Genomic DNA, 57671 nt, shown 5'->3' with positions numbered 1-57671 from the left:
GACAACAACCCTGCTGCTGAGGCGGAGTTCAGGCAACAGTATTTCAATATGCTCGTCAATTCTCCTGAACCGGAACATAAAGCGCTGCTGATAAAAAAACTGCTGGCCTATACTACCAGCAACGAGCAGGAGCTCACCATGAACCAGCAGTACCTGGAGTACCTGCAACAAAAAACGGCCGCAGATTCACTAGGGCAGCTGCTGGAACAACGCTTCCCCAACGGTATGTACGTACAACGCCGCCAGATGAACGCCATCAGAAAAGCCGGCAGCTGGCAGGAGCAACAGCAGCTGTTCCATGATTTCATTGCGCGCTTTCCGGAGCCTGCCGGCCAGCAAAACTACGAGTATGGCGCACTCTATAAATCCATGATACAAGGCGCCGCTACTGCCGGGGACAGTAGTGCCCTCCAACAGTATATTACCAGGATACACAACAACGCCGACAAAGTCAGTGCCTATGTATCCGCAGCAACAAGTCGGCCGCAGCAAGCCATGTACTGGCTGCTGCAAGGCATTGCCGCCACGGACACCACCAAAGGATATATTAACTGGGAAGCCTACACGAATGCTGCAAAATTATATTTACAGCAAAAAAAATTACCTGATGCAATAGCATTGTCAACTATCGTATATGCACATACGAAGAATAAGGAAAGCATCCTGCTGATGGCGCAAACACAGGCCGCCGCCGGCGATAGCGCCGCTGCACTTCAACCCCTGGAAACGGCCGTCACATCCGGACAATCATCTACCTATATCAGACAGCTATTGCAGGATATCTACATCCGTCAGCACCCTGCAGCTGATTTCAACGCCTACTATAAAACATTGCAGCCCATCACCGCCAGCAGTGAGCATAGCAGGGAAATCCAGGCGGCTGCATTGAATGAAAAAATTGCAGACATCTGCATAAAAGATATCAACGGAAAAAAACTGGACATCGCCTCACTCAAAGGAAAGGTAGTAGTGCTGGACTTCTGGGCCACCTGGTGCAAACCATGTATACAGTCGTTTCCCGCCATGCAACAGGTCATGCAACAACATCCTGAAGTAGTATTTCTTTTCGTAGCCACCTTCGAAACCGGTGATGCGCTGCAAAAGGTGAAAAGTTTTACCAAGGAGAAATCCTTCCCTTTTCGCTACTACATAGATGAAAAAGCGGATAACGGACCCGGATTCAAAGCATTTAATCATTATAAAGTCTCCAGTGTACCATATAAAGTTATCCTCGACAAAGCGGGCAATATCAGGTTCCGTACCAATGGCTTCGATGGTAATGACGACGCACTCATTAATGAATTAAATAGTATGATACAGTTTTTGAAATAAGCAAACCGGCGAGCAACCGCCGGTTTGCTTATTTCAAGTTCCCCTTTGTCCATTTAACAAGATAAGATCCGGCTACACCCCTCATCAGCCAACATCCCGTACTGCAGCCATTTTACAGGATAGTTATTTTTAGTAAGACAATTTACCGGTATATTTATTAACATATCTTTTAAACCCATGCCGATAAATAATCAATCATCACGCCATACCATAAAAATTATCTTCTGCATCGTATTGCTCTTCATTTGCAGCAGCGCAGCAGCACAGCACGACTACCAGCAGCTTTTCAAAGACTGTCATGTTACCGGGAGCACCACGGTATATGACTATAAGCAACAGCGATGGATTTTTACTGATTCCACTGATGCCAACAAAGCTAGTTTGCCCGCTTCTACCTTTAAGATCATCAATCTGTTGATCGCATTGGAAACCGGCACCATCAAAACAGAGAATGATACTGTGAGATGGCCTGGAAGCACTGATACTACGAAATACGGTTACAGACCCGATATCTACCACGACATGTCTGTAAAAGAAGCGTTCCAGGTATCCGCAGGATGGGCATTCGTAGAACTCGCCAAACGCATTGGAAGAGAGAAATACAGGTATTATCTCAAAAAATGCAACTATGGAAATAATCAGCTGGACGAGAAGGATGCAGACTTCTGGAACTTCGGTGCATTTGGAATCACCCCTGTTAACCAGATAGGATTTTTAAAAAATGTGTATGAAGATAAAGTACCATTTTCAAAACGGAATATTCGTATACTCAAAGACGTGATGATTACGGAGAAAACACCGCAGTACACGATTCATTCGAAAACCGGATGGACCCGCCCTGATGGCTATGATATGGGATGGTGGACTGGTTATGTGGAAACAACAGACAATGTATATTTTTTTGCTACACGCATCTGGAAAGAAAGAAAAATTGTGAATGATAATTTCAGCAAATGCAGACAGCAGATTACAAAATCGATTTTAAAAGATATTCAGGCAATCAGATAATATCCATCGGTTCTTCCGCAGCCCCGTCGGGGCTGCGGAAGAACCGATTTTCTGCGGGACACCTGCGGTATCCCGCAGAAAATCGGCAAAATAAAAACACAACCAACCGCCAGCATATCACACTATATCTACCTAAAATATTCATACTGTGTTAGTCATACGAACAATATCCGATGCTCAAAAAAATATTTTGCCGGAAAAATATTTCTTTCTAACTTTTCACTGAAATATCAACTACCCCAAAAACTATTGTGCCTGGTTTAGAATGACACAAAGAATTTAACCAGTAATAAAGATTAATCCCAGGAAGGCTGCTATCGTGCTCACTCAGAATAGTTTGCGGAAAAATCAATTAACATAAGATTATACTGTATGTCAATGCCGGCTGCTACCATCGGCGATATGCATGTATGTCCTCATGGCGGTGGTCCTATCATTGGGCCAGGATGCCCGACTGTACTGATCGGCGGTAAACCTGCTGCGGTCATGGGGGATACCTGTGTATGTCCGTTCGCACCAGATGCCATTATCATTGGCTCTCTAACTGTATTTATTGGAGGCAAACCCGCTGCACGCCTGGGTGACCTCACTGCTCAGGGTGGCTCCATTGTACTGGGAGCCCCGAATGTACTGATTGGATAATTTTTCTTGTTTGTTAATTAAGCAAATATGTTGATTGAAGCACTTAAAGAAATAAAAAAAGCCATTAATGTCGCGATTCCCGAGCCAACCTTTGACTTTGGTTATGCGGCCCTGCCAACCAATCAGGCAGGAGTAACACTTTCTGTGCTCAATCTGAAAGAAGAGCCTACACTAAAAAACAACGCCTATTCCAGGGTAAATAACACTTCCCTGAAAACAGAATATTTCAACCCATATGTATACCTGAATGTATACCTGCTATTTTGTTCTACCCGCACTCCGTATTTGACAGCGGTAGAGGATATCGCTAAAATCATCCGCAAGCTGCAGGAACAAAGTACCTTCTCTGTAACATATGGGCCCGACATATACAAAATAAATCTCAGTATATATTCCCCGACTTTCGAAGACATGAACCATATCTGGGGTGTACTGGGAGGTAAAGTTTACCCGAACGTTATCTATATCATGCGCGTGGCAGAATTAAAGAGCGAAAAACCTGTTACCACAGGAGACGGCGTCATCGAAAACATCGGGCAGAAATACAATGTCATTCAACCCAAACAATAACCCCTAACAATGGATGATGTAGCCATCAGTTATCAGCAGTTGCTGGAAATTAATTTCATTCATACCGGATTACCCGCAGGTATCAATACCAGCGAGTGGATTCAGCTGGATATTGATACCGATACCACGCAACTGCTCCGTGACAACAAACTGCTCATACGTCCATCCGATACCGGATGGCGGCTACTCACCGTTGCACAGCCAGGTAATCTGCCATGGTGCAATATCGATGGCATTCACTTTAGTATAGGATTTTTTTTAAGTGCAGCCGCCGCCGCCAGTCAGCAACTGCCTGCACATTTCCTGATGCCGCCGCTGCCAGACAATACCACCAATTTAGAAGGCCGCTACGTATTCGGTAATATCATCGCGCGGGATAATGGTTCCGTCTTCCCGGACATATCCATTCCTGCAAAAATTTACGCCGACTATTCCGTCACCCGGCGCTATTTCGGATACCTCGAAATAAAGATCAGCAAAGGAAGTACGGATTTCGACATCCTTGACAGCACCGGAAAAATCAGGTTCATCAAAGGACAACCACCCTGCAAATTTCAAATCACTTTTCATAAATAACTCTGACCTTTTAAACCCCATCTCATGCTCAATCTTACAACTGTCAAAACGCCGGGCGTGTACATAGATGAAGTGCCCAAGTTTCCACCTTCCATCGCAGCAGTGGAAACCGCTATCCCGGCATTTATCGGGTACACACAGTTTGCACAGAACCTCTCGCCGGATGACCTGAAATATAAGCCTACCAAAATTTCTTCCCTGGCAGATTTTGAATTGTATTTTGGTATCGCCGCTCCTGTTGTCATTACCGCAGTTGACCTGGATGCCACCTATAAATTTCTTAGCGCAACCCTTAGCAGCCAGTTTTATATGTACGATTCTGTCAGCATGTTCTATGCAAATGGCGGGGGCGACTGCTACATCGTTTCCATCGGATATTATACAGAAACACCCGTCAAAAAAGTTTTTACTGATGCCATAGATGAGCTCGAAAAATATGAAGAACCCACCATCATACTTTTTCCCGACGCAACTTTGCTGGCAGACACCGGCCTCTATGATGTACAAACAGCCACACTCCTGCACTGCGAAAACATGAAAAACAGGATAGGGCTGTTCGATACCGCCCGTACCGATTACCAGGGCGACAGCCTCCGTAACAATATCGGTATCAACAGCCTCAAATACGGCGCTGCATACGCACCATGGATAAATGTGGCACTAAATAAAAATGTAGGCTTCCAGCAGATCTATAACTCAATTAAAGTGGCAGGCACCGCAAAGCCTATCAGTGCACTCAGCAACGACCTTACCATTTCAAAAAGTATAGCACAACTACAAAAACTCGTTGCCGACAGTACAACTATCCCGCCAATATTCGCGACTATTACCACCACGTTTAACGGCTTACAACTGACCTTCCAGGCAGCAGCCTCCGCTGATAAATTAAAGAACCTGACGCCCATCGCCGACTTCCTCTATTCACTGGCAAATTCATTGAATGGTGTAGCCACCAACACTACGTATAGCGATACCGTGACTACCGGCGCCCAAAACGCCATTAATGGCATCACACAAACACTGATGGACCTGGAAGATAATGAAGCCGAAATTTTTAAGAAATGGCCCGCATATAAAGTGTCAACGAAGTTAGCAACAGCGCCACTGCTGAAAACGATCAATGATCACGTACCTGTGGCCTCTTCCAATATCCCCTCCACCTTTACCGACGACGATGCCTATAACTTCGTTGCTGGTGAATTCCAGGATAAATTCATTACCATCAACAAATTTATCCAGGCACTATTGGTGGATGCCATACCGCAAGGATTGCAGTCCCAATCTGATGCACTTTCCAGCGGCTTCCCCGTATATAAAAATATCCTTAACGGCATCAACAACACCCCTACTGCGCTGCCACCAAGTGGTGCCATCGCAGGCATCTATGCCTTTACCGATAATAACCGCGGCGTATGGAAAGCACCGGCCAATGTCAGCCTCAACGGCGGCGCCACTCCTGACCACATCTATACGGCCACTCAGCTAAACAATCTCAATGTTGATGTACTATCCGGCAAATCCATCAACGCCATCCGCGCCTTTGTAGGCAAAGGAACACTCGTATATGGTGCGCGCACACTCGCCGGCAATGATAATGAATGGAGATATATCAGCGTACGCAGATTTTTCTGTATGGTAGAAGATAGCGTACGTTATGCCACCCAGCAGTTTGTATTCGAACCAAACGATGCCAATACCTGGGTACGCGCACAATCAATGATCGAAAACTTCCTCACCACCTTATGGCGGCAGGGAGCCCTGCAAGGCGCTACCACAGACAAAGCTTTCTACGTATCCGTAGGCCTGGGCAAAACCATGACCTCACTCGATATACTCGAAGGCCGCATGATAATAGAAATCGGCATGGCTGCTGTACGCCCCGCAGAATTCATCATCCTGCGCTTCTCTCATATAATGGCACAAGCCTGATAACAATCTTCATCTCATTACAATGCTTAAACTGATATAATCATGGCAGAATATCCAATTCCTAAGTTTCACTTTGAGGTTAAATGGGGAGATACCACCATCGGATTCACCGAAGTGACCGGCCTCGACAGACAGGTAGATGTAATCGAATACCGCGAAGGCCAGAGCAGAGACTATAACAAAGTGAAAATGCCAGGACTGCAGAAAAGCAGCAACATCACCATGAAACGAGGCACTTTCCCCAACAGAACAGAATACTTCGACTGGTTTAAGGAAGTAAATCATCTTGGCAATGTAGAACGCAGAACCATCACCATTAAACTGCTCGACGAAAATCATCAGCCGGTATTCACCTGGACAGTACTGAATGCCTTCCCGGTAAAAGTACAGGCCAGCGACCTCAAAGCTGATGCGAATGAAGTGGCGGTAGAAACGATAGAAATCGCACACGAAGGTTTCTTCCCGGTTAAAGCGTAAGCCATGGCTACCTACTATCCGCCCGTAGGATTTCACTTTAAAGTGGAATTCACCGGCCTCACCAAAAATGATAACGATACCAGGTTTCAGGCGGTCAGTGGTCTATCAGTGGAATACGAAACCGAAGCCGTGAAAGAAGGTGGTGAAAACCGCTTCGAACACACACTGCCCGTACGTACCAAATATCCTGACCTGACGCTTAAAAGAGGAATGGTACTGCCAGGATCACCGCTCTTCGACTGGTGCATGAAAGCATTCCAGGAAAGGTCGTTCGCCCCTTCTGATGTGATCATCACCTTACTGAATGAGGAACATGATCCTATCCGCACCTGGAACGTAGTCAAAGCATGGCCCAAAAAATGGGCCGTGACGGAGCTCAATGCCGAAAGCAGCGCCATCGTTATTGAAAGCCTCGACCTGCGATACCAGTACTTTACCGTTAAATAACCCATCGCGCATGCCCATACAGATCAGAGAACTACATATCAAAGTAGAAGTCAATGCCGGCGAAAGTCCGCCAGGCAGCACTCCTGCGGCTGCGGCCTCACCATCCGCCGCAGCCGGCGATAAACAGGATACCGACAAGGACCTCATTATCTCCGAATGTGTAGAACAGGTAATGCAGGTACTCAGAGACAAAATGGAGAAATAACCCCAACGACTAAACGTAACCTATCATGAGTATCGATCAGGGGAAACTGGAAAAGGTAAAGATCATCGCATATAGTAAACCCGAAATGGATGATGCATCCAAAACCGGTGATTTTACTGCCTTTATCAATCCGGAAAGCTACCAGCTTAACTATAAAATCGAATACAACGAAGGGCAGGGCCAGGGAACCAGTGGCAAACAACAGAAGTTCAAAGCCATTGCACCCGATGAACTCGCCCTGGAACTGTTGTTCGATGCTACCGGTATTATCGATGATCAGCCCAGAGACGATATCTGGAACGACGTCAAAACATTCAAACAGCTGCTGACAGCCTATGAAGGCGATGCACACGAGCCAAGGCATTTCCGTGTGATATGGGGGCCTATGCTCTTCGCCGGCAGGCTCACCTCACTGAATATCACCTTTAAGCTGTTCAGACCCGACGGACGCCCCATCAGAGCACTCTGTAAGGTAACCTTCAAAAGCAGTATCGATGACAAAAAAAGGGTAGCCAAAGAAGATCCGCTGTCGCCCGACCTGACGCATATACGTACAGTCAAAAGCGGCGATCATATCTCCCTTAAATGCTACCAGCAATACGAAGACCCCAAATATTATTTCGACATCGCCAGAGCCAATAACCTGACCAACTTCAGGAAACTCGTTCCCGGTGCTGTCATCAAATTCTTACCATTATCTGATGCCTGATAACCGCGACATACAAACCCCTGCGCCGCCCAGCGTTGCCACCTTCAGCATCAGCGCTGCCGGCAATGCTGTCACCAAATCCTACCAGATTTCCTCTATCATGGTCATGAAAGAGGTCAACCGCATTCCCGCAGCCACCATCGTGATACAGGACGGCGAAGCCTCCAAACAGACCTTCCCCGTTGCTGATAAAGATGATTTCCTGCCCGGAACAGCAATAGAAATAAAAGCAGGCTACAGAGGCAAGGAAGACACGATTTTTAAAGGACAGGTCATCAGAACTACCATCAGGGTACGCAAGAACGTATCCTTGCTATATGTGGAATGCAGGGATAAAATATTCTCCTCCTCCCTCTCTCCACAAAATAAATATTACAAAGACCAGAAAGACAGTGAAATAATTGAAGACATTCTTGGCAAATACCAGCTGGACAAAGATGTAACCGCTACCACAATAAAACATACTACACTGGTACAATACCAGCAGAGCGACTGGGACTTTCTCCTGCAACGGGCTACCGCCACCAATATGCATTGCATCATCAACGATGGCAAGGGAAGTTTTAAAGTACCCGACCTGGGGCAGTCGCCCGCAGAAACGATTCAATACGGTTCCTCTCTGCTGGAAATGGACCTGGAGCTGGACGCCCGCACCCAGCCACCGGAACTGAAAATTATCAGCTGGGACCAAAGCAGTCAGGATATCACCACCACCACTGCCAAAGAGCCTGCCGGCAAACTCAATGGCGACCTCAGTGGAAAAGATCTTGCAGGAAAAATAAATGCAGCAGATAGCCAGCTGCTGATCAGCACCACCATTCCTGCACAGGAACTGCAACTGGCCGCCGACGCCATGCTGATGCGCACCAGGCTGAGCGCCTGTAGCGGAAGAGTGAACTGTCAGGGTACCGCGAAAATTGTTCCGGGCTGTATGATAGCACTCAATGGCATCGGCAAACATTACCAGGGCAATGCCTATGTAACGGGTGTGAAACATATGATCATAAAAGGCAACTGGACTACCGACGCCCAGATAGGCGTTCCCGTTACCGGCCCCGCAGGCATTTCCAACAACGCCACCATAGCCATTCCACAAGGCATCACCACCTTACAGACAGGCATCGTTACCAAACTGGAAAACGACCCCGGCAAAGAAGACCGCATCCAGGTAACGCTGCCATCCATCGACCCTAAAGACGATGGTGTATGGGCACGTGTAGGCGTTCCCGATGCAGGCAATAAAAGAGGCGCCTACTTCCGGCCGGAAATAAAAGATGAAGTACTGGTGGCATTCCTGGATGGCAACCCCAACTACCCCGTAGTACTCGGAGGCCTCAACAGTAGCGCATTACCGGCACCTATCACTGCCAAAGACACCAACGATGAAAAAGGTTTTGTGACACGCAGTGGTATGAAAATGATCTTCAACGATGATAAAAAAAGCTACCAGCTGGAAACGCCCGGCGGTAATAAAATAACAGTTTCTGATGATGCCAAAGGCATCGTCATGGCAGACCAGAACGGCAATAAAATTACGATGAACGACAACGGCATCACCATCGAAAGTCCAAAAGATATTCAGTTCAAAGCTACCGGCGACATGAACATACAAGGGAAAACGAATAACCTCAAAGCTACCCTCGGCTTTAAAGCAGATGGCGGCAGTGGTTGTGAAATAAGCGCCGGAAATGGCATCACAGCAGTAAAAGGTGCACTGGTACAAATAAACTAACTACTATGGACGACAACAGCTTCCTGGGCCGTGGATGGAGCTTCCCCCCGGAATTCAACAACAACACAGGTTCTGTATTAATGCTGGAAGATATAGATGATATATACAGCAGCCTGCAAATATTACTCACCACCGCCACCGGTGAACGTATCATGCAACCAGGCTATGGCTGCGACATGCAGGAATTCCTGTTCGAACCAATGGACACAGGCATGCAAACGCTGATGATGGAAAAAATCGATACCGCCGTACTGTTTTATGAACCAAGGATAAAAGTAGACACACTGGAACTCGATACCTCCAACATATGGGCAGGAGTGGTTTTCATCAAACTGAACTTCATCGTAAAAACGTCCAACTCCAGGTTCAATTTCGTCTTTCCATTCTACCTGCAGGAAGGCACGGAAATTCAGGGCCTGCTATATCAGACATCCAATACAAATGACACGCTCTAACAACAGGTTATGCCTACAGACTGCTCAGTAATATTAAATCCGCTGTTTCTCCCGCGTAATGGCACTTCCCGGAAAGCCAGGGAACTGGCGGCACTGGACCCCGCCAGCGCCCCGCTGAACGGCAGGCAGCTGGAAGACGACATTCTATATACCTACCGCATGGCTTCCCAGCTGCGGTATATGAATATTACCAACCAGGAACAAGGTACCTGGCAGGTATTTTTTAAAAGAGATCCTTCAACCCTGCTGGCCATGGTGGCGGCTCAAAACAGCAATGACTTCGCAGCAGCCATCAAACAAAACCTGCAGACGCTCCAGAAAGGAACCGCCGCCACTGACGCAATAGCCACCACATGCTACGGCAATATCATCAGTGGCATATATTCACTGGCAGTTCAGATAGACAACCTTTATGTGGCACTTGATCCTACTTCGCAGCTGAAAGGCACTATACAGGCACTTATCAGCACAAAGCTGAAAGACCAGCTGGCGAAACTGCTCCTGTATTTTAACTACGCCCTTGCCCAGGCGCCTCCTCTTGTTGATATAACCGCAAACCTTGATGTAGTTGTGCTGGGTGAAGCCACCCAAACCATGGAACATCTTAAAGCCCCCGGCTTCTCTCCTATATGGACCAGCACTATCACACCGGATGCCGATATCTATGGCACTGGCACCACAATCACCAAAAAACTTTTTACCGCCACTAACAATACTTTCTTTAAAGATATCCTCGATGTATTCATCATGGCGCTGGCAAGGATTATCAGCGCTGCCAAACAGGAACTGGCGCAAACCCTCGGCGACTGGAATACACATGAGCCACACAACGCGCTCTATCTCTCCTATCTGAAATTACTGGAATATGCCAAACAACAGATGAATGGCATCACCGAAAGGCATTTACAGCTGTATTATCAAAACATTCTCCGCCTCCAGCCGAAAGGACCACAGCCCGGTCAGGTGTATGTATCCTTCCAGCTGGCACGCCTTACAGACGATTACCTGTTACCACAGGGTTCTTTATTAAAAGCCGGTAAGTTCTCCGATAAAACAGATGCCTGGTATGCAACAGACCAGGACATCGCCATCAACAATGCACAGATCAGCAGTCTGCAGGCTGTTTTTATAAACCCAGACAATACCGCTACCGGCAATAATGCCGGCCGCGTATATGCGTCGCCGGTAGCCAACAGTGCAGATGGCAACGGCGCCACATTTGATAATCCCCTGACACCATGGCACCCTTTCGCCAACAAAACAATGGCGGATTATACACAGGTGCAGGATATTGAAATGCCCACCGCCACCATCGGCTTTGCTTTTGCTTCCCATTATCTTTTTTTGAGAGAAGGTAAACGCACGATTATCATCACCATTCAACTTACCTCCGGCGGTATACCTACTGTTGATGAAACGGATTTTGTAATGGAAATCTCTACCGATAAAGGATGGGAAAAAATGTCTGCACTACAAGTGACAACAACGGCTACCAGTATGGTTTTCACCGGCACCATGCAGGCTACGCAGCCCGCTTCTGCGCCATGGAATACTGCAGTTCACGGGGGCGCATATACGAAGCAATTGCCGGTAGCAAGAATTACGTTGGCACAGGATAACGGAAAAGCATATAGCTACAATGCGCTGAAAGACTTACGCATGGCCAGTTTTAAACTGGAAGTAGTGGTCGATAAAGTCAGGAATATTTTTGTACAGACAGATGCCGGCGCCATGGACCCGGCGAAACCATTCCTCGCTTTCGGCGCAACACCACAGGCGGGCAATACGCTGATCATTGGATGTGACGAAATCTTCCAGAAAGAAAATGCCACCATATATCCGTTTATTACCTGGAAAAATGATACCGCATATAATACCTATCAGGCTCCGGACATGCAGATACTGGACAGCAAAAGCGGCTGGATCGTCACGATGGGCAGCCATATATTTGCTCCGCCAGCTATTGACTTAATTGTAGTTACAAAGGATTCCATCATTCCGCCTGTTTTCAGCGCCTCCAATGTACCTTATACAGCCACCAGCGTCACCGGCTTTTACCGTTATAAAATTTCTTCCGACCTGAACTATCAGCAGGCAACAGACGACAGGGTGACTTACCTCGGCAAACTGGCCGCCGGCCAAACGCCTACCCAGGTAAAAAACTACCTGCCACCCATGGTTCAGGATATCTATCTATACTACTATGCGGCCACAGGTTCTGCCGCAACCTTTTACCACCTGTTCCCCTTCGGGCAGCAGGAAGTAACTACTATCAGCAATGAAACATTGCTACCTGTCTTTCTACATGATGAAAACAATGTAATTGCCAGTCAGGCTGAGTTTTATATAGGCATTACCGGCACCACACCTCCCAGACGCGTCAATATCCTTTTCCAGATAGATGAAAGTACCGCTAATCCGCTGGTCGCAAAGCCGGACAACCAGGTACGCTGGCATTACCTTTCCGGCGACACCTGGAAAGGTTTTGATAACACCTCGCTGTCCGATGACACCGCGAACCTGATACGCAGCGGTATCGTTTCCGTAGCACTGCCCCGCGATGCAGACGCAGCGCACCACGTACTTCCCAACGGACAGTACTGGATAAAGGCTACCATACACGAAGATGATGAAGCAGTATGTAAGATCATCGCCATACTGCCACAGGCAGTTTCGGCAACTTTAGTACCCGCTGTAAACACAGGCGCCAGCTTGCCCGATCCGCTGCCTGCCGGCACTATCACCAGGCTGGACACACCACAGCCGGAAGTAAAAACCATCACTCAGTCTTTCCCTTCCTTTGGCGGATTCCCGGGCGAAAGTACCGGCGAGTTCAACCTCCGCATCAGTGAACTCCTGCGGCACAAAGGCAGGGGCATTACCGTATGGGATTATGAACACCTGATCCTGCAGCAGTTTCCGCAGCTATACAGGGCCAAATGTATACCACATACACGCTTCGACAATAGCATTTACGATGAACTGGCCCCAGGTCATGTTACCGTCATTACAATACCCAAAACCTTTGGCATCACCGGCATTGACCCGTTAAGGCCATTTACTTACGTAAGTGATCTCGATGCGGTAAAGAAATATTTGAGTGCCATCATTTCCCCATTTGTACAGCTACATATCTGTAACCCTTACTACGAACAGATAAAAGTAGAAGCCAGTGCGAGGTTTTTTCCCGAATATGATGAAACCATGTGCGTTCAGCAGCTGCAACAGGCAATCACCAAATACCTCGCGCCATGGGCATATGAAGATATTTCAGCACTGCGCTTTGAAAATAGTATCACCAATTCCATGATCGTTGACCTCATGGAAAATCAAAAGTATGTAGACTATGTAACAGATGTTAAAATATATCATAACAGTATCGTAAAAGATACCGTTACACCAGATCGTCAGTCGGCCATCATCGTGCCAGTAAAAGCAGAACAGCACGTGATCCACATCATCACTGACAATAATACCGGCACAACCCCAGACAACAAAGACTGTGGCTGTCCCTGATAAAAGATGACCCCAAATATGGAACAAAAAAATACCATACCAAAAAATCCGGTAAGACAGCCTGCAGAAGACTTCTGGTTCCTGCGGCAAAAGGGCATGGATTATATCCAGGCTCTTGGCAGTAAATTCTGGACGGATTATAATTTACACGATGCGGGTATTACCACGTTGGAGCTTTTCTCTTTTGCCATCACCGACATCGCATATCGTATAGGCTTTCCCGTTGAAGATATTTTCGCCGCTTATCTCACCCCTGCCAACCTCAACCAGCAGGCCTTTTTCCCCGCCCATGAAATACTGACGATCAATCCGCTTACCATCAATGATTTTCGTAAGTTATTGATAGACCAGCCAGGGATCAGGAATGCATGGCTCCTGCCAAAAGTTTGTAGCTGCGACGACACCGGCGCCGATGACCCTTGCAGTACTACCTGTAATTGCGAAGTAGATTTTTATGGAGATGAAATCAAGGGAAATCTGACCTACCTATCTACCAGTAAGGGATATACGAAACCAAATAAAAAAACAGACCTTAAAGGGATCTATGATGTACTGATATCTTTTGATGATGATCCCGTATATGGTGATATCAACGACGGGCGTATCTCACAGGTGCTGATATACGGCCAGCAGCGGGCTACACTGGAAGTTCGGCTGCCGGATTATACTTTACTGCAGCAACACGGCGCATGGCTGCAAGCACTCACTGACCCTGCCAAAACCATTGCCAAAGTAGAAATAATACCCGTAACAGGCGCGTTATTAAGAGATGCTGCCGGCAATGCGATAGATGATACCACCATCGCCAAAGCCATTCGCCGCAGTATCTTCTTCGATCTGAAAATCACTTTATCCGACAGTACTGAAATTACTTTCGAAAAAAACATCGGGAACATCTACCTGTTCCAGGGTGCAACAGCGACCATTAAAACCAGTGATATCACCACGGCCATCACTACGGCAAGTGGTTTAATCACTACCTACAAACATAATCTTATACAGATACATACACTGATAGAGGCCAGCAGACATAAGCTGCAATCGCACCGCAACCTCGATGAAGATTTCTGTCATATCGGGCTAGTGCCTTTTGAGGATGTTAGCTTTTGTGCCGATGTATCACTCACCCAGGATGCTGATATCGAAAAGGTACAGGCTATTATTACCGTACTGGTAGAGCAATACCTGAACCCTGTCATACCTGTATACTCTCTTGCAGAAATGCTGGATAAAAAGCTTCCCATTGAAGAAATTTTCAATGGGCCCCGGCTCGACAACGGATTTATCCTTACTGAAGACCTGAAAAAAGCAGACCTCAAAACCGCCGTGCATGCCTCCGACCTTATTGGTCAGATCATGGAAATTCCAGGCGTAGAAAGCGTCAGCAATTTCCTGATGACCAGCTACAACGAGCAGGGCGATCCGATATATAGTAGCAGACCATGGGTATTACCAGTTACGGCCGGCCATCAGCCACGGCTATACGCAGAAAGGTCCAAATGGCTCTTCTTCAAGAATGGCCTGCCTTTCCTGCCTGCAGACCCCGCCGAACTGAATTCGCTCCTCCAGGAAGAGCGTAGTAAATATGCACACATAAAAACAACGGGATTAAAAAACGAATTGGACCTGCCAGCAGGTACCACCAGGAATTTCATGGATTACTATCCCGTACAGTATTCCTATCCGCTTAACTATGGTATAGGGGAAGATGGATTACCTGATACGGCCACGACTGTACGAAAAGCGCAGGCGGCACAATTCAAAACCTACCTGCTCTTTATGGAACAGCTACTGTTGAACTATCTCGCACAACTGCAAAATGCAGGGCAGTTCTTCCTGGTAGATGCCTCACAAACACGTAGCTACTTCCCTGCTTTCGTTGATAGTAACATCATCAGGGATGCAGAAGAATTTTATGTCCTGCCCTATCCACGGGACCCATCCGGGATACCTCCTGTAAAACAGGCGCTCAGCGATTTCCTGGAGCCAGTCAACGGTGGCCTTACCCGCCGCAACCAGGCTATAGACCACCTGCTGGCAAGGTTTGCAGAGAGCTTCAACGATTATGCGCTGATGTTATACAGTGTGGAAAATGGCGATAGCCAGGCCCTTCTGAAAGCGAAAACGGACTTCCTGATCAATTACCCGGCAACCAGCAGCAACCGCGCAAGAGGTATCGACTATTCCATCGCTGACCCTTGCAGCGGACAAATCAGCGGCCTGCAACAACGGCTTTTTACACTGCTCAACCTGATTGCAGCCGAGGGCGACAGCCTGCTGCTCATTGAGCACCTGTTACTCCGCCCACGCATCCCCGGGCAACTATTCCTGCCCATCTGCACCGATGGCGACTGCCACACCTGTTACGACGATGATCCTTATTCATTCCGGATAACCGTAGCCCTGCAAGGCTCCAAACCGGAGTACATGAATTTCGATTACCGCCGGTATGCGGAAACAACCATCAAACTGGAAGTGCCGGCACACCTGCTGCCGAAGGTTTGCTGGATAGGGCAGACATCTCCCGTTAATCAATTACAGGACGCATGGTGTAAATGGCTGGCAGAAAACAGCCAGTTGCAGGAAAAAGATATCAGTCTCGGTACTGCCGTAAAAGCAATACTCGCCGATCAGCAACAGGCCTGTAAATGTACCCACGCCTTATTGGAACAATATGGCCAGGTAATACACGACTGGGTGGCCGCATGGGTAGCCACCAATCCGAATGCAATACTGATATACCCGCAAACACCGCCAGTACCGTCGGTTGCAGTCCCCGATCTGAACAAGGCTGATCTCGATACATTAATCAACACACAAAAAGCCATATGTAACGGTAAAGACTATACGACAGCAGTCAATAAACTGTTTACTGACTTTTATGACGATGATAAAATAAAACTCCTGCAAACACACGCAGTTGTGGTCAATATGGTATCACACCTGAAAAGCATATATCCTCCTGCTACACTGCATGACTGTGAAGAAGGCAATGATACCAACCCGGTAAGATTAGGCAGCACGGCATTAGGACTGTAAAATTATTATTCTCTAACGTTTAGTTATTTAATCATGGTACCCCAAACACAAAGCTTTCCTTTCTTTGAGGCAAACCAGGTGCTCACCAGCGACCAGTTAAACCTGCTTTTCGAATATAATGATGAGCAAAACCGCCTCACGCGCACAAACCTCATCGGTATTGGTATTGTGTGCGGTCTGGAAGCCACCATGGCTACAAATGGCACAGGCATTACCATTACCCGTGGTTGTGGCGTTACGTCTTCCGGTTACCTGGTAGTACTCGACCCGAATACTACCTATACCTACAGGAAAAACTATACACAACCCGACCCTGTAAAATATGATGTTTTTATTCATAAAGATGCCAGCAATAACGATGTACAAATCCCGCTATGGGAGCTACTTACCGCCATACCACCCAACAATGGCGACAGCTCTGTAACCGCCCTGGATAAAAACTTCCTCGCGGATAAAGTAGTCATGTTGTTCGTTGAACTCAACCAAACGGAAAACAAAAACTGCCTGCCCAATTCCTGCGATGATAAAGGCGCCACAGTGAATATCACCATCCGGCCACTGCTTATCAAATCTTCCGATACCGACACCTATTTAAAAACTAATATCCCCGCCTACACCGGTAAGCCCAGCCTGCCAATTGTGAAGATGCCAAGAGTAAATGTTACCGCTACCACACTTACCACTACCGCCAACCTGGTAGACGCCTATAAAAAAGTGCTTACCAAAGACTTTATTCAGAATACTGTAAAACCAGCATTACAGCAACTGGTAACAACCTATAAAAACGTACATAACGATATTAATAAACTGGGACAGGCCATCAATCAGCTAGACAATATCCCCTACGATTCGGGAAATAATATTAATCTCACCAGAGAATATTACTACCAATATTATTACGATTTTATCAGCGACCTGCTGGAAGGATATGCGGAAATCATTTCCAGGTATAACAGGATAATGGCTGTCTGTTGCCCGGATGAAAGCTGGTTTCCACGTCACCTGTTGCTGAACCTGCTGTCTGCCACAACCGCACCAGATCCTTACCGGCATTACTTCATCCCTTCTCCTGCCATCGCAAAGGAAACACAGGTAGCAGGTGAGCTGGTACAGCTGTTTAACCGGCTGACGACCATGTTATATTCCTTTCCCAACATACCTGCACCTACGCTTTTCGGTGCACCGAATATTATCATTACACCGAGTAAACTAAGTAGCCCTTTATCCGAAAAGTCAATTCCATTCTATTATAGCCAGACCAAACAAACGAATGGCCTGCAGCTCTTCGATACCTGGAACTACAAGCTTACACAACAAAGCAGGAGCAAGCAAAACCTATCATACAACGCAACATCGTATCCGGCTTCAGACGACTTTGTACTGAATCCGCTGAAGTATGATCTGGAGCCTTATAATTTCTTTCGTATAGAAGGTATCGTTGGCACCGATTACAAGAAAACACTGGATACATTGTCTGCCATGCGGAATAACAACCGCCTGCCGTTCAACGTCGTGGGCATCAGAACCGGTAATCAGGCCGATGCAGCCGCTTCTGCCTACTTCCCTGACCTGGAAGCCAATTACCTCGAGCTACAGGCGGCCATCGCCTGCGCCGGCGTGGACCTGCTGAATAGTCTGGCTAACCTGGCCAGCCTTAATGACACGGTCATAAAAACAGTCATTCAACGCAATCAATGCCTGGGAAAAGAGCTGGCCGCATTATACCTGGCCTATACAAACCGCCTCAATGATCTTCAGCAAAACCTGATGCTCTATAAATACGGCCAGAATAATCCCGGTATTACACATAAAGCCGGTGTACCGCCTGGCGGCACTTTTATAGTGGTATATGACGGTGCTTATCAGGGAAAAAAATGGAACTGGGGTGATATATTCACGCTGGTTGGTAATGCCTATGTTCTGTCTGATGACGCGCAGCAGATAATCAATTCCAACCCCAACCTGAAGTTCATGACCGATAGCCTGCTGCCCGGCGTGACACAGGAAAATGCGTCCACCTTGCTGCCTATCATCACAGAACATATCAACAACGTCCAGGTGATGAATGTGAGTCCTGTAAACGTGGCCAGAAGCTTCAATGTATCAGATACCAATATAAATGCAAACAAGCTCACGGATGCCGGCTTCGTAGCACAGCGGCCCAATAACCAGAACCTGGCGCCGGTGGTAGTAGTAGGCCATGGTTCGGCGGTTGGCGTAAACTTTGAGCCTGTAGCCGTTACCAATGGTATTATCATTGCAGACTTCTATCTCCCTTATATCTGTTGTGCAAATGGTGGTGTTTCACAATATACGGTGAATGAAACTACTACAACGACGCCACCACCCAGCACCTGCGACAAGCCCTGCAACGGCATAGTACAGCAATGTCTTTATCCGCTATGGATGCCGATGGGTACTGACGTAGACCCCAATTCGGAACAAATTAAAATAGATATCGCCTACCTCAGCATCCGCGATGATAAAGGCGCTATTATTTATGATGAAGAATTCAGTGCAATCCTCAACGGCAAGCTAAACCAACAAAAGATGTCCCTGCAAACCGTTAAGTTATTGATAGATGTAATTACATCATCTATAAAAAATAACCTGAAAGATACCGCCGCCTTTACGATCAACTATCAGCCTGCGGCAAGGGATATCGGTACCGGACTATTACAATTGGGCACCTACCAGTGTTATAGCTTCGAATTGCGTATCAGTGCTGAAACAGCGAGTGCCTATTACGACTATACATACAATAATGCTGGTGTTAATATTATCACCCGGTACAACAGCACCAGCAAGCTGACATTCCAGGAATTCAGTGCCCGCATTCCGAAATTCGGTTGTGTCGTTACAGATCTCTGCCAGAATAAAGTGATAACAAACAGTTGTCAGATCTCCGACTTCAAAATAAAAACGAACGGCAATACCAGTGGAGGCCCTGAAAATGTAACGAATCTGAAAGCTGTTTACTGGATTGCTGACAAAGCCATACCAGGTTTCGGCTCAGATACAACTTTTAAAATTAATAAATCCATGAACCCAAGAGGAAACCTTCGTGCAATAGTGATTGACACGAATGGTTGCTGGGCAATTGACGAATCTTACTATCCATTAGGCTAATGGCAGAACACCTCATACAGCAACTGGTTGTCTCCATACAAATGAAGGGAGACGAAATGCAGGCCATCGCACTGCAGCAGGAAATGACTGCGCTCTGCGAAGGTCCGCTGCTGCAAATGCTGGAGCAATTATTTGATCAGTACGACAACGGACAACAGGTCATCATCGATAAACTGGAAATAAAAATTCCGGAAGATGATATGCAGTTACTACCCCCAGCCATTCTGACTACTGTTTCCAAAGAAATAAGTCATGTATTGCAGCAAAAAACCAGCATAGATGAATTTACTGCCATACCGAAACCATCTATTGATCCTCTCTCTGAAAACAAAAAAAATAATACAACAGATTATACTCCCCAACAGCTGACCAGCATACTATGCACCTTCCTGCAAACAGGCCAGCTGCCATGGTGGGCCGGGAATACAGCATTTGATCAGCTGACAACAGCAATACCAACGGCCCTGAAACTGGCCAAAACACTGCAACAGGAAGTAATAGCCGTGTTAAAACAATCTGCTGCTGCGCAGTACAGGCTACTGCACCAGTTTACAGCTACCTGGCAGATGAGCTTTCTATATGCATTACAACCCACTTTGTTCACCGCCATTGAAAGCACAGTAGCTACTTTAAATGCTATCATCGCCAGGAAAATAAGCAATTCCATTATTAGCAGTACGGATGTAATGCAGGCGCTGAAACCCTGGATATTGCAGCATATCATCACACATACGGAAGGGCGTCCGGAGGAAGTCAGGTTGCTAGCTGGTATTATATCTCAATTTGAAAAGATGAATATCATGTCAGATATACCGGCACTGATAAACGAACTCCCTCCTGCACAACAGCAAGCTGTTACTGATCAGCTACAGCCACAAAATATTTCAATCGCGTCATCATCTCCCGAAAACTGGCAAACAAATACGGAGCAGGCAACAGCAGGCTATTTTATTCACAATGCAGGCCTGGTATTACTGGCACCTTTCCTCGGTACATTCCTGCGCGCCTGTGATGTGGCAGATGAAAAGCAGGTGACCAATGAAAGTTATGCCGTTGCACTGCTGGAATTGCTGGCCACTGGCCGCACCGGTGTAGGTGAACATGAACTGGTGTTTAATAAAGTTTTGTGTGGCATTCCTGTAGATAGGCCACTGGAAAGAATCAACAGCATACAACCCGAACACACCAACGAAGCAGCACAACTGTTGCAAACAGTTATAGGTTACTGGAAAAGCCTGAAGAGCACCAGTATTGATGGTTTACGGGTCAGCTTCTTACAGCGTACCGGTAAGCTATCGCTAAAAGAAAACAATGAACAGTGGCGCCTGCAGGTAACGCCGGAAAGCTATGATCAGTTCCTGCTGCCGGATCTGCCATGGAATTACCAGATGGTACCGCTGTTATTCAGCAAACAACAATTTATCTGGGTAGAATGGTCATGAAAACAGCATAGCAGATGAGTACAAAATCAGGTGCAGATGCAGGTGTAAAAGCTAATGCATCTAAAACAAACAGTAAAACTACGACTTCGGCGAAAGCGCCGGAGAAGCAGTTTTTTGCACCTGCCAAACCTGCCGTTCAAACCAAACTAAAGGTAGGTAGTCCGAATGATCCGGCCGAAAAAGAAGCCGATCATATGGCCAATAAGGTCATGAATGCTCCTGCCCACGCCACGCATGCGGTACAGCGCAAAGCTACTGCCAATCAAACCATCCAGGCGAAAATGTCGCCGGGAAAGAAAGATGATAAAATTCAGAAAAAAGAAGATAAGCAGATTCAAAAGAAAGAAGATAAACAAATACACAAAAAAGAAGACAAGCAGATACATAAGAAAGAAGATAAACAGATTCACAAGAAGGAAGATAAACAAATACACAAGAAAGAAGATAAGCAGATACACAAGAAAGAAGATGACAAGAAAGTACAGCGCAAAAGCGAAGGCACAGAATCCTCGTCTATCGATAGTATAGGTGAAAGTCTGCTCACACGTAACAGTGGTAGTCCGCTGAAAGACGATACACGCAGTTTCATGGAACAGCGCTTCAACGCCGACTTCAGCAACGTCCGTATTCACACCGGTACTGAAGCCAGCCAGATGAATAATGATCTGGGAGCAAAAGCATTTACCTATCAGAACAACATCTACTTCAATCAGCAACAATACCAGCCAGGCACCTCCGATGGCAAACACCTGCTGGCACACGAGCTTACCCATGTGGTACAACAGGGTCAGTCTACTGTAATGCCACAGGTACAGCGTTTTTTAGGCGTTCATATCCCTTCCTGGCAAGATGTCATCGACTGGCTGGCCGAAAAAGCCTATAACATACCCGGCTTTCGTATGTTCACCATCGTGATCGGTGTAAATCCCATCAATGGTGAAACCGCCGACAGAAGCGCCGCCAACATATTACGTGCCATCGTGGAATTCCTGCCAGGTGGACATATCATCACACAGGCACTCGAAAAATATAACGTATTTGAGAAAGCAGGTGCATGGGTGGAAGGCAAGCTGAAACGCTTCTCCAACCTGATGGGAACAGTGAAATCTGCCATCAAACAATTTACCGACGACCTCGACTTTCTCGATATCATCCTGCATCCGATAGCCACCTGGGAAAAGGCCGTACATATCTTCTCTGATCCGGTAAATGAAATTATCAGCTTTATTCAGAGCATCTTCCAGGACCTGTTCCAGCTGATACGCGATGCCGTACTCAAGCCACTGGCCGGACTCGCAGCCAATGCACCAGGCTACGACCTGCTATGTGCCGTACTGGGTTTCAATCCTATTACCGGCGAATCTGTTCCCCGCAATGCTGATACGCTGATAGGCGGATTTATGAAGATGATCGGCAGACCTGATATCTGGGAGAATATCAAGAAAGGAAATGCCATTCAGCGCGCCTACGCATGGTTCCTCAATGCCATGAAAGGGCTCATATCAATGGTGAAGGGCTTCAAAGACGATTTCATCGCCATGCTGAAATCGTTGGAGATAATGGACTTCATCATCCTGCCCAACCTCTTCAGTAAGGTATTTAAGGTATTCGGCAATTTCGCCGGCACCTTCGCCAACTGGGCACTCGATACCATCTTCGACCTGCTGGAAATCATATTCTCAGTAGTAGCACCAGGCGCCATGCCTTACCTGGCCAAGGTAAGAGGCGCATTTAAAGGCATCCTCGAAAAACCGATGGTATTTGTAGGACACCTGATAGACGCGGCTAAGAAAGGCTTCCTTCAGTTCAAAGACCGTATTGGCCAATGGCTGAAGAAAGCACTGCTCGACTGGTTGTTAGGATCGCTGAAAGGTGCGGACATATACATTCCCCAGGCCTTTACACTGAAAGAAATCCTGAAACTGGTATTATCTGTATTCGGACTAACGTGGCAGAATATACGTGGCAAACTGGTAAAAGCAGTAGGTGAAACAGCGGTAGTGGTGATGGAGCAGACAGTGGATGTATTGGATACCCTTATCCACGAAGGGCCCGCAGCAGCATGGCAGAAAATCCAGGACAAAATAGAAGAACTGAAAGCGCAGTTCATTTCAGAAGTTACCAGCTTCGTAACGGTAACGGTAGTACAGGCAGCCGTCACCAAACTGCTCACCAGTCTGAACCCGGCGGGAGCCTTTATACAGGCCATCCTTGCCATATGGAACACCATCCAGTTCCTGATACAAAAGATACAGCAGATCGCCGCAGTAGGTATGGCCGTAGTAGATAGTATTGTGGAAATATCTTCCGGCGCGATCGGCAATGCTGCCAACAAAGTAGAGAATGTGCTGGGAGGTATGCTGAGCATGGCCATCAGCTTCCTCGCCAATTTCATCGGGCTGGGTAAAGTTTCAGATAAGGTAGTGGAAATCATCAAAAAGCTGAGGGCGCCGGTAGACAAGGCGATAGATAAGGTGATTGAATGGATTCTGAGTTTGGGTAAGAGTTTGGTATCAAAAGTAAAAAATGCAGTGGCAGGCTGGCTGGGCCTCCGGAAAGACTTCACCGATGAGGCTGGCGAAAATCATAGCGTATTTTTTAAAGGCTCAGAGGATAACGCCGTAGTGATGGTAGCCAGTTATAATCCACAGGCTCTTACAGAGTTTATAGCTAATGCAGGAAAGGAGCCTAAAAATAAAAAATATGTAACTCAACTGGAAAAAGCATTGGAACAAGTAGATATAGAAAGAAAGAAAGTCGTCAGTTCGGATAAGAAATCAGAGGTAGACAAAAAAGAAAAACTTGTGAACGAAAAAATATCCAAAGTTGCAGATATCCTTTCCAAAATGAAGATTTCCGGCGCAACGAAAGAAAAAATGGATCTTATTACGGTTAAATTCGAACGAGGAAACCTGAACAAAGAAATCTACGACGAACAATTGGGATACCAGACTGCAGGGCTGAATGGAATGACAATCGCCCGATGGTTTACCAACAGGTCACTCTATGAAATGAAAGGTCGGGATAATTCTACCATGCGCAAGGTAGAACGTCAGGAGCGTAATAGCGAGGCTGCACGACGTGCAAGAGTTGAACTTAAAGGGCAAATTAAACCCAGCGACCCTGATTATGAAACAGCACTGAAAGCTGCAACAAGAGAACATAGAGCAGATATCCGGGCAGAAGATGAAGGGCAAGCTTACCTGCATACAGTTGACGGCGTAGCTGGCGGTGATTCCTATAAATTCTCAGGCCACGGCGATAGTGAAATCAACTCCGATATCGGTAGTCAGTGGCCAGGCAGATTAGAACCAATTTTAGAAGAGGTAAAAAAGATAAAACCCGAAGTATACAAAAGTACCAATATGAATGTTAAATTAATATCTTAACTGCTATGGAAAATTTGCAACAATTTGAGCAAAAGCACCCTTTAGACAAAGGCCCGTTCACATCCGCAGATGCAAATACCATCGCGGCATTCAAAGACAAACTGCCCGACTTCTTATTAGATGCCTGGGCAAAAAATGGGTTCGCATCTTATGGTAATGGCTTTTTCTGGTTGATCAATCCGGATAAATATACAGACATCGCAAAAGGATTACTACCCAAATATCCTACCGCCATCCCCTTTCTCAGAACGGGTTTAGCAGGTATTTTCTTTTTGCATGACGGCAATATAAGTTTCTTTGAGTCTGTATATAATGAGATAGTGCACTATCCGGATTTTACCATGGAGCAGTTGTTTAACATCCTGTTGACAGATGATAACGTACTTAATGAAGATCAGTTCGAACCGCTGTATACCGCTGCCTTTCCAAGGCTGGGCATGCCTGCTGAAGATGAATGCTACGGCTTTTTTCCGGCGATACCACTAGGCGGAGACCTCTCACCGGAGAATCTCAAAAAAGTAAAGCTGGCGGAATATCTTTCCATCATTTCTCAATTATAATCTTATGCACACTTCCCTGCACGTCCCGCTCACATATCTGCGGCAGTATGTTACCGGCCGGCTGGCATTGCATTTTGAGCAGGCTACTGAAGTCAACGTTGATGCCGATGCCTGGCTGGAAGACGATTCCCCGTTCTCCAGGTGGATCATGGAACAGCAGCCGGAAGTAGAGGAATATGTTGCGTTATTGCTGGCATTCGCGCCACATATACAACCCGGATTTTTTGATGATATTTTAAAAGAATTTCTTCCGGACGGCGGTAATTTTATTGAATTCGGCGGAACCAAAGGGATGAACCACCGTGGCCTGCTTCCTACCGGCGATACGCTGCTATTCATATTGGCCGGCACCGACGTAAACAAAAGGGCGGCGCTGCAACTGTCGCTATTGCGTAATAGTAAATTCTTCCAGCAAGGCATCCTGCAGCTGGACGCTGTTCCCGCTGGCGAACCGCCCATGAGCGGCCGCCTCCTGCTCGACGAAGAGACCGCAGACATATGGATCACCGGAGAAGCCGGCAGACCTAAGTTTACCAGCGATTTCGCCGCCGAATATATCACCACCATGCAGGAATGGGACGACCTTATTCTAAACCCGCACACCCTCGAACAGATTCGTGAAATTGAAGAATGGGTCAGGCACCAGCACCAGCTCCTGCATGACTGGAATATGATACGTCGCGTGAAACAAGGTTACTGTGCCCTGTTCCATGGCCCTCCCGGCACCGGTAAAACCATGGCCGCCATGCTGCTGGGCAAATATACCGGGCTGGATGTCTATAAGATAGATCTGTCCAAAGTAGTATCAAAATATATAGGAGAAACAGAAAAGAACCTTTCCAGGATTTTCGATAAGGCACAGCGCAAACAATGGATACTCTTCTTTGATGAAGCAGACACCTTATTCGGTAAGCGTACAGAGATCAACGATGCCCGCGACAGGTACGCCAACCAGGAAGTAGGCTACCTCCTGCAGCGTATAGAACAATATGGTGGCCTGGTAATACTGGCATCTAACTTTAAATCCAATATGGATGAGGCTTTCCTTCGCCGTATCCAGAATATCATATACTTCCCTATACCTGCCGCTGAAGAGCGTTTTACCTTATGGAAACAAGCTTTCCCCGAACAGGTAAAGTTCTCCAAATCAATTTCTTTCGAACATATCTCCAATTACCATGAGCTGACCGGCGCCAATATCAACAACATCGCCTACCATTGCTGCCTCAAGCTCATCGCTGGCAATCAGGAAGAACTCTCCTATCCCGATTTGCAGCTTGCCATCAAAAGGGAATTGCAGAAAGAAGGCCGAGGCTAATCACTTCCGGGGATCGTTTCGTTCACCGATGCCTTCGGCATCGGTGAACGAAACGGGAAAATGACAAAACACCATCATCTCCCTATACCACCTGATAGTTCTTCCTGTAAGCTCTCCCCAACAGCAACGCAATCCCCAGCCACACCGGCACAAACACCAGCATCGCCACAACCGCAGGCTCTTTCATCAGGCTCACCGCCAGACTGAATCCTATCTGAACAGTAGATAACGTTAACCCATATGCGATAATAATGAGTGCTACCAGGCAGCCGTAGGTAAGTCCGGCTGCTACCGCTCTGCCCTGCAATCTGATGATCTGCGCTGCCAGCCTGTTTCCTGCCACTGCCCCTCCGGCCAGCAACAGGCCAAAGAACGACAGGTAGGTAGCATGCAACTCTATCTCCAGCATAACGGGTATACCTGCACGGAGATCATTTCTGAAAAGCAGTAATAAAAAAACAACGTGTGCCAGTAAGATAATCAGCAGATGAGCGAGCAACCCGTACCATACACCTTTTTTCGCCAGTGAAGCATTTTTCATGAATGTAGAAGGATATTAGATTAGTTTGATAATATCCTATAACACGCATGGATATACTTTGAACTAGTGAGTACGGCTTATACTTTTTCTACCTGCTCCTTCTTTCGCTCTTTCTCCATTCTGTATAGTTTTTCATTGATTTTGTCGAGATAAAAAACGATATCATCTACCCGGAATACCCATCTGAGAATGATGATCTGTAAAATACAGAAGATGGCCGCGCTGGCCAGCAAAAACCATGGGGAACTCATTGCATTCATGACTGGAGATTTAAGGTTTTGTCAATAAAGATTGGTGGTCAAGATATACTAACAACGTAAAAACCCCGGGCGAATTATTTAAAAATCAGGGGTTATTCCCTAAAATTACGAAAATCAGCTACCTGAAAAATAAAATACCGTGAAAACACCCCCCTCTTATGAGCATTTTCCCGTTGCGGGGCTTGGCGACCGGTTATACATTTGAACTCAGGAATACGCCTGATCCTGCATCCGAAAACACTGTGAAATGAAACGCTTATTTATCCTGTTACTTTTGATCCTTGGCCACCTGGCAATATACCTGCATGTCCAGGCAAAGAAAGAGGTCCGTCGTACTGCAAAGGAGGAGAAAAATGTTGCGGACCGCACGTATAATACACTTAACAATATTTCACTAGATAGGTCACCAACTGTTCAATCTGAGCAACACAGTGATGTTGTTGCCTACCCGGCGCTGTCGTACTAGCGCCCGTTGTTTGCTCTCCACTTTTATGGGGGATGGGAAAATAAAACGTTCTTCATCCCCTTTCTTTTTAAATTATCACTTTTTTATATATTTTACCAGCTTACTTTTTGATCACCCTAAAACATTCATGCTGATGTCATCATCAAATGTAACATTTGGAGGAAAGCCAATTTCATTAGAAGAAGCACGCGCTATCCTGAATACCCGTAAAGAATGCGTTGATAAAATGGACTTGCCATTAAAAATCGCCACCGGCATTCTTCACGAGCCAACAGTAACACATTATTACCTGGGTAACCAGAATGGTTTCCTGTTCAGCAAAGCAGAATTACTGCAGCTGATCGAATCGGAGGCACCTTATTACATGGTCATTGCAGGTGCCCATTCAGAAAAATCCACCGCATTTCAAAAAGGAGATCCTACCGTTATGATCATCCCTTGCACCCTGCTGAAAGATAGCAATGGAGAAGAAACCAACGGTTCTACCGTGTTAGCTACCGGCCTCCTTCCGCAGTCTAAAAAAGGTACTTCAAAAGTGGGCGATCCTACAGATCCTGTGGGTCTGGAACATCCACCAGCAACCAATGTTACAAATATCAATTTAGTTTAATGACCCCATATTAATGTTTTTCCTCACAACTTGCGTATTTTGCATAATTACCATACCGTTTCAGTTTACCAGTGGTCTTATGCAGTTACAGGATGTTTTGAGCGAAATTTCAATATGGATCGTTATATGCCCCTTGCTGGCAGGCCTTTACTTTATCAGATCCCTGTCACGGGACTCAATGATAATACTGGGGATAGTGGCACTGGCCGCTATCCCTCAGTTACTAAGGGCATTTATGGACGCCGGCCCCCTCTTGAATTTTACTTATAATCTTTATACAATTTTAGAAATTACATTGATCTGCTGCCTGTTATATCCAAAAGTCATCAATCCGGGCAGAAAGAAAATATTTATTATCACAACAGTACTAGTAACCGTTTTCAATATCTTAGCTGTTATCTGGTTTGGTTTGTCCACTCGCTTTATCAGCGAAGCAGTATCCGTCAACAACCTGGTATATACCATCTGGATCCTCCTGATCATCCTGGACCAGTACGAAATCACCGACGGCATACGCATTGGCTCTCCTTTCTTCTGGTATCTCACAGGAATCTTACTGTACGCACCCTGTACGATGCTGGTATTTTCCCTGTGGCAGTATATCAAAATACACCCGGATTCTGTAACAACTAAACTCTGGACCATACAAAGCATCTTTAATATCACCATGTATGTCCTGTTTACCATAGGTATCTGGAAAAACCATAAAACCCATCAGGCCAAAGTAATTTATCAAAGCGCAAATGGAAAATGATATCATCTTAAGCATAGTCATGGCAACCCTGCTGTTCCTCCTGCTAATCAGCTTTATCATCGCTTTCTGGATGATATACCTACGCAGAAGAGCAGCACACGCGCAGGAAAAACAACAACTTAAATCAGCCTTCGATCAGGAACTCCTGCGCGCCCAACTGGAAATTAAAGAACAAACCCAGAAAAATATCTCCCAGGAAATCCATGACAATATCGGCCAGGTACTTAGCCTGGTCAAACTAAACATGGGCACCATGAGCGTTGCCAATGTACCCGGACTGGACGAAAAACTTCAGGACTCTAAACAACTGCTTTCCAAAGCTATTCACGACCTTAGAAACCTCTCCAAAAGCCTCGATACGGACATGATCTCCGAAAAAGGCCTCTGCGCCGGCATCGCACAGGAACTGGAAATGGTACGCAAAACAGGCGCCTACGAAGTCAATTATAAAATTGAAGGCATGCCCGTAAGAATGGAAGCCAACAAAGAACTGATCCTCTTCCGCATCTTCCAGGAAGTGCTCAACAACATCATCAAACATGCCCATGCCACTATCATTGATGTGAATGTCAACTTCTTCCAGGATAACTGCCTCCTCGAAATCGCCGACAACGGCAACGGGATACCACCAGCCATCCTACAGGGAGAATCCTCCGGACTCGGCCTGCGCAGCATGCGCAAAAGAAGCAGCCTGATTGGCGCCGACCTCCAGATAGCCGATGTTCCAAAAGGTACGGCCATCACGATAAAAATACCGTATCTTACGGTCATAGAAAACCATCAATGAACAATAAAGTAACTATTGTGCTGGTAGATGACCACGTCCTTTTCCGTAAAGGACTGGCAACACTTATCGCCAGCTTCGATAACTTTTCCCTGCTGTTTGAAGCCAATAACGGAAAGGAATTCATCGCTATGCTCCAACCCGACCAACTCCCCGATATCGTACTACTCGATATCAATATGCCCGAAATGGACGGCTACGAAACTTGCGCATGGCTGAAGAAAAACCACCCCGGCGTCAAAGTACTATCCCTCTCCATGTACGACAATGAACAATCCATCGTTCGGATGTTCAAAGCCGGCGCCAAAGGCTATATCCTGAAAGACAGCGAACCCGCCGAACTCAGGGATGCCATGAACTCCCTCCATACCAAAGGGTACTACTACTCAGAAATGGTAACGGGAAAACTCATCCACTCCATCAACGAAGCGGAAGAAGAAGGTAATACAACCAAATTCGCTACCAACCTCTCCGACAGGGAAATCACCTTCCTTAAACTCGTATGCACAGAGCTTACCTATAAGGAAATCGCTGATCAGATGTGCCTCAGCGCCCGTACCATCGATGGGTACCGCGATAGCCTCTTCGCTAAATTACAGGTGAAAACAAGGGTGGGATTAGTGACGTATGCCCTCAAACACGGCATCGTCCTGCTCGACAAACTACCTTAACATATTACAGGGCTGACAGGCCCGCCCGTCAGCCCATTATTGAAAATCCTTCTTCAGGATAGCATACATATACATATCATGATACTGCTCCTGCCAGTACATATGGTCCCTCAGCAAACCCTCCCGCACAAAGCCATGCTTCTCCAGCAATAAACAGGAATCTGCATTATCTTTCATCACTTCCGCCTCTACCCTGTTGACATCCAGCGTCTTGAAAACATATTCCAGGAAACCATGCAGCGCCTCCGACATATACCCGCGCTTCCACCAGTTACTGGCAAGGTCATAGCCTATCGTACACCGATGATTGTTTTTATCGAATTTATTGATACCGATCGTACCTATAACGTGCTGCGTATCTTTAATCGTAATCGCCCAGCGTATGCCCTCTTTCTCCTTAAAACGTTTCTGGAAATATTGTATCAGCTCCATCGCCTTTCCCCTGCCCGCCAACGGCCGTAGATTATAAAACTTCACCACCTGCGGATCACTGAAAATATAATAGATCTCTTCCAGCATATCCATGGAAATAGCTTGTAGTGCTAACCTACTGGTTATTAATACAGGGAAGATGTCTGGCAATGCGTGCATAACGTGTGTCTTTATGTACTTTTCTGAATAATGCCGGTAATATATAAAAATATCGTTTCCTGTAGCAGTAAAATTTACAGAAGGCAATTCATCAGAATATTTCTCTTTTCTTAGGCAGATACAATATCTTACCCCACTATTCCGCGTAAGATATGTTATCAAGAAGAAGATTTATCAGCAATACAGCCATAGGCGCCACGGGTATCATCGGGAGTTTGTACGCAGGCCCCGGTATGGCTTTTCCTTCGTCTTCGCCTTCGGCAGATGACCCACTACACGATGTCAGCAGCGATTTATTAGCGCTCTGGGGAAAAACCCTGTTATCCATGCAGGTGAAAGATAGCAGCAGTCCACATTACGGCACGCTCATCTACCCCGCTGAAAATCAGGTCCATGGCCGCAGCGCCGACACGATATTCCCATTCATGTACCTCGCCGCGCATACCGGCAACCACGCCTACGTAGATGCGTCCGTGTTACTGTACCAATGGATGGAACGCACCGTTTCCCAGGACGACGGCTCCTGGTTCAACGAACCAAAACCCGGCTCCTGGAAAGGAACAACCGTATTCACCACCATCGCACTGGCAGAAACATTACTGCATTACGATCAGCTGCTCGATACCGGTTTCAAACAACAAATCCGCGACAGACTCCATAAAAGCGGGGATTATATCTGCAATAACTTCTCCGTAACATATGGTAATATCAACTACCCGGTATCTGCCACCTACGCGTTGACATTACTGGACGAACTCCTATCCGTGCCGCGTTACAGCCAGAAAGCCAAAGCCCTCGCTGATGATGCACTGAAATATTTTACTAAAAACAATCACCTGCTCAGCGGCGAAGGTGGCCCTATCAATACACCCAGCCCCAAAGGCTGCTACAGTGTAGACCTGGGCTACAACGTGGAAGAATCTCTGCCGGCGCTGGTGCAGTATGCCATGCATACCAAAAACGAGGAACTCCTCGAGGTAGTTTGCACTTCCATGAAATCGCACCTGCAGTTCATGCTGCCGGATGGTGGATGGGACAACAGCTGGGGTACCCGCAATTATAAATGGACCTACTGGGGCAGCAGAACCTCTGATGGCTGCCAGCCCGCCTATGCCTTGCTGGCACATAAAGATCCGGCGTTCTATAAGGCTGCGCTGCAGAACACACGCCTGATGCAGCAAAACACACATAACGGCATCCTCTACGGCGGCCCGCATGAATATGATCACGGACTCACACCATGCCTGCACCATACGTTTACACATGCTAAAGCACTGGCCACCATTCTCGAAAAAAAATATACCGTGCCTGCTAAAAAGCCGGAAAAAATCCTGCTGCCAAGAGAATCCGCCGAACCGATCACATTCATAGAAGACATACAAACCACGCTGGTAGCCACCGACAGCCTAAGGGCAACTGTTACCGTATACGATAGAAATTACAAGGATTTTAAAGCCGGCCATGCTTCCGGCGGAGCACTCACTATGCTATGGCATAAAAAAATGGGGGTGCTGCTATGTGCCAGCATGAACGAATACCAGCTGTGGGAAGCAGATAACATGCAACCCGACAAGTACCACGCCATGCCGCTAACTCCGCGACTGGAGGTAACATATAACGGTGTTACCTATACGAATATACAGGACCTGAATGCCACTATGCATTGTGAAAAAGAAGGTAATAACGTTGTCGTATATACGAAATCCGTATTAAAAGATAAGAACCAGCAACTGCCTGATGGCGTTGAAATAGCAGCGGACATCACCTATATATTTTCAGATCATGGCCTACAGATAAAATATCAGTGTACTAAAAATCATCTGCCTACAAAATTTGTACTCCCGCTGATATCATCTTCCAATGAAAAAATGAAAATGATAAATGACTATTCCTGCCAGGTAACAAAGCCCGGAGGAAAAGTAATAATAACTGCAAAATCACCCCCCAGATTCGATATAATGGAATACAAACGCATATTCAATTATGTACCGGGACTGGAAGCTATCCCCTTTGAGATTTCAGGACCGGAAGGAGAAATCCACCTCATGACCATCTAAAAACATAAGCGAAGCGCCCACCCGCCGCTCATTAAAACAAACAAAATGCCCTACTCTGCCGAAGGCGGAGGAGGGCATTTTAATATAATCAGTTCTATGCTTTAAAAGGTACTGAATGGCCCCGCCCCATAAGGCGCATAGCCATAACCATAATAATTACTTCTGCTAACGCTTACACTGCCGGAAATAGAGAAGGTCTTATCCTTACTGATATACATCAGGCCAACATTAGCGGCGGGATTAATACCGGTATTGTTCATCTGGCCCTGCATAGGCCCATACCCAATGGCTTTATTCATTACCGGCTGGAACATGGCGCCATTCATATGCATCATATAGGGCGTTACCGATAGTCCGCCGAAAGCGTATACATTATCCGTAATCCTCCTGTTGAGCTGCATCGCCAGCGGGGCAGACAAATAACTCACCGACCCACCCTTAAATGCCATAATGCCGGTGGAAATGCCGGTATATTTGGTCACAAACCATTTCTTAGGATGGTAGTTGATATTAGAATCGGCTACCGGGGCAGTATTGCCCAGGATGGACGGCGTATTGTACGCTGCGCCCGGATATACAGGGAGCTGCGCCTTTACGGCCATGCCGGACATTAAAACTGCGATGAATATGATTGCGCGTTTCATGGTATGAAGATAACCATCCTTTTTGTTAATATTGCTAAGGAAATCATAATATTTCGACCTGTACCGTAGTAACCATCCACAAAACCTAATTGTATGGACAATTCAAACTCCCACGATCAGCGCATCGCCGCTATGACATTTGCCTCCGTATATCCTTCCTATCTGGCAAAGGTAGAACGGAAAGGCAGGACCAAAGAGGAACTGCATCAGGTTATCCACTGGCTGACAGGTTTCAGTGATGCAAAATTACTGGAGCTGATAGCGGAAAAAGCTACGTTTGAGACCTTCTTTCAAAAGGCAAAACTCAACCCCAATGCGGGTTTGATCACCGGCGTTATCTGTGGCTACCGCGTAGAAGATATTGAAAACCCGCTCACACAAAAAGTCCGTTACCTGGATAAACTCGTAGATGAGCTGGCAAAAGGTAAGAAGATGGAGAAGATATTGAGAAGCTGATAAAAAAAGCAGCCTCTGAATCGAGACTGCTTCTACACTATGGCTGAGGAAAGAAATTACTGAACAACGATCTTCTGCGTATACTGCTTACCGTCGCTGAATATTTCCAGGAAATAGGTGCCTGCCGCCACATTACCCACCTTCACCGTAAAGCTGGCAGTGGTTTCCTGCTGCTGCTGAATCGCTTGTCTGCCTGCACTTAGCAGTACTGCTTTGATAGCGCTTTTGCCGCTATAGTCAGGAACCTTAACATAAATATTACCGCCTGCCACTACCGGGTTAGGATAAACATTCAGCGTATGATTTACAGTAGCTTTCTCTGCATCTGGCGCCATGGTAGCGATTTGCAGCGCAGGGTTAGCGGTAACGGCGGCACTGGTAACTGCTGTCGTAGATCCCACTACATTGCCCACTACGGTATAGTTAAATGACTCCCAGGTACCTTTAGCTGTCCTGTTGGCGGTCATGGCTGCAGCGCCATTTTCAGAACTGATATAGCCGCCATTGTTACACAGCAATGAAATGGTGCCATTACTGTTGGTAATCCAGGTAAACTGCTCCCAGGCCTGCGCGGTAGCACGGTTGCAGTTAATAGCCTGTGTGCCGTTTTCGGAAGAAACATACTTGGCCATAGAACGCAATGCGATCTTGCCGCCGCCGGCATCCAATACGGAAAACTGTTCCCAGGTACCTGGCGTAGCGCGGGTGCAGGTCATGGCGGTGGTGCCATTCTCTCCACTTACATACAGCCCGTTATTGCCTTTTAGCGTAATCACCTTGCCGATAGGCGCTGATGATGGCGTACTACGCGCTACTACCACGTCATTAATCGCTGATACCAGTGAATTGGCGCCGGTAACATCCTGCGAAAGCTCCCAGATCATGATACCGCTGCCCTGATCAAAGGCCAGATTGGTTTTCTGCTTGATCGTATTGATGCCATTATATCCTACATTACCAAATACATCGGCATAGGGATCTGCTCCTCTGGCTACCAGCTGCGCAAACGATTCCCAGGTAGGACGGCCATAGAAAGGCACACCCAGCGTCAGTTTGGATGCCGGCAACCCACGACCAAGCCAGTACGACACCGACTGTGTGGCATACGTGTAGGTAGAGTGATCAAAGTTGTTGTAGTCATAGGCCATCAGATTGTAGAAGTCTACCAGCGCAAAGGCACTGCTGAGGATACTGGCGCCTCCTGTGCCCACCACAGCACCTGTCAGCAGTTTACCATTATTATGCATGGTGGTGCTGAGTTGCGTCATAAGGGAGATGTAGTTGTTGGCAGAAGCACCCGCATCCGGGTACTCCCAGTCAATATCCACTCCATCCAGTCCATACTGGTTAACAAAATTGACCATGTTGTTGACAAAGGTGGTACGGTAGCTGCTGTTGGCAGCCAGGCTCTCGAAGCCGCTGTCATCGCCATTATTCCAGCCACCAACAGATATCAGCACCTTCACATTATTGGCATGTGCGGTACTGACAAGACTCTGCAGTTTGCTGGGGTTGTCGATTGCCTGCAAGCCTCCTGTTGCAGTGGGTAACAAAAAGGCATAATTGATGTGCGTCAGCTTACTGTACTGCACACTGCTTACACTACCAGACCAGCTTGGCATATAACCAACTACCCGGAATGGCGTTTGTGCCCTGACAGATAAAAAACAGATTAACAAAAGTAACAACGTGGATAGACGTGTCTTCATAAGGGGAATTTTACAGGTGAGGAATTAGAATATAAGCGTCATGACAAAAATATTCTTCAACTATACAAGTCGAAACTTTAACACTACGACATTACTACGTCAGCTACTTAATATTATTTTTGTACCCTGATGAACAACAACTTACGCATACGCCTATACTACGTTCTTTTGCTGGCTGTTACCATGTGGGCCGGCCTCGCTACCAGGCATACGCCCGACCTGTTCCCGAAATTTATCAGTGAGTATGGGGGAGATATCCTCTACGCGACCTTCGCTGTATTCGGGTTACGCTTCCTCTGGCTGAAGCCTGCCCTCTGGAAGATTCTCCTGGCCGGCTTTATCTATTGTGTGCTGATAGAAATACAGCAGTGCTGCCAGGCTCCCTGGCTGGTACAGCTCCGTAACACCTTCCCTTTCGGTCTTATATTAGGTTATGGCTTTCTATGGAGCGATATCGTTTGCTATGCCGCCGGTGTATTGCTTGCCTGGCCTTTCTGCCTGGTGGGTGAAAAGATATGGAAGTCTGGTAACGCCAGGGTATAAACGAAATACTGCCGGTATATTGCAGTGGGTTGCTGCAATTGATATCAGGTTGCATACTAAAAACAAAACGGCTGTACCATAGAGGTACAACCGCTTTGGCTCTATCATCCATTTATCATCACTTAACCGGCACCACACTTACAGCAGCCCCGCCTCCTTTTGCCAGGCGGAGGTGTAAAACAGTTTTTGTATCTGCTGATATATGATCGATCTTATAGGCTTCCGGATTGGTCTTCCAATCGGCATCCTTTGCATCACCATATACAGTAACGTTATATCGCTTTCCTTTTTCCAGGAAGTTCAGTGGGATATCCACAGTATGGGCATTTTCATCGGTAATGGAGCCGATAAACCAGCTGCCGGCACTGCGGCGCGCTATGGTGACATAATCGCCCGGTTCGGCTTCTATCACCCTTGATTCGTCCCAGGTCAGCGGTACATCCCTGATAAACTGAAAGGCGTCCATATGCGCTTCATAGTTTTCGGGATAGTCGGCCGCCATTTGTACTGGGCTGTACATGGTCACATAGAGCGCCAGCTGTTTGGCCAGTGTAGTATGTACCTGCTTACTCGAATCAGGTCCGAAATACCGGATTTTGAAGATACCTGGGGTATAGTCCATCGGGCCGCCCATCAGTCGTGTAAATGGTAAAATTGTTTCATGTTCCGGCTCATTACCCGTACTGAATGCATTGTATTCATTACCCCTGGCCGATTCTGACGCCATCCAGTTGGGCCAGGTACGATGCAGGCCTGTAGGGCGCATCGGTTCATGACTATCCAATGTCACCTGGTGTTTCGCCGCCATCTGTGCCACCCGCTCATAATGATTGACCATCCATTGCCCATCGTGGTGTTCGCCACGGGGAATGATCCTGCCCACATAACCTGTTTTTACACTTTTGTAGCCGTATCGGTTCATCAGGTCAAAGGCCTGCTCCATGCGGCGTTCGTAATTGGTAGCGGAACCGGATGTTTCATTGTGCATGATCATGGCAACGCCTTTGGACCTGGCATAGGCGCTAATGCCGGGCAGATCAAAGTCCGGATAAGGTGTTACAAAATCGAATACTTCTTCTTTCCAGTTGCCGAACCAATCTTCCCAGCCAGTATTCCAGCCTTCTACGAGCACGCCATCGATGTTATTGGCAGCAGCGAAGTCGATGTATTTTTTAACGTTGGCCGTAGTGGCGCCGTGGCGGCCACTGGGCACGAGATGCCCTGCCGCATCGGTACTGTCGGCATAGTCGGAATAACTCCAGGTGCTCTTGCCTGTCTGCATCTCCCACCATACCCCCACAAATTTCATTGGCTTAATCCAGGACGTATTGTCCAGCTTTGATGGTTCATTCAGATTAACGATCATTCGGGAAGATAAAATATCCGCTGCCTTATCACTCACAATGATGGTACGCCACGGTGTCTTAAATGGCGCATGCAGATAAGCCTTGTTACCTGCTGCATCCGGGACCAGACTGGCACTGAAAGCACAGGCTTCTCTGTTGGTATGCAGCTGCATCGCAGGATAGTTCACCAGCGCCGCTTCATGGATATTGATATACAACCCGTCGGCAGATTTCATCATCAGTGGTGTTTGCACGGCAGTAGCATCGGGCGCTACACGTACAGCAATGGCGGTAGATGATTCCACCATCTTCCTGTTGTCTATCTCAGATATTTTAGAAGTCGTATATGGATACTCGTTAGTATCATAATCACCGGGAATCCAGAAAGTTTTATGATCGCCGGCCATGTTGAATGCAGTACGTTCATCCGCTACCACGAAGTATTGCAGCCCGTCCTGTTTAGGAAACTCATAACGGAACCCTACACCGTCTGCGAATACACGAAATTCAATATTCAGCTGACGGTAAGGCTTTTCATTTTCCTGTAATCTTACCTGCAGCTGGCGGTAATGGTTGCGGATATCTTTCTCTTCTCCCCATACCGGCTGCCAGGTTTCATCTGTTTCTTTCACATCGCTACCCAACAAACGAAAGTTGCGGTAAAAGGTACTATCATCATTTAGTACAAACCCCATCTGCGATGGCAATACCACCGGCTTTCCCTTATATGAGACGGCATAAACAGGCTGGCCGGCTTTGTCCAGCGCAAAGGTTAATTTAACATTCTCCGTCTCAACTGTCTGTGCATCCGCTGTAAACCATACCAGCAAAACAGCTAAGCCGAGTGTAAGTCTTCTCATTAGCATATCGTCTGTAAAAATTATTGATGAAGGAATCTGTTTCCCTGCAAAGAATTATTTGGTAGTATCGCCACCGCTGGTGGCGATACTACCGTTGAGATAACCGATGCCTTCGGTCTCAGTTATCTCAACGGGAAAAAATAAGTCTGTATTTACTTTGCGGGAAATACCCTAGTAGCCGGGATTATTCTTCCCTTGCAGGGCAGGGTTGGCGTTCAGTTCAGTAATAGGTAAAGGCCATGCATATGCCTTGTCGTCCCATGTCAGCTGGCCGGCAACCGTTCTGGTAGTTTTAAAATAGGCGGCTTCTGTTGCGCCCAGGTGCCAGCGGCAAATGTCGAACCACCAATGGCCTTCATTGAATAACTCTGCCCAGCGTTCATAATACAAAGGATTATGACCAAGTACAGGATCACCGGAAGCTGCCGCAGGTGTAGCATCTGTAATCGTTTTATAATCAATGGCGGAAGGAGTATTCACCGGCAGATTATAAGCCCTGCGCCTTACCTTATTCAGGTATTCCAGGCCAGTAGCATTGTCGCCGGATTTAATGCTGGCTTCTGCATACAGTAAGTATACATCTGCCAGACGGAGCAGGTAGATGTTTGCACCATCTGCAGGGCCTACATTTAAAATTGAATTAAATACGGGTGCATATTTTCTGAAATTCCAGCCCAGCTTGGTAGCGATATCAGCATCTCCGAAAATATAATTCGGACGTGATACAGGACGCCAGTTCTGGCCATCTAATTTTACAGAATCCAGCCATGGCTGAAAACAGTTGACATATAAACGCGGATCTACTGTCTGATTAGTTCTTGCTGCCATTGCCTTCGCTTTATATACCGGGTCCATTACTTTCGCAGGATTGGTGTAGCTGGCCGGCTGACTGCTGTTAAATTTCGGATTATCTACCAACGTAAAGCTACCCAGGGAATAACCGAAACGCTCCACATTTCTGTCGTGCAAACCATCGTTTCCACCATAGCCCATAGCGATGGAACTTCCCTCTGTTCCATCATCTCCCAGCGCATACGGAGGCCAGATCAAACCATTGATGGTAGTAGCATTCGCCGCACCGGAGAACACACCGTAACCACCTTTGGAATCCTGATCTACGTTCAGTTCAAAAATTGATTCTTCATTGAATTCATTGGCAGTAATACCAATAAATGCATCGCGATATTTCGTATATGGCATCAGGCTTTTACCACTGTTATTGATAACATCCTGTAATACCGGCAATGCTTTATCATAACTTTTTCTGAATACATATACCTTACCCAGCAAGGATTTGGCAGCCCATTCATTCACACGCCCCACTTCATCAGCACCCCATACTTTACCTTTCAGCAAGGTAGCAGATGTCTGCAAATCGCTGATAACCTGGTTCCAGACAGACTGAATACCCGCACGTGGACGCTGCGTTTCAGCTAACAGCTTGGCCGACTTTGTAAACAGCGGTACACCAAGCGTATCACCGGCACCAGGATTTACCAGGTAGTCCTCTCCATAAAGATTTTCCATCCAGAAATAATAATAGGCACGGAGAAAATAAGCTTGCCCGCGTATATAATCTATGTTCGGCTGATCGCCTTTCTTCGCATAGTTCTTCTCATAAAAATCAGCTGCTTCCAATGCTACGTTGGCGTTTTTAACACCGGCGCCTAAAGCGAGGAAGTTCATGGAAATAAAACCGTTGCCGGAGGTCAGGGTAGTGGTATTGATAAACCCTTTCCAGTCACCGTCCGTATAGTTTGCATCCGCATGGTGCGTACAGTTGGCCAGCATTTTAGGCAGCAGGGTAAATCCGAACAGGTACTGATCACGGAGATTGGAATAAGCCGGCGTCAGCGTACTGTTCAGGGCTTCCATGTTGGACGGATAGTTATTGGCGAGGTACTGGTCTTTCGGATATTGTACACCCGGATCTTTCTTACAACCCGTAGCCAGCGCCATTGATATTAGTATTACAGCAGATATTTTCTTGTACATGTCTTTAAGTTTTAAGCATTAGAAATTAACATCCAGTCCAACAGAATAAATTTTTGCCTGTGGATACTGTGGCACTGCATCTACGCCCCTGGTGGTTACACCTACACTGGTTCCTACGAAACCTGCGGTAGACTGAACAGAATATGCACTGCCGATTTCAGGATCTATACCGGAATATTTGGTGATGGTAAACAGGTTGTTAGCCATTACAAATAAGCGGGCAGATTGAATGCTTACTTTTCTTAAAAAGGTATTATTGAACGTATACCCGATCTGCAGGTTTTTCAGTTTGAGATAGCTGCCGCTTTCAACGAAATAGCTGCTCGGAGAATTATAGTTGTTATTTGGGTCCAGTGATCCATCGTAACCCAATACACGTGGGGCATTGGTTACTTTATTGTCACCAAAGAAAGAGGTCGTGAATACTTTGGAGGTAGCATTACCATCCCCAAACGGAGAATAGGAATAGGCTTTCACACCGTTGAAGATATCCACACCGGCTACACCGTTGAACAACATCGCCACATCAAATCCTTTGTAACCCAGGCGGATGTTAGCACCATACACCAGTTTAGGATTCGGATTACCAATCACCTGACGGTCGGCAGCATTTATTTCACCGTTCTTGTCGAGGTCTTCATAATGCAGGTCGCCGGCATGAGAAACTTTGTAATTCACGGTCTGAACGGATGCTTCTTTGTCGGTCTGGAATATGCCGATTACCTTGTAGCCCCAGAAGGAACCAAATGGCAGCCCTGCTTTGGTTACTGTCAGCGGTGCAGTACCCATCAGGTTATAACCGCTCTGATCGAGGTTATTATAATAGTTACGGCCATCGTACAATGCATCATTATTGATACCATCCAGGTCAACAACGCGGTTCTTATTGAAGCTCAGTGTGGTGCTTACATCATAGGTAAATTTACCGGCATGATCTCTGTAGCCCAGTAAGATATCCCAGCCCTTGCTGTTAACCTTACCGATATTTACAAAATAAGGCGCCGCATAGCCGGAGCTGGCGGCTAACGGCAACGCATATAGCATATCTTTTGTATTGCGGTTATAATATTCTACAGAGAAATATAACCTGCCATTCAGCGCTTCTCCATCTATACCCACATTGCTTTCATAAACCGTTTCCCAGTGCAGGTTAGGGTTTGAAACGGAATTGATGGAGTTGGCCACCAGCAAGGTACCATTCGGTGAAAAGTTCTGTGCTCCGTTGGCAATACCGCTACTACCTGTAAACTGGCTATAGGTGGCGAGATAGGAATACGGCGGAATATTGCTGTTACCCAATGTACCATAGCTGCCACGCAGTTTCAGCATATTTACGGCGCTGGTCAGCGGCCTGAAGAAATTTTCATCGCTGATCGTCCAGCCGGCAGATCCTGCACCAAATACGCCTTTCTGCATTCCAGGGCCAAATACGGTGTAGTTGGCATCCTGTCTGATAGAACCCGTGATATAATATTTATTGGCGTAGTTGTAGCTGATACGTCCGAACATCGATTTCACCAATCCCTGCGGATCGTTCTTACCACTCATGGCGAGTGCGGAGTTGGTCGTCTGAACAAATGCATAGCCTGGTAAACCGACCGCACTTTCCGAAGCTATCAGGTTGCTGAATTTAGAAGTAATCTGCTCAAAACCTGCAATGGCGTTGAGGTTATGTTTACCAAAAGCCTGATCATAGGTCAGCACATAGTTACTCAGCAGCTGAGAACTGCGGATGCTTGTTTTAGTGAGCGAGTTGGCAGTAGGTGTACCCGGTCCGAAATTGCTGTTATCCTGGAAATAATCCTGCGCCTGATCGAAGTAGGAATAACCGAGATTAGCCCTGAAACTCAGGTGCAACGGCAGTTTGATGTCTGCAAATACATTTCCCTGCAGGTTATTTTTAATATCGGTGATATCGGCAGAATTGATAACACCTAATGGGTTGGGCGCACCAAAGTCAAAATTATATCCCGGAGGGGCTGTACCAATTTTACCATCTTTATTATATAACGGCATAGTAGGAATAGAGCGGAAAACAGCGTTTTTCAGCATGGATTCCACCGGGCCGTTCGGCTGCGTTTTACGCTGGGAAAGCGCTAATTGTTCACCTATTTTAATATACTTTCCAAGCTTATATTCTGTATTCACACGTGCCCCACCGATGTTGGAATAGTTCCTGATCAGGATACCATCCTGTTTGTTGTAGAACCCGGAAAAGAGGTAGTTCACCACCGGAGAGGAGCCGGCAACAGAGAGGTTATAGTTCTGTTCAGTACCATTGCGGTACAACACATCCATCCAGTCGGTATTGGCCAGGGTATCGGTGTGCTGTGCTGATTTATAACGGCCCGGGAACAGTACATTCTCCATTTTGATATAGTCGTTTTTATCCAGCATCTTCACCAGCTTAGGTTTGGTAGATCCATAGCGTGCGCTGAAGTTGATGGCAGGCTGCTGGCTGTTACCGCGTTTGGTGGTGATAACAATTACACCGCCGGCGGCGGCAGAGCCATAGATAGCAGCAGCACTGGCGTCTTTGAGGATATCGATGGTAGCAATGTCCTGGACGTTGATGTTATCTCCGGGAACACGCACGCCATCAACAATGTACAAAGGCGCCGGCTGATGCAGGGATGACAGACCTCTTACAATGATGGTAGGTGTTGCATCAGGCGCACCTGAATTCTTGATAACTTCCACACCTGCCGCACGACCCTGTAACGCTTCTGTAGCATTGGTTACAGGCATATTTTTAATCTGGGTGCCACTCACGGAAGAAATGGCGCCGGTAAGGTCTTTACGTTTCTGGGTACCATACCCCACTACCACCACTTCACTTAAATTACCCTTGTCTGTTTGCAGGGCCACCTGGAAAGTCTGTTTATCTTTTACGGGTATACGCTGTGTTTCATACCCTACAAATGTCACCAATAATACGCTGCCGGCACCTGGTACCGTGATGGAGAAATTACCGTTGGCATCCGACTGTGTACCGGTTTTGCCTCCTTGTACAGCAACAGTAGCACCAGGTAGGGGCTGACCGTTTTCTCCGGTAATCTTACCGCTCACCACCCTGTTTTGTGCAATGGTTACGTTTACCAGAAAAAATAGCAGGAAGCTGAGCATTGCGGTTGCAAGCAATCTGTTTTTAATCATAACTGGGAATTTTTTGGAATTCGAAATAGGTCGGCAATAGCCGGTAAGGGAATCTCTTTTTAGTGAATAATGGAATTTGATTGATAAAAATGATGGTAGCTGTTTATTCCACATCTACCGACAGTACCATGGACGGAAGCAAAGAAAGACCCTTGAGAAAGGTTTCTCAAAATATATGCGGGAAGTATAAGGAAATATGGGGAAATCAAACAAATATTACCATCTAACTAAATGATAATCAAAATAATAAAAACATATTAATAATAGTAAAATATAATAATTCTGGAAAGAAATCAGGCTTTATACTGCCTGTATAGACATGATTTTTCGCTCAAATTCCTCGTTAGGCACCACAGATTTATTCTTGATTTTTGTCTTGTAGGTATTAATGGTATTAACAGAATATTGCAGGATATGCGCAATCTTTTCCGGGTCGTGTATCCCTAAACGTATCAGTGCGAATATGCGTAAGTCGGTATTCATCAACTCTCCTTCTTTTAATTCGATCTGGTGCTCTCTTAAAAACAACTGATTAAATTCCGCGATAAAATTCGGATAGAGTTTCAGGAAGATGCGGTCGAAATCCTGCAGCAGGTAATTCTTTTCTGCCCGGAGGTTTATATTATTGGAGAGGGCTTTGATATCCTCAAATTTTCGGTCACGGATTTTCTGTTCCAGGTTACGTTTGAAGATCTCAATCTTATCAAAGAATTCGCTGTTGGCATTAAAGAAGTAACCGATATATTCTTCTTTAATGCTATTGGCTTCTTTCAGACGCTGGTTGATTTCCTGTTCTTTAGCATGGGCCCGGGTGATGGTCAGCTGGGCGAGTTTCAGTTTCTTCACCTGCCGCTGCACCGTGAGGATCAGCAAAATCACGCCTATTAACAAAAACGTGACAACAGTCGCGTAGGTAATCCAGGTACGTTCCTGCTTTTTAACCATACTCAGTTTCTCACTTTCAATCAACGGCAGGATATCCGTGATTTTTACTTTCCGTTGCCGGGCGCCATAGGCGGCTGCATCGGAGGTGGCAAGCTGGATACAGGTAGAAGCATCCTTTACATTTCCCTGCTGGTATAGCAAGGTCGCCAGGTTAAAAGCGGCTGAAGTTTCCCTGGTGCTTGATTTAATATCGGCATCTGTTGCCGCAATGAGTTGTAATATAGCTGCTTCATACTGCTGCCGCTGTATATAGATATCACTCACCGTAGATGCAGCCAGGGCAATCTCATGATAACTTAACCCTTTCCGGGCCAGCAGTTTATTATATATAGCTAATGCCGCTTCGTTGTTTCGCAACCGGATATTTTTCAGCCCGTTGTAATATTCGTAGTCAAAGGAGCCCGGCTGCATCAGTGCCAGGGCGCTATCCATGGCACGGTTGCCTTCATCTACGTTGGCTGTCTTCAGGTTGTTATCGCTGCCAAAATCCGCCATATCATAATGAAAGCGCCCTTTCAGCAGGTAGAACTCTGAGCGCAGGCTATCAGGCAGAAAATCCATCCGGATATTATTCAGCGAATCTGCCGCATCCTTGAAGAAGCCCGCTGAAATCAGGGAGAAACATAGCTTCAGCTTAGCCTGCTGTATCAGCGTTTTGTTATTCAGCTGCATGGCTACCTCCTGCAATTTTAGCGCATAGGTATGTGCAGAGTCATAACGAAAAGCCTTAAACTCTTCGTACAACTGTAAATAAATACCAAACCGCTCAGCTACACTGGGTGATGCCAGCAATCCGGCTTTTATTCTTCTGATATTGGATTCTTTCAGCGAATCATAATGTGGTGCATCTGCAATTGTTTGGTTGAGTTGTTTCAGTGCAGCATCAACGGACTGCTGCGAAAACGAGGGGAACCAACATAAAGTCAGCACAGTCAGCAATGTTATATAGCGCATACCAAGGTATAAAGGCAACTTTTGCGAAAAATAGGAAATTATTGGTGATTTCCGGCAAAAGAATGAATCAAAGCAAGATAAATCAAATGAAAACAAAGTTTTCAAATAAAAACTTTGTTTTCATTTGAAAAAATACATTTACATTTGTAGCTGAAGCTTTCCATTGAGTAATCCCAAGTTGTAAGAAATCATAATAATCATTTATATCTAATCTATTTAACCATGAAAGCAATTGTAACAGTTAAACAAGTACAGAGAAATGAGAATTATTTCAATGCCTCCAATTTTGGCTTATGCAAATAAACATCCAACATCAGCCCAGGCGCTAGGTGATTGGTGCCAAAAAATCAGAAATGTAACTTGCCGAAATTTGAATGAACTAAAAAAAGTTGTATCAGGCTCTGTCGACTATGTAGGTGGAGATGCACTATTTATTTTCAATATTGGAGGAAACAAGTGCCGATTATTGGCTGCAATTCATTTTAACACCCAACTGGTTTATATTCGGGCTGTTTTAACACATAAAGAATATGATGAATATAATAAAAATGGAACCTTGCTAAACCTTTAACAAGGACAAATCAAGTATCATGAAAATCTCAACAAAACAGGAATATTTCTCTGCAATGGCGGAAATTGAAGGGCTTTATCAAAAAGGCTTTTCAAAATTAAACCAAAAAGAAGAAAAAAGGTTAGGGGTATTATCTGAAGCGATTGAGGCCTGGGAGACTGTACATTATCCCATGCCATCAAAGCCCGATTTCCCGGCAATTATTACCTACCTACTTGAAAGCAACAAATTAACTCAAGCTGCACTAGCAGAAGAATTAAATATTTCAAAAGGTTTTTTAAGCCAATTACGACATGGCTACAAGGCACCTAATACTGAAGTACTGACTGCCATTCACTATAAATTCCATATAGATGGAAATCTACTTCTTGAAAGCCTACCATATAGTAACCGTTAATATAATGATACTAAAACGGTTACTGTATGGTTAGAAAATTCTAGTAGTAAGTTTGACAGGTATTAATTTACACTATACTGCTGTCTATCAACAGTAAAAAAGAACATCTACATAAAAAACTGCTCGCTGATAATCTTCCCGTCCTTTGTCACATACACACAAATCTCCGACATCTGCATTCTGTCCTGCCCTTTCATGGTCAGGTCCATATTCAGCACAACAGTAAAGGATTTGCCGGCAACCAGCGGCTGTGAGAAAGAAATATCGTGGTATTTCTCCACCATACTTTCAAATTTTTCGCCTTTGGCATAAATACCTTTCAGGCCATGGGTTTCCTTTTCGAAAGCCGGTGTAGCATAAGGTTCAATGCTGACCGCGTTTTCGGCGTATAATTCTTTCTGTGCTGCTTCAAAATCTCCCTTACTGCAAAGTTCAATTAATCTTGCTGCAATAGCTGCGGTGGTCATAATACAATGGTTTTATATTGGATGAAGATTCTCTGTTACTAAGTTCACATATTAATGCGAAGGAAACGCAGGTACCATGTTAATTTTATTTATTTTTTCGGGAGATGATATGCATTTGCACTACTGTTAACGCCAGCTCCCTTTCATTTTCCTGTTCTTTTTTCTTTCATTGAAGATAAGATGATCGAAGGATAATCTGCCGGCGCCATAAGCCAGCAAAGTAAATAACATGATGAAATAATATAAGGGTATTTCAAACCCATTATTGCCGGCTTCAAAGCCGTTCTGCCAGTGTACGGTGGCAATCGCTACGATCATACTTATCATCAACGGAATGGTGATATACCGGACAAATAAACCCAGCGACAGCAGCACCACGCCTAACGATTCACAAATAGCCACTACATAGGCATTCGTATATGGTAAGATGATATGCAATTGCGCAAACCAGTCACCGATTGCATTGATATCCTTCCATTTTCTTAATGCGGGGATTAAAAAGCCATACGCCAATACCAGCCGCATCATCAGCAGCGGTATATCTTTCAGCGATGCCCATACCCTTACCCATACTGCATTAAATCCCATATCTTCATCATTTAAAACCTAAAACAAATTTCCGCTGTCGCATATCTTCCAGGAAAGCCACCGTATCCTGCTCCAGGGAATCCATTGCTGTTATATTCAACTGCAACGCATATTCCAGGATATCAGACAGGGTAACGCCCATGGATAATTGCTCTGTCACAATAGCCAGCCATGGCGACAAATCGGTAAACTGAACATATCCTGTGTCCGGTTCACGAAAAAGCAGCACAAAGTATGTGCCTTCTCTTTGCAGCAGCTGTTTCTTTTTTCTTTCCAGGTGTACGGGATACCTGAAACTCAACAAGGTATGTTCAGGATTCAAAACAACCTGATCATCTTTCCAGTGGCCGTTTTCGCGGCAATCAGGCACTGGCTTGTCAGCCATATTGAACAGCTCCGTTTCCGCCCATTCAAAGTATAATAAATCAAGCAGCCACGGCGTTTCGAACGTCTCGTTCCAGTTATTTTCCACAGCATAGGTGTAGAATTCCAGCGGCAGTTTCCACATCTGGGTAGCGCTGCAGGCATGATTGCTGAAGAAATCCTGTATCATCCGGTTCCATTTCCGCTTTGGCAGGTTGGCGAAAGCAACGGGGAAGGCGGACTCCATGGCATCATTGATCACATTAAAAACCAGCTGCCTGTAATATTGCATACGGTCGCTGCTGGCACCTGGAATGGCCACCTTTTTACCGGTACGGCACCAGGAAGAAAATGCCTGTTGTATCCGGTGGGTATCAGGCTGTAAGTGCGTGTTTGGCATGCCAGTGTTTTTGACAGATAGATTGAAGACGATGGATTTCGCCCTGTAATTCTTCCAGCTGAGGAAAGTTAAAATCCCGCTCCAGGAGTACCGGTACGGGCTTCAGTCGTTGTATCGCCCAGTCAAACAGCTCATATACCGGATCGATCACTGCCTGTCCGTGGGTATCAATAATCAGGTCAGGGGCTACCTGTTCATGGCCGGCCATATGGATATAGGCTACTTTATCTGCCGGCAGGGCGGCAATAAACTGCTTCGCGTCGTACTGGTGGTTAAATGCGTTTACATATACATTGTTCACGTCCAGCAGCAGCTGACATCCGGAGCGCTGCGCTATTTCATTGATAAAATCCACCTCACTCATCTCTGCCGCCACAGGCGTATAATACGATACAATTTCCATTACCAGCGGCCTTTGCAGAAACTCCTGGACCTGCTGTATCCGTTCGCTGATATGCTTCACCGCATCCATCCTGAAAGGAATGGGCAGCAGATCGTACATATGCGCATTGTCACATTTGGAATAACTCAGGTGCTCTGAGTAGATCCTTACCTGGTATTCGTCCAGAAATGACCGGATGTACCGGAGAAATTCCATGTCCAGCGGCTCCGGACTGCCTATCGACAACGACAGCCCATGACATAGCACCGGGTATCGTTCCACTGCCTGATGTAATATTTTCTTCCAGTAACCACCGATGCCCATCCAGTTTTCCGGCGCAAACTCAATGAATTCGGGCCTTAAATGGTCACCGGATAGCAACGCTTCAGCCATCTCTCTGCGAAAACCTATGCCTACCATAGTCATAATTTGAGGTAATAAGACCGGCATACCTTGCGGATGGCCGGCCTTACTGTGAAAAATTATTTGCCGGATTTAGTTTTGGTACTGTCTTTGGCCATACCTTTACCTTTTCCTTTTCCACCTTTTTTACCGCCACATTTGCCTTCACCACATTTTCCCTGTCCGCATTTACCTTCTTTAGCCTTGTGTACGGAATCTTTTTTCGCACCGCAGTTCAGCTCCAGGCCGGCAGCGTTGGTAGTCGTACCGGTTAATGTACTGCGTACAGCCGCTCCTGACCCCAGGTTGGTGTAGCTCACCGGTTTAGCATTTGCAAGTGTTGCAAGACTCAGGATAGCGCCGGCAACAAGCGATCCGGATAACAGTACTTTTTTGTCGGATTTGTTTTTCATGATGTGTGATTTATTTATCGGGTAAAAAATAATTACAGGAAAATAAGTAAGCAATCCTTACTACATTCAGCACATGGATCCGGAAGGGCAATCAGACAGGGCCATGATTAAACGCAGGCTAATATTTTCTGTCTAAAATCTTAATTGGCAATATGGTTAGGCAGGATGAGCCCCTGCAAAGTTTAAAACGCAGGAGGTCTGGCATTGTTCACCGGGGTGAATTCCTCCTGTATACGGAAGGTATAAAAATCTACCGGTTTTTCGATCATGACAGGTTTCCGAACGGCTTTTTTCTGACTGGGCAGATACCTAAACCCTTGCTGGCAGCGGAAAGATTCATCGAAACTTCCTATTAAAGCAATTTGCACTATTTTTGACCAACAGTAACCAGGAAAGGGCCGCTATTCAGGCTCGTTCCTTACTTATACTAACGTACATCCATATACTATACCTTACGGATAGTTTCAGGTGACAAAACATGAAATTATTAGCCCATGAACAATCAGACGCCTCCTGTAACTTCCACCTACTTTGTTGCGCTGGTGAAAGATTACCTACAAGGACTGAAAACTAAAACGGAAGTGCTATCCGACATTGCTCCTGTCCGGGCCGGCCTGGATATCCCGGCCACGGATGAGGTTACCCGGCAGGTTATTGTTACAGCCCGCCAGTTAAATGAGGATATTTATGAAGAGATGATCACCGCGATCGCCCATGCTACAGATACCACACCTACAAGGGCAGGCATGGTACATCACCTGAAAGCATTATTGCAGGGCAGTATCAGCGAGGCCGACTTCAGGCAATGGGCCACCTGGCACAATGAACCCGGCACAGATACCGGCGGCGGCTTCTTTGACGACCTGGCGGTAGACTATTTCTGTACACGCCTGGTGCCACAATCCGGCCAGGAACTGACCGGTCACCATTATGAAAAGGCGCTGGAAATATTCAGCCATAAGGCAGAACAGCCACTGAAAGATAAAGTAGCACTCGTTTTACTCACCGAAAAGGAACAACAACGCTTCCTGTTCTATATCGGCGATTATACCGCCGGCCACCATACCCCCGAACAGCTGGACGTTTACCTGATGAACCGCTTCGGAATGGACCATTATTCCTTCCCTTATATGGCGGAAATCACCGCGCTGGTGAACAATCCTTCCAAACTTCCGCAGCTGCTGCAAATGGCTAGGAATGGGGCTTCTCTTGTCTGATAATATCTGAAACAGCTATACGACGGGGCTCTCCATTAACAATGGCGGTAGTGGTAGTAGCCCTGACAGCGCCATCGCTATACGTCAGCAAAGTTTCCAGCGGCAGCGATACCGGCACAATGCCACCCGCTGCCTGGATATCGGCCAGTTGCTGATGGTAAGGCTCCGGAATGTGTATGTACCCGCCGAAAAGCGTATGTATCGTTGCCGGCAGCCAGATATGGGCACTCACCAGGGATACCGGGGCTGTACTGTCGGACATGGCCAGGCTATCTGCCGCAAATTCATCGCACAATATTCCTTCTATCTCCTTTTGCTGGCCCGTTTTCGCCAGCTTCTCCATAAAATCCCACTCTCCCGGGTATACCGGACTCACCTCATCTAACTTCAGTGCTTCCTTTTCGCCGCTGCCTATACGATGTATGGCTGTCATACTCAGCTGGGCCGCATGGAGGAAGTCGGCAAAATACTGGTACCGGGCGCCATTCTGGTTATCTTCAATATTTACAGCGAGTTGTGGCTTTTCGCTGCTGTAGCAGATGGTGATATGCTGACGCACTTCCGGGTCTGCGGTATCCTTCCAGGTTTTAGTTTCCTGGTAGATGGCAATATCATATTCATATACGGAGTCTAACTGCACTTTTTCATCGCCGCCGATGATCAGCGAGGGCGCTGTGATGGGCTTCCCCGGTGTTTCATAGGGGCCTTCATCCAGCTGAAAGGTGTCTTTCGGCATCCCCGTCAGCTGTCGGAAACGATCTTTTACCTGTTTGAACAGCTGGGCCTGCGCAGCGGAGGAAATAAGCAGGCACGCACATACGAGGGATAGTATCACCCGGATCTTCATAGGCATAGGTTTATGCCGGGCAATATACATTAAAATATTTTACAATAAAAAGGATCAGCTGACCATGAGGCTACAACCGCGCAGGGCGGAATTATCGAGTCGGCCGAGTACTTCAAAACGGCCGTCATCATGAATTTTGCCGATATCATCTGTGGCGATGAACGCACAGGAGTAGATATTGGCCAGGTCGATCACATTGATAACACCAGCGCCTTTTCCTGTCTTCAGGTCGAAGGGGTCGTTTTCATCGCGGAGCAATATACGCATCCATGGCGGTGTCATAAAAAGCCCGTTGCCTTTGGAGTAGGCCTGCGATAAAAGCTCCGTCATACCGTATTCGGCATGGACTACCTCAACGCCTAAACGTTCTTTGAGGTACTGGTGCACTTCGTCGCGGGTCCATTCTTCGCGGCGCCCTTTCATCCCACCGGTTTCCATCACGATGGTATTTTTCAGGTGCAGGGTATATTTCTCTGCAAAATCCAGCAGTCCGAAGGTAACCCCTATCAGCAGCACTTTTTGTCCGCGGGCTTCCAGGGCCTGTAGCTCCTGGTATAATTTATCGTGTTCGTACAGATAGAATCCACTTTCCAGCTTGCCGCTACGTTCAATCATTACCTGCACCATGCGTACCAGGCTGGAATGCTGACGCTCGAGGTAAGAAGGCAGCAGTCCTACAATAACGTAGTCGCTCACCGGTCCGTAAAACTGTTCAAAAGCAATCATGAAGCTGCGGGTGTAGATGTCCGCATCTTTCACGAAATGTTTGCTGTTGATCGTTTGGGTGGTGCCACTGCTTTCAAACAGCAGTTCCGGCTCAAAGTTGCCGCATACTACTTTATGTGTTTTAAAGAATTGTATGGGGAGATAGGGAATTTCGAGGAGGGAGGACACGGTATCCGGGTTGATATGCAGGGCATCCGTATAGGCACGGTAGATGTCATTTTCGCGGTACTGATAGCGAAAAACGTCCAGTGCGGCGGCTTCCAGGCCCGCTGGCTGTAAAGAAAAAATCAAATCCGGTGATACTCCACTCATCTGTTGATAGCTTTTAAAACCTCACAAAGGTAAAGAGAAGAATAATTTTCACCGCAGTAAGTAACAATTGATCTGAAAAAACGTTAATAAGAAGTAACGAAGACGGCTATATTTGTATATTACCTAAATTAACGTAGGTTTGTTTTATGAAGAAATTCCTGTTTTTATTCCTGTTTGCAGCCATGGCATACGCTTGTAACAAAGACAACTATGGCCCGAAACCCATTCTCACGTTCGAAGGCTATAGCATTCCATCCATAGATAGTAATACAGCGCAGTTACAGGTATTTTTCCGTGTAAAAGACGGCGACGGGGATATTGACAGCAGTATTTACTGGACGAAACACTTCTATATTACACCTAACCCTGTTCCTGGTGAAGTAAGGAGCAAAATGCCGGAAATCGGTGAAAATTTCGGAAAAAGTGTAAATGCACAGGTATCACTCGTATTAAATGGCTCTATGGACTTTGGTGGCTGGGTGGAGCATACAAACCCCCGCCCGGACAGTATCTGGTTCACGGCATATGTGATCGACGCTGCCGGCAACTCCAGCGACACCATCACTACTAAAAGAATACCGATCTTCAAGGTCAATTAAGTGGCCGGATCTGCAAATATTTCCAGACAGGGATTCCTTTTATGAAGGAATCCCTGTTTTTTTATGCCTTGTCTGCAGCCGGAAAAAATATTTCCGGGCCTTCCAGCCCGACCAGACGCATCTGTCGGGCCAGCATCCGGGAAAATAATATGACAAACATGCCCGGAAAGAGTTACAGCAGCATACCTTTGTGGTAAGTTAACAGGCTGGCTGCACCGCCAGCCTCCGGCAACTATCTTAAATGCAGGTATTTACATGGTGAATAAGTTTTTGAATTTTTTCGTTTATACGTCCATATATATCACCCTTTGTGCGCTAATGATGATCTGGCAAACCAATCGCCTGTTAGACCTTCATTATGCACAACATACCTTTTATCTTTTCGTTGCCTGCTCCACTATCTGCAGCTATAATTTCCACTGGTATCTTACTCCTGACGACCCGGCATCCGGTTCAGCGCGCCTGCACTGGGGTTCCCGGAACCGCTGGCTGATGATGCTCCTCTGCATACTGGGTGGCATCGGCTCCCTCTGGTACCTTTGGCAGCTCCGGGAACACTGGCTGGAACTGAGCGGCGCCGCTTTCCTTACCTTTCTCTATTCGGCCCCAAAAGTACCGCATCCTTCGCTCCGCTGGCTCAGCAAAATTGCCGTGGGCAAAACGCTGTTCCTGACCTTCGTCTGGACCTACGTCACCACCCTCCTGCCGGCACTGATAGCCAATCAGGCCGCTACTATTCCCGTAGCACTGTTTACAATACACCGCTTTGCACTGGTATACGCCATCTGCATATTATTTGACATGCGCGACCTGGAGGACGATAAAAAAGCGGGTATCCGCAGTCTCATCACTTACCTGCCGCCCCGGCAGCTGGATATCGTCTATTTCTCCTCCCTTGGGCTCGCAGCCATCACCGCCATTTTATTATATCCTTATACAGATACGCCTGCCATTATATCCCTGCTGCTGGCTGTACTGGCCACCGGACTGATCACCCGCCGCGCACAGCGGGATAAAGCCGATTATATCTATTATGTTGTGCTGGATGGGTTTATGATGTTGTCTGCCGTGCTGCAGTTTGTTTATCTTTTATTTTGATTTCCTACATATAGGATTTGCCGGAGATCTGGCGCCCACCTCCGGTGGGCGCCAGATCTCCGGAGCGTGTAGCAGTGCCGAAGGCACTGCTACACGCTCCGGAGCAGGAACAAAACACGCTATAGCTCCTTTGCTGCCACTATTCCGCAGAAACGGGAAAAAAGTTTACATTTGTTTCATCACAAAGGAGTTAACATATGTCTAAGAAACAGAAATCCATACTGACCAAGGAATCCCTCGCATTCCTGAAAGACTACCTGAACAATCCATCCCCTACAGGCTTTGAGAAAGAAGGACAAAAAATGTGGCTGAAATATATCACGCCATATATCGATGAACATATGGTAGATCCATATGGTTCTGTTGTGGGAGTGATCAATCCTAAGGCTCCTTTCAAAGTAGTGATCGAAGCACATGCGGATGAGATTTCCTGGTTTGTGAACTATATCTCTCCGGAAGGACTGATCTATGTAATACGCAATGGTGGCTCCGATCAGCAGATTGCGCCTTCCAAACGCGTCAATATTCATACGGAAAAAGGTATCGTAAAAGCAGTATTCGGATGGCCTGCCATTCATACACGTATCCGCAGTGCGGAAGGAAAAGAACCACAACCTAAAGTAGAAAACATCTTCCTGGATTGTGGCGCACGCTCCCGCAAAGAAGTGGAAGACCTGGGCATTCACGTAGGCTGTGTTTGTACTTTCGAAGATGGCTTTGAAGAACTGGCCTATGATAATTTCATCTGCCGCGCTATCGATAACCGCATCGGTGGTTTCATGATCGCAGAAGTAGCCCGACTGCTCAAAGAAAAGAAACAGGAACTTCCTTTCGGTTTATATATCGTAAATGCAGTACAGGAAGAAGTAGGATTACGTGGTGCAGAGATGATCGCCAAACGCATTAAACCTAATGTTGCCATCATCACCGACGTTACCCACGATACCACTACCCCGATGATCAACAAAAACATCGAAGGAGAAATCAAATGTGGCGGCGGCCCTAGCATCACCTACGGCCCTGCGGTACACAACATCCTCCGCGACCTGATCATCAAGACAGCTAAGAAAAACGATATCCCTTACCAGCTGCACGCAGTTAGTCGCAGCACCGGTACCGATACCGATGCTTTCGCCTACTCCAACGATGGTACCCCATCAGCACTCATCAGCTTACCACTGCGCTATATGCACACAACTGTTGAAATGGTGAAGAGAGATGATATCGAAAATACCATTCAGCTGATTTATCAGACCCTCCTGAATATCACACCAAAAACTAACTTTAATTACCTGAAAGACTAGTTTTTTAAAATAAGAAAAAAGCCCGTTTCTACTGCGTAGAAACGGGCTTTTTTAGTCATATTAATTGACAGCGATAGCCTCGCTATCGCTTTGGTTTATTCCTTCCCTCCGGGGCGGGTAGCGCTACGCGTCAAAACTTTTTCGCTAACTTTAATACATGAGCAGGAAAGAAACGATCAACGGGTTTTACGACCGCCATGGCCAGCCATTTACAGAAGGTGGTAATTTCTATATTTACCGGAGAGAGGATTTTGCCTGCGATATTACCCCACTGCCTTCCAACAGACGCGACTTCTACAAGATCTCTCTCATGACATCCGGAGAAGGTACAGTAGGTTATGCAGATAAAACCATTTACATAGACCGCCCGGGTATTATGTTTACCAACCCCTGGATACCATATTCCTGGGAGCCTTCCACCACCGATCAGACAGGCTATTTCTGTGTTTTTACAGAAGATTTTGTAACACCGGAATTACGGAAGGGGAGTCTGGCAGAATCCCCGCTGTTCAAGGTGGGCGGCCATCACCTGTTTTACCTGGAACCCAACGGCGTAGCCCTTGTAAAGCAGATATTTGACAACATCCTGCGGGAAACCGCCTCCGACTACCCCAATAAGAATGAGGTCATCAATAACTATGTACAGCTGATTATGCATGAAGCGATGAAAGTACAACCGGTACAGCAGTACCAGTCCGGCAACGCCGCCGCACGCATCAGCAGCCTTTTTATGGACCTCCTCGACCTCCAGTTTCCCATCGCCTCCCCCCAACAAACATTACAGTTTAAAAACGCCAACGAGTTTGCTACCCAGCTCAATATCCACACCAACCACCTCAACAGGGCCTTACGTGAAGTAACCGGCAAAACCACCACTGAGTGGATCGCCAGCCGCATCATGCAGGAAGCCAAAACGCTGCTGCAACGCAGTAGCTGGGATATCTCCGAAATTGGCTACACGCTGGGGTTTGAACATGCCTCCAACTTCAATATCTTCTTCAAAAAACATACTTCGCTCACACCAAATCAATTCAGAAAAACCATTGTTGCCAATTAATAACTTTCCGTTTGAATGGCATAATTTCCGCCAGCTGCATTGACGCAACTTTGTCATAAAGAATTAAACTATGACAAACGAATCAATGAAGAACAAAGTAGCCATCGTCACTGGTGGCAGCACCGGTATAGGATTAGCTACAGCAGCATTATTCCTTCAGCATGGCATGAAAGTGACCATCGCAGGCCGCAGACAGGAAGAAGGACAGAAAGCCCTGGCACAGCTCCAACAGATCAGCAAAGAAGTAGCTTTTATTCAGACAGATGTTTCCGTCAGCACACAGGTAGCACAGCTCATAGATAAGACCGTTCAGCAGTTCGGCCGCCTCGATGTGATATATAATAATGCCGGCATAGAAGGACAGTTCGGCCTGATCGGCGATATCAGCGAAGAAAATTACGACCAGCTGATGGCCATCAATGTGAAAGGCGTGTGGTTAAGTACCAAATATGCCGTGGCACAATTCAAGCGTCAGGGCGGTGGTGGCGCTATCGTGAATACCTCCTCCTGGCTGGCACGTGGCGCCTTCGCCGGTTCAGCGATTTACTCGGCCTCCAAGGCTGCACTGGACAGCATGACACGCGCACTGGCCATTGAACTGGCCCCGGATGGCATCCGCGTTAACAATGTACAGCCAGGTTATATACAGACGCCTATGTTTGACCGCTTCTTTGGCGGAGCGGATGCCGAAGAACAAAAAGCTCCTTTGCT

General features: G+C 46.5%; 51 protein-coding genes and 1 pseudogene (2 of these 52 only partly in view). 35 read left to right on the top strand and 17 right to left on the bottom strand.

Going from position 1 to position 57671, the window contains the following annotated elements:
* The 19 genes and pseudogenes from F3J22_RS10155 to F3J22_RS10065 form a co-directional block, all read left to right on the top strand.
* Positions 1–1332 carry the 3' portion of a TlpA disulfide reductase family protein gene (locus tag F3J22_RS10155; protein WP_167016722.1) on the top strand. Its footprint begins 468 nt before the window's first position, so 1332 of the gene's 1800 nt are visible here — the last part of the coding sequence; its start codon lies off the left edge, out of view; it ends in the stop codon at positions 1330–1332.
* Between the two features lie 177 nt (positions 1333–1509).
* On the top strand, positions 1510–2340 hold the full coding sequence (locus F3J22_RS10150) for a class D beta-lactamase (RefSeq protein ID WP_167016720.1): 831 nt from the start codon (positions 1510–1512) through the stop codon (positions 2338–2340).
* Between the two features lie 372 nt (positions 2341–2712).
* Positions 2713–2982, top strand: a complete 270-nt coding sequence (locus F3J22_RS10145; RefSeq protein ID WP_167016718.1) for a PAAR domain-containing protein — start codon at positions 2713–2715, stop codon at positions 2980–2982.
* 27 nt (positions 2983–3009) lie between these two features.
* The gene (locus F3J22_RS10140) at positions 3010–3552 is read left to right on the top strand and encodes a DUF4255 domain-containing protein (RefSeq protein ID WP_167016716.1); all 543 of its coding nucleotides are present in this window, start codon (positions 3010–3012) and stop codon (positions 3550–3552) included.
* A 9-nt stretch (positions 3553–3561) separates the two neighbouring features.
* Positions 3562–4128: a hypothetical protein gene (locus F3J22_RS10135; RefSeq protein WP_167016714.1), complete on the top strand. Its 567-nt coding sequence runs from the start codon at positions 3562–3564 to the stop codon at positions 4126–4128.
* A 24-nt stretch (positions 4129–4152) separates the two neighbouring features.
* The gene (locus F3J22_RS10130) at positions 4153–6057 is read left to right on the top strand and encodes a phage tail sheath family protein (RefSeq protein ID WP_167016712.1); all 1905 of its coding nucleotides are present in this window, start codon (positions 4153–4155) and stop codon (positions 6055–6057) included.
* A 42-nt stretch (positions 6058–6099) separates the two neighbouring features.
* Positions 6100–6534, top strand: a complete 435-nt coding sequence (locus F3J22_RS10125) for a phage tail protein (protein WP_167016710.1) — start codon at positions 6100–6102, stop codon at positions 6532–6534.
* A 3-nt stretch (positions 6535–6537) separates the two neighbouring features.
* Positions 6538–6981, top strand: a complete 444-nt coding sequence (locus F3J22_RS10120; RefSeq protein WP_167016708.1) for a phage tail protein — start codon at positions 6538–6540, stop codon at positions 6979–6981.
* Positions 6914–7120: pseudogene (locus F3J22_RS30835) on the top strand (DUF5908 family protein); the annotation flags it as partial. The gene F3J22_RS10120 and the pseudogene F3J22_RS30835, both read left to right, overlap by 68 nt.
* 91 nt (positions 7121–7211) lie before the next feature.
* Positions 7212–7895: a LysM peptidoglycan-binding domain-containing protein gene (locus tag F3J22_RS10110; RefSeq protein WP_167016704.1), complete on the top strand. Its 684-nt coding sequence runs from the start codon at positions 7212–7214 to the stop codon at positions 7893–7895.
* Positions 7888–9627 carry a type VI secretion system tip protein VgrG gene (gene vgrG / locus F3J22_RS10105; RefSeq protein ID WP_167016702.1) on the top strand — a complete coding sequence of 580 codons (1740 nt, stop codon included), beginning with the start codon at positions 7888–7890 and terminating at the stop codon, positions 9625–9627. Before F3J22_RS10110 ends, vgrG begins: the two co-directional genes overlap by 8 nt.
* A gap of 5 nt (positions 9628–9632) precedes the next feature.
* The gene (locus F3J22_RS10100; RefSeq protein ID WP_167016700.1) at positions 9633–10082 is read left to right on the top strand and encodes a GPW/gp25 family protein; all 450 of its coding nucleotides are present in this window, start codon (positions 9633–9635) and stop codon (positions 10080–10082) included.
* 9 nt (positions 10083–10091) lie between these two features.
* A complete protein-coding gene (locus F3J22_RS10095; RefSeq protein ID WP_167016698.1) occupies positions 10092–13598 on the top strand; it encodes a baseplate J/gp47 family protein in 3507 nt (1168 codons plus the stop codon).
* Positions 13599–13616: 18 nt separating this feature from the next.
* Complete coding sequence (locus F3J22_RS10090; protein ID WP_167016696.1) at positions 13617–16637, top strand: hypothetical protein; 3021 nt, start codon at positions 13617–13619, stop codon at positions 16635–16637.
* A 33-nt stretch (positions 16638–16670) separates the two neighbouring features.
* Complete coding sequence (locus F3J22_RS10085) at positions 16671–19766, top strand: hypothetical protein (protein ID WP_167016694.1); 3096 nt, start codon at positions 16671–16673, stop codon at positions 19764–19766.
* Positions 19766–21208 (top strand): contractile injection system tape measure protein, encoded by a 1443-nt coding sequence (locus tag F3J22_RS10080; protein ID WP_167016692.1) that lies wholly within the window; start codon positions 19766–19768, stop codon positions 21206–21208. Before F3J22_RS10085 ends, F3J22_RS10080 begins: the two co-directional genes overlap by 1 nt.
* Before the next feature lie 14 nt (positions 21209–21222).
* Positions 21223–24597 carry a DUF4157 domain-containing protein gene (locus F3J22_RS10075; RefSeq protein ID WP_167016690.1) on the top strand — a complete coding sequence of 1125 codons (3375 nt, stop codon included), beginning with the start codon at positions 21223–21225 and terminating at the stop codon, positions 24595–24597.
* A gap of 5 nt (positions 24598–24602) precedes the next feature.
* Entirely contained in the window at positions 24603–25157 is a 555-nt protein-coding gene (locus F3J22_RS10070; RefSeq protein WP_167016688.1) for a T6SS immunity protein Tdi1 domain-containing protein, read from the top strand.
* 4 nt (positions 25158–25161) lie between these two features.
* Positions 25162–26475: an ATP-binding protein gene (locus tag F3J22_RS10065; protein ID WP_167016686.1), complete on the top strand. Its 1314-nt coding sequence runs from the start codon at positions 25162–25164 to the stop codon at positions 26473–26475.
* 82 nt (positions 26476–26557) lie between these two features.
* Here the strand turns inward: F3J22_RS10065 and F3J22_RS10060 are convergent, their stop codons facing one another.
* Complete coding sequence (locus tag F3J22_RS10060) at positions 26558–27016, bottom strand: hypothetical protein (RefSeq protein ID WP_167016684.1); 459 nt, start codon at positions 27014–27016, stop codon at positions 26558–26560.
* Positions 27017–27093: 77 nt separating this feature from the next.
* Positions 27094–27276: a hypothetical protein gene (locus F3J22_RS10055; RefSeq protein ID WP_167016683.1), complete on the bottom strand. Its 183-nt coding sequence runs from the start codon at positions 27274–27276 to the stop codon at positions 27094–27096.
* Positions 27277–27523: 247 nt separating this feature from the next.
* Between F3J22_RS10055 and F3J22_RS10050 the strand changes: the two genes are divergently transcribed.
* The 5 genes from F3J22_RS10050 to F3J22_RS10030 all read left to right on the top strand — a co-directional run bounded on the left by F3J22_RS10050 (position 27524) and on the right by F3J22_RS10030 (position 30561).
* Positions 27524–27742 (top strand): hypothetical protein, encoded by a 219-nt coding sequence (locus F3J22_RS10050; RefSeq protein WP_167016681.1) that lies wholly within the window; start codon positions 27524–27526, stop codon positions 27740–27742.
* 133 nt (positions 27743–27875) lie between these two features.
* Positions 27876–28352 carry a hypothetical protein gene (locus F3J22_RS10045; protein ID WP_167016679.1) on the top strand — a complete coding sequence of 159 codons (477 nt, stop codon included), beginning with the start codon at positions 27876–27878 and terminating at the stop codon, positions 28350–28352.
* A gap of 409 nt (positions 28353–28761) precedes the next feature.
* Complete coding sequence (locus F3J22_RS10040) at positions 28762–29106, top strand: hypothetical protein (protein WP_167016677.1); 345 nt, start codon at positions 28762–28764, stop codon at positions 29104–29106.
* 19 nt (positions 29107–29125) lie between these two features.
* Positions 29126–29893, top strand: a complete 768-nt coding sequence (locus F3J22_RS10035) for a sensor histidine kinase (RefSeq protein WP_167016675.1) — start codon at positions 29126–29128, stop codon at positions 29891–29893.
* The gene (locus tag F3J22_RS10030) at positions 29890–30561 is read left to right on the top strand and encodes a response regulator transcription factor (protein WP_167016674.1); all 672 of its coding nucleotides are present in this window, start codon (positions 29890–29892) and stop codon (positions 30559–30561) included. The genes F3J22_RS10035 and F3J22_RS10030 overlap by 4 nt, the downstream gene beginning before the upstream one ends.
* Before the next feature lie 36 nt (positions 30562–30597).
* On the opposite strand, the gene F3J22_RS10025 is transcribed toward F3J22_RS10030, so the two are convergent.
* Positions 30598–31152 (bottom strand): GNAT family N-acetyltransferase, encoded by a 555-nt coding sequence (locus F3J22_RS10025; RefSeq protein ID WP_167016673.1) that lies wholly within the window; start codon positions 31150–31152, stop codon positions 30598–30600.
* A 152-nt stretch (positions 31153–31304) separates the two neighbouring features.
* Here F3J22_RS10025 and F3J22_RS10020 point away from each other — a divergent pair, with 152 nt between their 5' ends.
* Positions 31305–33209 (top strand): hypothetical protein, encoded by a 1905-nt coding sequence (locus tag F3J22_RS10020; protein ID WP_167016672.1) that lies wholly within the window; start codon positions 31305–31307, stop codon positions 33207–33209.
* Positions 33210–33310: 101 nt separating this feature from the next.
* Here F3J22_RS10020 and F3J22_RS10015 read toward each other — a convergent pair whose 3' ends face one another.
* Positions 33311–33853, bottom strand: coding sequence for a hypothetical protein (locus F3J22_RS10015; RefSeq protein WP_167016670.1), 543 nt, complete (start codon positions 33851–33853; stop codon positions 33311–33313).
* 93 nt (positions 33854–33946) lie between these two features.
* Between F3J22_RS10015 and F3J22_RS10010 the strand changes: the two genes are divergently transcribed.
* The gene (locus F3J22_RS10010; protein ID WP_167016668.1) at positions 33947–34309 is read left to right on the top strand and encodes a DUF2200 domain-containing protein; all 363 of its coding nucleotides are present in this window, start codon (positions 33947–33949) and stop codon (positions 34307–34309) included.
* Positions 34310–34365: 56 nt separating this feature from the next.
* Here the strand turns inward: F3J22_RS10010 and F3J22_RS10005 are convergent, their stop codons facing one another.
* Entirely contained in the window at positions 34366–36018 is a 1653-nt protein-coding gene (locus tag F3J22_RS10005; protein ID WP_167016666.1) for a glycosyl hydrolase family 18 protein, read from the bottom strand.
* Between the two features lie 129 nt (positions 36019–36147).
* Here F3J22_RS10005 and F3J22_RS10000 point away from each other — a divergent pair, with 129 nt between their 5' ends.
* Positions 36148–36561 (top strand): DUF2809 domain-containing protein, encoded by a 414-nt coding sequence (locus F3J22_RS10000; RefSeq protein WP_167016665.1) that lies wholly within the window; start codon positions 36148–36150, stop codon positions 36559–36561.
* 118 nt (positions 36562–36679) lie between these two features.
* Here F3J22_RS10000 and F3J22_RS09995 read toward each other — a convergent pair whose 3' ends face one another.
* The 4 genes from F3J22_RS09995 to F3J22_RS09980 all read right to left on the bottom strand — a co-directional run bounded on the left by F3J22_RS09995 (position 36680) and on the right by F3J22_RS09980 (position 45817).
* A complete protein-coding gene (locus F3J22_RS09995; RefSeq protein ID WP_167016664.1) occupies positions 36680–38767 on the bottom strand; it encodes a glycoside hydrolase family 97 protein in 2088 nt (695 codons plus the stop codon).
* Positions 38768–38938: 171 nt separating this feature from the next.
* Entirely contained in the window at positions 38939–40762 is a 1824-nt protein-coding gene (locus F3J22_RS09990) for a RagB/SusD family nutrient uptake outer membrane protein (protein ID WP_167016663.1), read from the bottom strand.
* A gap of 18 nt (positions 40763–40780) precedes the next feature.
* The gene (locus tag F3J22_RS09985; protein ID WP_167016662.1) at positions 40781–43918 is read right to left on the bottom strand and encodes a TonB-dependent receptor; all 3138 of its coding nucleotides are present in this window, start codon (positions 43916–43918) and stop codon (positions 40781–40783) included.
* Positions 43919–44218: 300 nt separating this feature from the next.
* On the bottom strand, positions 44219–45817 hold the full coding sequence (locus F3J22_RS09980) for a DUF6377 domain-containing protein (protein WP_167016660.1): 1599 nt from the start codon (positions 45815–45817) through the stop codon (positions 44219–44221).
* A 259-nt stretch (positions 45818–46076) separates the two neighbouring features.
* Between F3J22_RS09980 and F3J22_RS09975 the strand changes: the two genes are divergently transcribed.
* Both F3J22_RS09975 and F3J22_RS09970 read left to right on the top strand, forming a co-directional pair.
* Complete coding sequence (locus F3J22_RS09975; protein WP_167016658.1) at positions 46077–46388, top strand: type II toxin-antitoxin system HigB family toxin; 312 nt, start codon at positions 46077–46079, stop codon at positions 46386–46388.
* A gap of 19 nt (positions 46389–46407) precedes the next feature.
* Positions 46408–46785 (top strand): helix-turn-helix domain-containing protein, encoded by a 378-nt coding sequence (locus tag F3J22_RS09970; RefSeq protein ID WP_167016656.1) that lies wholly within the window; start codon positions 46408–46410, stop codon positions 46783–46785.
* A gap of 107 nt (positions 46786–46892) precedes the next feature.
* On the opposite strand, the gene F3J22_RS09965 is transcribed toward F3J22_RS09970, so the two are convergent.
* From F3J22_RS09965 to F3J22_RS09940, 6 genes are all read right to left on the bottom strand, one after another.
* Positions 46893–47252, bottom strand: a complete 360-nt coding sequence (locus tag F3J22_RS09965) for a SnoaL-like domain-containing protein (protein WP_167016654.1) — start codon at positions 47250–47252, stop codon at positions 46893–46895.
* Positions 47253–47378: 126 nt separating this feature from the next.
* Positions 47379–47840, bottom strand: a complete 462-nt coding sequence (locus tag F3J22_RS09960; RefSeq protein WP_167016652.1) for a DoxX family protein — start codon at positions 47838–47840, stop codon at positions 47379–47381.
* A gap of 7 nt (positions 47841–47847) precedes the next feature.
* Positions 47848–48603 (bottom strand): DUF2063 domain-containing protein, encoded by a 756-nt coding sequence (locus F3J22_RS09955; RefSeq protein WP_167016650.1) that lies wholly within the window; start codon positions 48601–48603, stop codon positions 47848–47850.
* Positions 48578–49405 carry a DUF692 domain-containing protein gene (locus F3J22_RS09950; RefSeq protein WP_167016648.1) on the bottom strand — a complete coding sequence of 276 codons (828 nt, stop codon included), beginning with the start codon at positions 49403–49405 and terminating at the stop codon, positions 48578–48580. Before F3J22_RS09950 ends, F3J22_RS09955 begins: the two co-directional genes overlap by 26 nt.
* 62 nt (positions 49406–49467) lie before the next feature.
* A complete protein-coding gene (locus F3J22_RS09945; RefSeq protein WP_167016646.1) occupies positions 49468–49800 on the bottom strand; it encodes a hypothetical protein in 333 nt (110 codons plus the stop codon).
* Between the two features lie 182 nt (positions 49801–49982).
* On the bottom strand, positions 49983–50168 hold the full coding sequence (locus F3J22_RS09940; RefSeq protein WP_167016644.1) for a hypothetical protein: 186 nt from the start codon (positions 50166–50168) through the stop codon (positions 49983–49985).
* A 126-nt stretch (positions 50169–50294) separates the two neighbouring features.
* On the opposite strand from F3J22_RS09940, the gene F3J22_RS09935 reads away from it, so the two are divergent.
* The gene (locus F3J22_RS09935) at positions 50295–51017 is read left to right on the top strand and encodes a hypothetical protein (RefSeq protein ID WP_167016642.1); all 723 of its coding nucleotides are present in this window, start codon (positions 50295–50297) and stop codon (positions 51015–51017) included.
* Here F3J22_RS09935 and F3J22_RS09930 read toward each other — a convergent pair.
* Positions 50992–51864, bottom strand: a complete 873-nt coding sequence (locus tag F3J22_RS09930) for a hypothetical protein (RefSeq protein WP_167016640.1) — start codon at positions 51862–51864, stop codon at positions 50992–50994. The genes F3J22_RS09935 and F3J22_RS09930 overlap by 26 nt on opposite strands.
* A 54-nt stretch (positions 51865–51918) precedes the next feature.
* Positions 51919–52902, bottom strand: a complete 984-nt coding sequence (locus F3J22_RS09925; RefSeq protein ID WP_167016638.1) for an acyl transferase — start codon at positions 52900–52902, stop codon at positions 51919–51921.
* Positions 52903–53048: 146 nt separating this feature from the next.
* On the opposite strand from F3J22_RS09925, the gene F3J22_RS09920 reads away from it, so the two are divergent.
* The 5 genes from F3J22_RS09920 to F3J22_RS09900 all read left to right on the top strand — a co-directional run.
* Positions 53049–53501: a hypothetical protein gene (locus F3J22_RS09920; protein ID WP_167016636.1), complete on the top strand. Its 453-nt coding sequence runs from the start codon at positions 53049–53051 to the stop codon at positions 53499–53501.
* 318 nt (positions 53502–53819) lie between these two features.
* The gene (locus F3J22_RS09915; RefSeq protein WP_167016634.1) at positions 53820–54599 is read left to right on the top strand and encodes a UbiA family prenyltransferase; all 780 of its coding nucleotides are present in this window, start codon (positions 53820–53822) and stop codon (positions 54597–54599) included.
* 197 nt (positions 54600–54796) lie between these two features.
* Positions 54797–55903 (top strand): M42 family metallopeptidase, encoded by a 1107-nt coding sequence (locus F3J22_RS09910; RefSeq protein ID WP_167016632.1) that lies wholly within the window; start codon positions 54797–54799, stop codon positions 55901–55903.
* A 157-nt stretch (positions 55904–56060) separates the two neighbouring features.
* Positions 56061–56960: an AraC family transcriptional regulator gene (locus tag F3J22_RS09905; RefSeq protein WP_167016631.1), complete on the top strand. Its 900-nt coding sequence runs from the start codon at positions 56061–56063 to the stop codon at positions 56958–56960.
* Positions 56961–57030: 70 nt separating this feature from the next.
* Positions 57031–57671, top strand: the 5' portion of a protein-coding gene (locus tag F3J22_RS09900) for an SDR family NAD(P)-dependent oxidoreductase (protein ID WP_167016629.1). Its footprint extends 145 nt past the window's final position; 641 of the gene's 786 nt are visible here — the first part of the coding sequence; the start codon lies at positions 57031–57033; its stop codon lies beyond the right edge, outside the window.

The organism is Chitinophaga sp. Cy-1792, from assembly GCF_011752935.1.
GTDB lineage: Bacteria > Bacteroidota > Bacteroidia > Chitinophagales > Chitinophagaceae > Chitinophaga.
Note: the sequence above shows the minus strand (reverse complement) of the source record. Positions and strands in the feature narration are given on the sequence as shown.

Coding starts and splice junctions, on each gene's coding strand:
- F3J22_RS10150 (WP_167016720.1), top strand. CDS start 1,510: ATGCCGATAAATAATCAATCATCACGCCATACCATAAAAATTATCTTC.
- F3J22_RS10145 (WP_167016718.1), top strand. CDS start 2,713: ATGTCAATGCCGGCTGCTACCATCGGCGATATGCATGTATGTCCTCAT.
- F3J22_RS10140 (WP_167016716.1), top strand. CDS start 3,010: ATGTTGATTGAAGCACTTAAAGAAATAAAAAAAGCCATTAATGTCGCG.
- F3J22_RS10135 (WP_167016714.1), top strand. CDS start 3,562: ATGGATGATGTAGCCATCAGTTATCAGCAGTTGCTGGAAATTAATTTC.
- F3J22_RS10130 (WP_167016712.1), top strand. CDS start 4,153: ATGCTCAATCTTACAACTGTCAAAACGCCGGGCGTGTACATAGATGAA.
- F3J22_RS10125 (WP_167016710.1), top strand. CDS start 6,100: ATGGCAGAATATCCAATTCCTAAGTTTCACTTTGAGGTTAAATGGGGA.
- F3J22_RS10120 (WP_167016708.1), top strand. CDS start 6,538: ATGGCTACCTACTATCCGCCCGTAGGATTTCACTTTAAAGTGGAATTC.
- F3J22_RS10110 (WP_167016704.1), top strand. CDS start 7,212: ATGAGTATCGATCAGGGGAAACTGGAAAAGGTAAAGATCATCGCATAT.
- vgrG (WP_167016702.1), top strand. CDS start 7,888: ATGCCTGATAACCGCGACATACAAACCCCTGCGCCGCCCAGCGTTGCC.
- F3J22_RS10100 (WP_167016700.1), top strand. CDS start 9,633: ATGGACGACAACAGCTTCCTGGGCCGTGGATGGAGCTTCCCCCCGGAA.
- F3J22_RS10095 (WP_167016698.1), top strand. CDS start 10,092: ATGCCTACAGACTGCTCAGTAATATTAAATCCGCTGTTTCTCCCGCGT.
- F3J22_RS10090 (WP_167016696.1), top strand. CDS start 13,617: ATGGAACAAAAAAATACCATACCAAAAAATCCGGTAAGACAGCCTGCA.
- F3J22_RS10085 (WP_167016694.1), top strand. CDS start 16,671: ATGGTACCCCAAACACAAAGCTTTCCTTTCTTTGAGGCAAACCAGGTG.
- F3J22_RS10080 (WP_167016692.1), top strand. CDS start 19,766: ATGGCAGAACACCTCATACAGCAACTGGTTGTCTCCATACAAATGAAG.
- F3J22_RS10075 (WP_167016690.1), top strand. CDS start 21,223: ATGAGTACAAAATCAGGTGCAGATGCAGGTGTAAAAGCTAATGCATCT.
- F3J22_RS10070 (WP_167016688.1), top strand. CDS start 24,603: ATGGAAAATTTGCAACAATTTGAGCAAAAGCACCCTTTAGACAAAGGC.
- F3J22_RS10065 (WP_167016686.1), top strand. CDS start 25,162: ATGCACACTTCCCTGCACGTCCCGCTCACATATCTGCGGCAGTATGTT.
- F3J22_RS10060 (WP_167016684.1), bottom strand. CDS start 27,016: ATGAAAAATGCTTCACTGGCGAAAAAAGGTGTATGGTACGGGTTGCTC.
- F3J22_RS10055 (WP_167016683.1), bottom strand. CDS start 27,276: ATGAATGCAATGAGTTCCCCATGGTTTTTGCTGGCCAGCGCGGCCATC.
- F3J22_RS10050 (WP_167016681.1), top strand. CDS start 27,524: ATGAAACGCTTATTTATCCTGTTACTTTTGATCCTTGGCCACCTGGCA.
- F3J22_RS10045 (WP_167016679.1), top strand. CDS start 27,876: ATGTCATCATCAAATGTAACATTTGGAGGAAAGCCAATTTCATTAGAA.
- F3J22_RS10035 (WP_167016675.1), top strand. CDS start 29,126: ATGGCAACCCTGCTGTTCCTCCTGCTAATCAGCTTTATCATCGCTTTC.
- F3J22_RS10030 (WP_167016674.1), top strand. CDS start 29,890: ATGAACAATAAAGTAACTATTGTGCTGGTAGATGACCACGTCCTTTTC.
- F3J22_RS10025 (WP_167016673.1), bottom strand. CDS start 31,152: ATGCACGCATTGCCAGACATCTTCCCTGTATTAATAACCAGTAGGTTA.
- F3J22_RS10020 (WP_167016672.1), top strand. CDS start 31,305: ATGTTATCAAGAAGAAGATTTATCAGCAATACAGCCATAGGCGCCACG.
- F3J22_RS10015 (WP_167016670.1), bottom strand. CDS start 33,853: ATGAAACGCGCAATCATATTCATCGCAGTTTTAATGTCCGGCATGGCC.
- F3J22_RS10010 (WP_167016668.1), top strand. CDS start 33,947: ATGGACAATTCAAACTCCCACGATCAGCGCATCGCCGCTATGACATTT.
- F3J22_RS10005 (WP_167016666.1), bottom strand. CDS start 36,018: ATGAAGACACGTCTATCCACGTTGTTACTTTTGTTAATCTGTTTTTTA.
- F3J22_RS10000 (WP_167016665.1), top strand. CDS start 36,148: ATGAACAACAACTTACGCATACGCCTATACTACGTTCTTTTGCTGGCT.
- F3J22_RS09995 (WP_167016664.1), bottom strand. CDS start 38,767: ATGAGAAGACTTACACTCGGCTTAGCTGTTTTGCTGGTATGGTTTACA.
- F3J22_RS09990 (WP_167016663.1), bottom strand. CDS start 40,762: ATGTACAAGAAAATATCTGCTGTAATACTAATATCAATGGCGCTGGCT.
- F3J22_RS09985 (WP_167016662.1), bottom strand. CDS start 43,918: ATGATTAAAAACAGATTGCTTGCAACCGCAATGCTCAGCTTCCTGCTA.
- F3J22_RS09980 (WP_167016660.1), bottom strand. CDS start 45,817: ATGCGCTATATAACATTGCTGACTGTGCTGACTTTATGTTGGTTCCCC.
- F3J22_RS09975 (WP_167016658.1), top strand. CDS start 46,077: ATGAGAATTATTTCAATGCCTCCAATTTTGGCTTATGCAAATAAACAT.
- F3J22_RS09970 (WP_167016656.1), top strand. CDS start 46,408: ATGAAAATCTCAACAAAACAGGAATATTTCTCTGCAATGGCGGAAATT.
- F3J22_RS09965 (WP_167016654.1), bottom strand. CDS start 47,252: ATGACCACCGCAGCTATTGCAGCAAGATTAATTGAACTTTGCAGTAAG.
- F3J22_RS09960 (WP_167016652.1), bottom strand. CDS start 47,840: ATGGGATTTAATGCAGTATGGGTAAGGGTATGGGCATCGCTGAAAGAT.
- F3J22_RS09955 (WP_167016650.1), bottom strand. CDS start 48,603: ATGCCAAACACGCACTTACAGCCTGATACCCACCGGATACAACAGGCA.
- F3J22_RS09950 (WP_167016648.1), bottom strand. CDS start 49,405: ATGGTAGGCATAGGTTTTCGCAGAGAGATGGCTGAAGCGTTGCTATCC.
- F3J22_RS09945 (WP_167016646.1), bottom strand. CDS start 49,800: ATGAAAAACAAATCCGACAAAAAAGTACTGTTATCCGGATCGCTTGTT.
- F3J22_RS09935 (WP_167016642.1), top strand. CDS start 50,295: ATGAACAATCAGACGCCTCCTGTAACTTCCACCTACTTTGTTGCGCTG.
- F3J22_RS09930 (WP_167016640.1), bottom strand. CDS start 51,864: ATGAAGATCCGGGTGATACTATCCCTCGTATGTGCGTGCCTGCTTATT.
- F3J22_RS09925 (WP_167016638.1), bottom strand. CDS start 52,902: ATGAGTGGAGTATCACCGGATTTGATTTTTTCTTTACAGCCAGCGGGC.
- F3J22_RS09920 (WP_167016636.1), top strand. CDS start 53,049: ATGAAGAAATTCCTGTTTTTATTCCTGTTTGCAGCCATGGCATACGCT.
- F3J22_RS09915 (WP_167016634.1), top strand. CDS start 53,820: ATGATGATCTGGCAAACCAATCGCCTGTTAGACCTTCATTATGCACAA.
- F3J22_RS09910 (WP_167016632.1), top strand. CDS start 54,797: ATGTCTAAGAAACAGAAATCCATACTGACCAAGGAATCCCTCGCATTC.
- F3J22_RS09905 (WP_167016631.1), top strand. CDS start 56,061: ATGAGCAGGAAAGAAACGATCAACGGGTTTTACGACCGCCATGGCCAG.